Annotated in this window: 53 protein-coding genes (2 of these 53 cut by a window edge); 29 read left to right on the top strand and 24 right to left on the bottom strand. The window is 64.7% G+C overall.

Translation table 11 applies throughout. The features are described 5' to 3' along the window. The 13 genes from tsf to lpxB form a co-directional block, all read left to right on the top strand. On the top strand, positions 1–110 hold the end of the coding sequence (tsf, locus tag ABIC09_RS16415; RefSeq protein ID WP_148753681.1) for a translation elongation factor Ts. 814 nt of this gene lie to the left of the window's left edge; 110 of the gene's 924 nt are visible here — the last part of the coding sequence; the start codon falls outside the window, past its left edge; the stop codon is at positions 108–110. Between the two features lie 60 nt (positions 111–170). Continuing rightward, the gene (gene pyrH, locus ABIC09_RS16410; protein WP_148753682.1) at positions 171–887 is read left to right on the top strand and encodes a UMP kinase; all 717 of its coding nucleotides are present in this window, start codon (positions 171–173) and stop codon (positions 885–887) included. Between the two features lie 61 nt (positions 888–948). Next, on the top strand, positions 949–1,512 hold the full coding sequence (gene frr / locus ABIC09_RS16405) for a ribosome recycling factor (RefSeq protein ID WP_148753683.1): 564 nt from the start codon (positions 949–951) through the stop codon (positions 1,510–1,512). Between the two features lie 150 nt (positions 1,513–1,662). Next, on the top strand, positions 1,663–2,421 hold the full coding sequence (locus ABIC09_RS16400) for an isoprenyl transferase (RefSeq protein ID WP_148753684.1): 759 nt from the start codon (positions 1,663–1,665) through the stop codon (positions 2,419–2,421). Between the two features lie 53 nt (positions 2,422–2,474). Then, positions 2,475–3,260: a phosphatidate cytidylyltransferase gene (locus ABIC09_RS16395; RefSeq protein ID WP_430640187.1), complete on the top strand. Its 786-nt coding sequence runs from the start codon at positions 2,475–2,477 to the stop codon at positions 3,258–3,260. 4 nt (positions 3,261–3,264) lie between these two features. After that, positions 3,265–4,488, top strand: a complete 1,224-nt coding sequence (gene dxr, locus ABIC09_RS16390) for a 1-deoxy-D-xylulose-5-phosphate reductoisomerase (RefSeq protein WP_354109899.1) — start codon at positions 3,265–3,267, stop codon at positions 4,486–4,488. Between the two features lie 44 nt (positions 4,489–4,532). Then, on the top strand, positions 4,533–5,684 hold the full coding sequence (gene rseP, locus ABIC09_RS16385) for an RIP metalloprotease RseP (protein WP_354109898.1): 1,152 nt from the start codon (positions 4,533–4,535) through the stop codon (positions 5,682–5,684). A gap of 176 nt (positions 5,685–5,860) precedes the next feature. Then, positions 5,861–8,398 (top strand): outer membrane protein assembly factor BamA, encoded by a 2,538-nt coding sequence (gene bamA / locus ABIC09_RS16380; protein ID WP_354109897.1) that lies wholly within the window; start codon positions 5,861–5,863, stop codon positions 8,396–8,398. Positions 8,399–8,560: 162 nt separating this feature from the next. Continuing rightward, positions 8,561–9,628, top strand: coding sequence for a UDP-3-O-(3-hydroxymyristoyl)glucosamine N-acyltransferase (gene lpxD, locus ABIC09_RS16375; RefSeq protein ID WP_354109896.1), 1,068 nt, complete (start codon positions 8,561–8,563; stop codon positions 9,626–9,628). Next, complete coding sequence (fabZ, locus tag ABIC09_RS16370; protein ID WP_148753690.1) at positions 9,625–10,086, top strand: 3-hydroxyacyl-ACP dehydratase FabZ; 462 nt, start codon at positions 9,625–9,627, stop codon at positions 10,084–10,086. Before lpxD ends, fabZ begins: the two co-directional genes overlap by 4 nt. Before the next feature lie 117 nt (positions 10,087–10,203). Further along, complete coding sequence (gene lpxA, locus ABIC09_RS16365; RefSeq protein ID WP_354083056.1) at positions 10,204–10,995, top strand: acyl-ACP--UDP-N-acetylglucosamine O-acyltransferase; 792 nt, start codon at positions 10,204–10,206, stop codon at positions 10,993–10,995. 19 nt (positions 10,996–11,014) lie between these two features. Next, on the top strand, positions 11,015–11,872 hold the full coding sequence (locus ABIC09_RS16360; RefSeq protein ID WP_354109895.1) for an LpxI family protein: 858 nt from the start codon (positions 11,015–11,017) through the stop codon (positions 11,870–11,872). Next, positions 11,869–13,047, top strand: coding sequence for a lipid-A-disaccharide synthase (gene lpxB, locus ABIC09_RS16355; protein WP_354109894.1), 1,179 nt, complete (start codon positions 11,869–11,871; stop codon positions 13,045–13,047). The genes ABIC09_RS16360 and lpxB overlap by 4 nt, the downstream gene beginning before the upstream one ends. 114 nt (positions 13,048–13,161) lie before the next feature. Here lpxB and ABIC09_RS16350 read toward each other — a convergent pair whose 3' ends face one another. The 8 genes from ABIC09_RS16350 to gltX all read right to left on the bottom strand — a co-directional run bounded on the left by ABIC09_RS16350 (position 13,162) and on the right by gltX (position 22,501). After that, complete coding sequence (locus tag ABIC09_RS16350; RefSeq protein WP_148753694.1) at positions 13,162–13,929, bottom strand: SDR family NAD(P)-dependent oxidoreductase; 768 nt, start codon at positions 13,927–13,929, stop codon at positions 13,162–13,164. Then, positions 13,926–15,041: an ABC transporter ATP-binding protein gene (locus ABIC09_RS16345; protein ID WP_354109893.1), complete on the bottom strand. Its 1,116-nt coding sequence runs from the start codon at positions 15,039–15,041 to the stop codon at positions 13,926–13,928. Before ABIC09_RS16345 ends, ABIC09_RS16350 begins: the two co-directional genes overlap by 4 nt. Positions 15,042–15,051: 10 nt before the next feature. Continuing rightward, positions 15,052–15,909, bottom strand: coding sequence for a carbohydrate ABC transporter permease (locus ABIC09_RS16340; protein WP_354109892.1), 858 nt, complete (start codon positions 15,907–15,909; stop codon positions 15,052–15,054). Continuing rightward, complete coding sequence (locus tag ABIC09_RS16335; protein WP_354109891.1) at positions 15,902–16,831, bottom strand: carbohydrate ABC transporter permease; 930 nt, start codon at positions 16,829–16,831, stop codon at positions 15,902–15,904. Before ABIC09_RS16335 ends, ABIC09_RS16340 begins: the two co-directional genes overlap by 8 nt. Further along, entirely contained in the window at positions 16,828–18,114 is a 1,287-nt protein-coding gene (locus ABIC09_RS16330; protein ID WP_354109890.1) for an ABC transporter substrate-binding protein, read from the bottom strand. The genes ABIC09_RS16335 and ABIC09_RS16330 overlap by 4 nt, the downstream gene beginning before the upstream one ends. Before the next feature lie 53 nt (positions 18,115–18,167). Further along, the gene (locus tag ABIC09_RS16325) at positions 18,168–19,346 is read right to left on the bottom strand and encodes an ROK family transcriptional regulator (RefSeq protein WP_354110006.1); all 1,179 of its coding nucleotides are present in this window, start codon (positions 19,344–19,346) and stop codon (positions 18,168–18,170) included. Positions 19,347–19,626: 280 nt separating this feature from the next. Next, positions 19,627–20,931 (bottom strand): citrate synthase, encoded by a 1,305-nt coding sequence (gltA, locus tag ABIC09_RS16320; protein ID WP_354037044.1) that lies wholly within the window; start codon positions 20,929–20,931, stop codon positions 19,627–19,629. Between the two features lie 142 nt (positions 20,932–21,073). Next, entirely contained in the window at positions 21,074–22,501 is a 1,428-nt protein-coding gene (gltX, locus tag ABIC09_RS16315) for a glutamate--tRNA ligase (protein ID WP_354109889.1), read from the bottom strand. Positions 22,502–22,657: 156 nt separating this feature from the next. On the opposite strand from gltX, the gene ABIC09_RS16310 reads away from it, so the two are divergent. The 3 genes from ABIC09_RS16310 (at position 22,658) to ABIC09_RS16300 (ending at position 27,163) form a co-directional block, all read left to right on the top strand. Then, positions 22,658–24,334, top strand: coding sequence for a glutamine--tRNA ligase/YqeY domain fusion protein (locus tag ABIC09_RS16310; protein ID WP_354109888.1), 1,677 nt, complete (start codon positions 22,658–22,660; stop codon positions 24,332–24,334). Between the two features lie 183 nt (positions 24,335–24,517). After that, a complete protein-coding gene (locus ABIC09_RS16305; protein WP_354109887.1) occupies positions 24,518–24,751 on the top strand; it encodes a DUF2171 domain-containing protein in 234 nt (77 codons plus the stop codon). Between the two features lie 111 nt (positions 24,752–24,862). Next, positions 24,863–27,163 (top strand): ComEC/Rec2 family competence protein, encoded by a 2,301-nt coding sequence (locus ABIC09_RS16300; RefSeq protein WP_354109886.1) that lies wholly within the window; start codon positions 24,863–24,865, stop codon positions 27,161–27,163. 10 nt (positions 27,164–27,173) lie between these two features. On the opposite strand, the gene ABIC09_RS16295 is transcribed toward ABIC09_RS16300, so the two are convergent. From ABIC09_RS16295 to ABIC09_RS16275, 5 genes are all read right to left on the bottom strand, one after another. After that, positions 27,174–27,605: a hypothetical protein gene (locus ABIC09_RS16295; RefSeq protein ID WP_187435141.1), complete on the bottom strand. Its 432-nt coding sequence runs from the start codon at positions 27,603–27,605 to the stop codon at positions 27,174–27,176. 193 nt (positions 27,606–27,798) lie between these two features. Beyond that, complete coding sequence (locus ABIC09_RS16290; RefSeq protein WP_148753848.1) at positions 27,799–28,053, bottom strand: hypothetical protein; 255 nt, start codon at positions 28,051–28,053, stop codon at positions 27,799–27,801. Between the two features lie 178 nt (positions 28,054–28,231). Further along, a complete protein-coding gene (lexA, locus tag ABIC09_RS16285) occupies positions 28,232–28,933 on the bottom strand; it encodes a transcriptional repressor LexA (RefSeq protein ID WP_148753706.1) in 702 nt (233 codons plus the stop codon). A gap of 175 nt (positions 28,934–29,108) precedes the next feature. Continuing rightward, entirely contained in the window at positions 29,109–30,320 is a 1,212-nt protein-coding gene (locus ABIC09_RS16280; protein ID WP_354109885.1) for a molybdopterin molybdotransferase MoeA, read from the bottom strand. Positions 30,321–30,424: 104 nt separating this feature from the next. Then, positions 30,425–31,552 (bottom strand): helix-turn-helix transcriptional regulator, encoded by a 1,128-nt coding sequence (locus ABIC09_RS16275; RefSeq protein WP_354083044.1) that lies wholly within the window; start codon positions 31,550–31,552, stop codon positions 30,425–30,427. Between the two features lie 222 nt (positions 31,553–31,774). Here ABIC09_RS16275 and ABIC09_RS16270 point away from each other — a divergent pair, with 222 nt between their 5' ends. The 3 genes from ABIC09_RS16270 to ABIC09_RS16260 are packed head-to-tail and all read left to right on the top strand — an operon-like array spanning position 31,775 to position 34,618. Further along, positions 31,775–33,196 carry a YadA-like family protein gene (locus tag ABIC09_RS16270; RefSeq protein WP_354083043.1) on the top strand — a complete coding sequence of 474 codons (1,422 nt, stop codon included), beginning with the start codon at positions 31,775–31,777 and terminating at the stop codon, positions 33,194–33,196. Positions 33,197–33,239: 43 nt separating this feature from the next. Next, entirely contained in the window at positions 33,240–33,806 is a 567-nt protein-coding gene (locus ABIC09_RS16265; protein WP_354109884.1) for a hypothetical protein, read from the top strand. A gap of 29 nt (positions 33,807–33,835) precedes the next feature. Then, positions 33,836–34,618: a hypothetical protein gene (locus ABIC09_RS16260; protein WP_148753710.1), complete on the top strand. Its 783-nt coding sequence runs from the start codon at positions 33,836–33,838 to the stop codon at positions 34,616–34,618. A gap of 104 nt (positions 34,619–34,722) precedes the next feature. Here ABIC09_RS16260 and ABIC09_RS16255 read toward each other — a convergent pair whose 3' ends face one another. The 3 genes from ABIC09_RS16255 to ABIC09_RS16245 are packed head-to-tail and all read right to left on the bottom strand — an operon-like array spanning position 34,723 to position 36,845. Further along, complete coding sequence (locus ABIC09_RS16255) at positions 34,723–35,058, bottom strand: hypothetical protein (protein WP_354109883.1); 336 nt, start codon at positions 35,056–35,058, stop codon at positions 34,723–34,725. Between the two features lie 24 nt (positions 35,059–35,082). Next, on the bottom strand, positions 35,083–35,709 hold the full coding sequence (locus ABIC09_RS16250) for an HAD family hydrolase (protein WP_148753711.1): 627 nt from the start codon (positions 35,707–35,709) through the stop codon (positions 35,083–35,085). 8 nt (positions 35,710–35,717) lie between these two features. Beyond that, the gene (locus tag ABIC09_RS16245) at positions 35,718–36,845 is read right to left on the bottom strand and encodes an alpha-hydroxy acid oxidase (RefSeq protein WP_148753712.1); all 1,128 of its coding nucleotides are present in this window, start codon (positions 36,843–36,845) and stop codon (positions 35,718–35,720) included. Between the two features lie 320 nt (positions 36,846–37,165). Between ABIC09_RS16245 and ABIC09_RS16240 the strand changes: the two genes are divergently transcribed. Next, a complete protein-coding gene (locus ABIC09_RS16240) occupies positions 37,166–38,503 on the top strand; it encodes a S41 family peptidase (protein WP_354083038.1) in 1,338 nt (445 codons plus the stop codon). 137 nt (positions 38,504–38,640) lie between these two features. On the opposite strand, the gene ABIC09_RS16235 is transcribed toward ABIC09_RS16240, so the two are convergent. The 5 genes from ABIC09_RS16235 to ABIC09_RS16215 all read right to left on the bottom strand — a co-directional run bounded on the left by ABIC09_RS16235 (position 38,641) and on the right by ABIC09_RS16215 (position 45,792). After that, entirely contained in the window at positions 38,641–41,361 is a 2,721-nt protein-coding gene (locus ABIC09_RS16235; protein ID WP_354109882.1) for a bifunctional diguanylate cyclase/phosphodiesterase, read from the bottom strand. 148 nt (positions 41,362–41,509) lie between these two features. Beyond that, the gene (gene moaC, locus ABIC09_RS16230; protein WP_148753715.1) at positions 41,510–42,037 is read right to left on the bottom strand and encodes a cyclic pyranopterin monophosphate synthase MoaC; all 528 of its coding nucleotides are present in this window, start codon (positions 42,035–42,037) and stop codon (positions 41,510–41,512) included. Next, the gene (gene trpC, locus ABIC09_RS16225; RefSeq protein WP_354109881.1) at positions 42,037–42,858 is read right to left on the bottom strand and encodes an indole-3-glycerol phosphate synthase TrpC; all 822 of its coding nucleotides are present in this window, start codon (positions 42,856–42,858) and stop codon (positions 42,037–42,039) included. Before trpC ends, moaC begins: the two co-directional genes overlap by 1 nt. A 7-nt stretch (positions 42,859–42,865) precedes the next feature. After that, complete coding sequence (trpD, locus tag ABIC09_RS16220; RefSeq protein ID WP_354109880.1) at positions 42,866–43,879, bottom strand: anthranilate phosphoribosyltransferase; 1,014 nt, start codon at positions 43,877–43,879, stop codon at positions 42,866–42,868. Between the two features lie 14 nt (positions 43,880–43,893). Next, positions 43,894–45,792, bottom strand: coding sequence for a SurA N-terminal domain-containing protein (locus ABIC09_RS16215; RefSeq protein ID WP_354109879.1), 1,899 nt, complete (start codon positions 45,790–45,792; stop codon positions 43,894–43,896). Between the two features lie 222 nt (positions 45,793–46,014). Between ABIC09_RS16215 and tpiA the strand changes: the two genes are divergently transcribed. The 3 genes from tpiA to pyrG all read left to right on the top strand — a co-directional run bounded on the left by tpiA (position 46,015) and on the right by pyrG (position 49,101). Next, the gene (gene tpiA, locus ABIC09_RS16210; RefSeq protein ID WP_354109878.1) at positions 46,015–46,770 is read left to right on the top strand and encodes a triose-phosphate isomerase; all 756 of its coding nucleotides are present in this window, start codon (positions 46,015–46,017) and stop codon (positions 46,768–46,770) included. A 142-nt stretch (positions 46,771–46,912) separates the two neighbouring features. Next, on the top strand, positions 46,913–47,302 hold the full coding sequence (gene secG, locus ABIC09_RS16205; protein WP_148753720.1) for a preprotein translocase subunit SecG: 390 nt from the start codon (positions 46,913–46,915) through the stop codon (positions 47,300–47,302). A 167-nt stretch (positions 47,303–47,469) separates the two neighbouring features. Beyond that, a complete protein-coding gene (pyrG, locus tag ABIC09_RS16200) occupies positions 47,470–49,101 on the top strand; it encodes a CTP synthase (RefSeq protein ID WP_148753721.1) in 1,632 nt (543 codons plus the stop codon). Positions 49,102–49,105: 4 nt separating this feature from the next. Here the strand turns inward: pyrG and ABIC09_RS16195 are convergent, their stop codons facing one another. From ABIC09_RS16195 to ABIC09_RS16185, 3 genes are all read right to left on the bottom strand, one after another. Beyond that, the gene (locus ABIC09_RS16195; protein WP_354037014.1) at positions 49,106–49,768 is read right to left on the bottom strand and encodes a class I SAM-dependent methyltransferase; all 663 of its coding nucleotides are present in this window, start codon (positions 49,766–49,768) and stop codon (positions 49,106–49,108) included. Positions 49,769–49,879: 111 nt separating this feature from the next. After that, complete coding sequence (locus ABIC09_RS16190; RefSeq protein ID WP_354109877.1) at positions 49,880–51,256, bottom strand: sensor histidine kinase; 1,377 nt, start codon at positions 51,254–51,256, stop codon at positions 49,880–49,882. Positions 51,257–51,266: 10 nt separating this feature from the next. After that, a complete protein-coding gene (locus tag ABIC09_RS16185) occupies positions 51,267–51,944 on the bottom strand; it encodes a response regulator transcription factor (protein WP_354083031.1) in 678 nt (225 codons plus the stop codon). 172 nt (positions 51,945–52,116) lie between these two features. On the opposite strand from ABIC09_RS16185, the gene ABIC09_RS16180 reads away from it, so the two are divergent. The 6 genes from ABIC09_RS16180 to ABIC09_RS16155 all read left to right on the top strand — a co-directional run. Then, positions 52,117–52,443, top strand: a complete 327-nt coding sequence (locus tag ABIC09_RS16180; protein WP_148753725.1) for an NIPSNAP family protein — start codon at positions 52,117–52,119, stop codon at positions 52,441–52,443. 126 nt (positions 52,444–52,569) lie between these two features. Beyond that, positions 52,570–53,421, top strand: coding sequence for a 3-deoxy-8-phosphooctulonate synthase (kdsA, locus tag ABIC09_RS16175; protein WP_354109876.1), 852 nt, complete (start codon positions 52,570–52,572; stop codon positions 53,419–53,421). Next, complete coding sequence (locus tag ABIC09_RS16170) at positions 53,421–54,632, top strand: MFS transporter (protein ID WP_354109875.1); 1,212 nt, start codon at positions 53,421–53,423, stop codon at positions 54,630–54,632. Before kdsA ends, ABIC09_RS16170 begins: the two co-directional genes overlap by 1 nt. Before the next feature lie 119 nt (positions 54,633–54,751). Then, positions 54,752–55,204, top strand: a complete 453-nt coding sequence (locus ABIC09_RS16165) for a universal stress protein (RefSeq protein WP_148753728.1) — start codon at positions 54,752–54,754, stop codon at positions 55,202–55,204. Between the two features lie 249 nt (positions 55,205–55,453). After that, on the top strand, positions 55,454–55,924 hold the full coding sequence (locus ABIC09_RS16160; protein ID WP_354037009.1) for a hypothetical protein: 471 nt from the start codon (positions 55,454–55,456) through the stop codon (positions 55,922–55,924). Beyond that, on the top strand, positions 55,917–57,039 hold the 5' portion of the coding sequence (locus ABIC09_RS16155; RefSeq protein WP_354109874.1) for an HlyD family secretion protein. 110 nt of this gene lie beyond the right edge of the window; 1,123 of the gene's 1,233 nt are visible here — the first part of the coding sequence; its start codon is at positions 55,917–55,919; its stop codon lies off the right edge, out of view. Before ABIC09_RS16160 ends, ABIC09_RS16155 begins: the two co-directional genes overlap by 8 nt.

Genomic DNA, 57,039 nt, shown 5'->3' with positions numbered 1-57,039 from the left:
GCGGCGCCGTGAAGATCGCGGGGTTCGTGCGCTATGCTCTCGGCGAGGGAATCGAGAAGCAGGAATCGGACTTCGCGGCTGAGGTCGCGGCGGCCAGCGGCAAGAAGTAAGCGCCGGAACGTTCCTTCCGGCGTGCCGCCGGAAGCGGCGCCCGGACGAGGAAAGTGCTCATGACTGATCCGGTCTATCGTCGCGTCGTGATCAAGCTGTCCGGCGAGTATCTCGCGGGACAGCAAGGCTTTGGCATCGATCAGCCGACCATGGACCGGGTTGCGGACGATCTGATCGCCGCCCGCGAGCTTGGCACCGAGATTGCGGTCGTGATCGGCGGCGGCAATATCTTTCGCGGCGTCGAGGTGTCCTCCCGCGGCGTGTCACGCCCGACCGGCGACACCATGGGCATGCTTGCCACCATGATGAACTGCCTCGCGCTCGAAGCCACGATCGAGCGCAAGGGCACGCCGGCGAAGGCGCTCTCGGCGTTCGTCATGCCCGAGGTTTCCGAGCTGTTCACCCGCGCCGCGGCGCACAAATACCTCGCCGAGGGCCGGATCCTGTTGCTCGGCGGCGGAACCGGCAATCCGTTCTTCACCACGGACACGACGGCGGTGCTGCGCGCCGCCGAGATCGGTGCCGAGGTGGTGCTGAAGGCGACCAACGTCGACGGCGTCTACTCGGCCGATCCGAAGAAGGACCCGTCCGCTACGCGATTCGACCGGCTGACGCATTCGCAGGCCATCGAGGGCGGCTACAAGGTGATGGATGCGACCGCCTTCGCACTTGCCCGCGAGACATCGCTGCCTATCATCGTGTTTTCGATCGCGGAGCCCGGCTCGATCGGCGCGATTCTATGCGGCGCCGGCCACGGGACGATCGTCGCCGGCTGACGGCTCATCTGGCGCGCCCGAGGGCGCGGTGAGGTCGCCGGGATATTGAAGGAGAAACGTGATGGCCACGGATAATTTCGACCTCAACGAAGTGAAGCGCCGCATGCAGGGCGCGGTCCAGTCGCTCAAGCACGAGCTTGGCGGCCTGCGTACGGGCCGCGCGTCGGCCTCGATGCTCGATCCGGTGCAGGTCGAGGCTTATGGCAGTCACATGCCGCTCAATCAGCTCGCCACCGTCAGCGTGCCCGAGCCGCGCCTGATCTCGGTGCAGGTCTGGGACAAGTCGATGGTGAAGCCGGTCGAGAAGGCGATCGTCGATTCCAATCTCGGCCTGTCGCCGGCAACCGAAGGCCAGGTGCTGCGCCTGCGCATTCCCGAGCTGAACGAGGAGCGCCGCAAGGAGCTGGTCAAGGTCGCGCACAAATACGCCGAAGCCGCCAAGGTGGCCGCGCGTCATGTCCGTCGCGACGGTCTCGATGTTCTGAAGAAGCTGGAGAAGAATCACGAGATGTCGGAGGACGATCAGAAGCGTCACGCCGACGAGGTGCAGAAGGTGACCGACGGCACCATCACCGAGATCGACCAGCTGCTGGCCGCCAAGGAAAAAGAAATCCTCACCGTCTAAAGTTCGATGAGCATGATCGTCACGCTCTGGAGTATTGTTCGTACATGATCTCCGCGCAAACGCGTTCCGCGTTTGTCGCGAGGGAACACCGCTTCGCACCTTGCGCTCACGCGGCCCTTCGGGTCCGGATCATGTTTTAAGGCTGCCGTCATGTCCAACGCCGCCGCGCCCGCCACGGAAGGACCAGACCGGTCCGACGCGCCTGCGCATGTCGCCATCATCATGGATGGCAACGGGCGGTGGGCGGCTGCGCGCGGTCTGCCGCGGGCGGAGGGGCATCGCCGCGGCGTCGAGGCGCTGCGCCGCGTGGTGCGTGCCTCGCACGAGCTCGGCATCCGCTATCTCACCATCTTCTCGTTCTCCTCGGAGAACTGGTCGCGCCCGGCGAGCGAGATCGGCGATCTCTTCGGTCTGCTCAAGCGCTTCATCCGCAACGATCTCGCGACCCTGCATCGCGACGGCGTCAAGGTTCGGATCATCGGCGAGCGCGACGGGCTCGAGGGCGACATCTGCGCGCTGCTGAACGAGGCCGAGGAATTAACGCGCGACAACACGCGCCTCACGCTCATTGTCGCCTTCAACTACGGCTCGCGGCAGGAGATTGCGAAAGCGGCCCAGAAGCTTGCGCGCGAAGTCGCAGACGGCAGGCGCGATCCTGCCTCGATCGACGCCGATGCTCTCGGCGCCCATCTCGACGCGCCCGACATTCCCGATCCCGATCTCATCATCCGCACCAGCGGTGAGCAGCGCCTGTCCAATTTCCTGATGTGGCAGGCTGCCTATAGCGAGCTCGTGTTCGTGCCGGTCCATTGGCCCGATTTCGACAAGGCGGCGCTTGAAAGCGCGATCGCCGAATTCGCCAGGCGCGAGCGCCGTTTCGGCGGCCTGGTCGCGAAAACCGCCTCGTGAGCGAACACGACGCCGCACCGGCGGGCTCTGCGCCCGCTTCCAGCAATCTAGTGATGCGAGTCCTCGCAGCGCTGGTGCTGGCGCCGCTCGCGATTGCGCTCGCCTATGCCGGCGGCTGGCTGTGGGCGCTCCTCGTTACCCTGGTGTCGATCGGGCTGTTCGCGGAATGGCTGATGGTGGTGGGGGCGGGGTCTGCCGCGCTGACCGCTTCCGGGACAATCGTTCTCGCCATCATGGGTTTCTGCGCCGCGTTCGGTGCCCTCAAGACCGGCGTCATCGCCGGCTGTGTCGGCGGCGCGATCGTGACGCTGATCGCGCGGGGCAAGTTCGTCTGGGCCGCAACCGGATTCGCCTATGCTTCCGCGGCCCTGCTGGCCTCGATTCTGGTGCGGCAGGATCTCGCGCACGGCTTCGCCGCGCTGATGTTCGTGCTGCTGGTGGTGTGGGCGACCGATATTGGCGGTTATTTCGCTGGCCGCAGCATTGGCGGACCGAAGCTATGGCCGCGCGTCAGCCCCAAGAAGACCTGGGCCGGCGCGTTCGGCAGCTTTGCGGCGAGCCTTGCGGTCGCGGCCGGCTTTGCCGCCTGCGGGACCGGAAAGGCGGTTCCGCTGCTGCTCGTGAGCGCCGTCCTGACCGTGGTTTCGCAGCTCGGGGATCTCTTCGAATCCGCGGTGAAAAGACGCTTCGGCGTCAAGGATTCCAGTCACTTAATTCCCGGCCATGGCGGACTTCTGGACCGCCTCGACGGCTTTGTCGCCGCCATCCTGGTGGCATGGATTATCGGCTTCCTCCGCCATGGTGTGCATAGCGCCGGAAGCGGTCTTATGGTTTGGTGAGGATATGAGCGCTGTCCCTTTGCGTAACAACAAGCCTGTTGCGGCCGACATCCGCAGCGTCACGGTGCTCGGTGCCACCGGCTCGATCGGCGATAGCACGATGGATCTGCTGCGCGCCTCGCCCGAGCGCTATCGCGTCGAGGCCCTGACCGCGAACGGCAATGTCGAGGCGCTGGCGAAGCTTGCGAAGGAATTCTCCGCGCGCTTCGTAGCGATCGCAGACGCTTCGAAGTTTGCCGAGCTCAAGTCGGCACTTGCAGGCACGAGCACCGAATGCGGCGCCGGCGAAAGCGCGGTGATCGAGGCGGGCGCGCGTCCGGCCGATTGGGTGATGGCGGCGGTGAGCGGCGCGGCCGGACTGAAGCCGGCTCTGGCTGCGGTCGATCGCGGCGCGCATGTCGCGCTCGCCAACAAGGAATGCCTGGTTTGCGCCGGCGATTTCTTCATGCAGCGCGCGGCGAAGGCGGGCGCCTGTATCTTGCCGGCCGATTCCGAGCACAACGCGCTGTTCCAGGCGCTGGCATCGGGCAATCGCGACGAGCTGGTTCGTGTCATCATCACCGCTTCGGGCGGCCCGTTCCGCACCTGGAAGCCAGCCGACATCGAGCAGGCGACCCTCGAGCAGGCCTTGAAGCATCCGAACTGGACCATGGGCCAGAAGATCACGATTGATTCCGCCTCGATGATGAACAAGGGGCTCGAGGTGATCGAGGCGTCCTATCTGTTCGCACTGAGCCCAGACGAGATCGACGTTCTGGTGCATCCGCAGTCAATCATTCACGGCATGGTCGAGTTCTCCGACCGCTCGGTCATGGCCCAGCTCGGCTCCCCGGACATGCGCACGCCGATCGCCCATTGCCTCGGCTGGCCCGACCGGATCAAGGGACCGGCAGCAAAGCTCGATCTGGCCAAGATCGGCCAGTTGACCTTCGAGGCACCGGATTTCGAGCGGTTCCCCGGGCTGCGCCTGGCCTTCGATGCGCTCCGGCACGGGAAGGGGGCAACCACCGTCTACAACGCCGCCAACGAGGTCGCGGTCGCGGCCTTCATCGCCGGCAAGATCCGGTTCGGCGCCATTGCCCGGCTAGTCGAGGCGACGCTGGAGGACTGGATCCGGGGCGGGAACCACGGCCCCATGACCTCAGCGGATGATGCAATATCCGTTGACCATGTTTCGCGAAATAAAGCTGCCGCCCTATTGCCTCAAATTGCCTTAAAGGCATCCTAGGTAGTTCGGGGCCAGGGCCTTGCGGCGCTGGATGAGGGAATTCGATGATCGACTTTTTCGTCCATAGTTTCAATACGTTGAGCCATGGGCTCCTCGGTTACGCGGTTCCCTTCCTGTTCGTCCTGACCATCGTCGTGTTCTTCCACGAGCTTGGCCATTTTCTGGTCGCGCGGTGGGCCGGCGTTCGGGTGTTAACCTTTTCGCTCGGTTTCGGACCTGAGCTGGTTGGTTTCAACGACCGCCACGGCACCCGCTGGAAGATCTCGGCGATCCCGCTCGGCGGCTACGTCAAGTTCTTCGGCGACGAGAGCGAGGCTTCGACCCCGTCGGCTGAAACGCTGGCGGCCATGACGGCCGAGGAGCGCGCCGGCAGCTTCCACCACAAGAAGGTCGGCCCGCGCGCCGCCATCGTCGCGGCCGGTCCGATTGCCAATTTCATCCTCGGTGCCCTGATTTTCGCAGGCATGGCCCTGTATTACGGCAAGCCGAGCACGATCGCGCGCGTCGACGGCGTCGTCGCCGAAGGCGCTGCGGCCGCCGCCGGCTTCAAGATCGGCGACGTCGTCGTGCAGATCGACGGCAAGCCGATCGAAAGCTTTGCCGACATGCAGCGGATCGTCGCGACGAGCGCCGGTTCAGCGCTGGCTTTCCAGGTGAAGCGGGATGGCGCGATCGTGTCGCTGACCGCGACGCCGGCGCTGCTCGAGCGCAAGGATCCGTTCGGCAACAGCCACCACGTCGGCGTGCTCGGCGTCGAGCACAAGTCGCAGACCGGTGAGGCCTCGACCGCCCCGGTCGGTGTCGGCGAGGCGCTCAAGATCGGGGGCGAGCAGGTCTGGTTCATCATCACCAGCACCTTCAAGTTCCTGGGCTCCTTGTTCATCGGCCAGGGCAATCCGAATGAGGTCAGCGGCGTGCTTGGCATTGCCAAGATGTCGGGGCAGGCGGCCAGCGCCGGGTTCCAGTTCGTGATCAATCTGTGCGCCGTGCTGTCGGTCTCGATCGGGCTTCTGAACCTGTTCCCGATCCCGCTGCTAGATGGCGGGCACCTTCTGTTCTACACGGCCGAGGTGGTCCGGGGCCGTCCGCTGTCCGAGCGGACCCAGGAGATGGGATTCCGAATCGGGCTCGGCCTGGTGCTGATGCTGATGGTGTTTGCCACCTACAACGACATCCTGCGAATGGCGGCTTCCTGATAGGGGCTTTTGTGTGGCGTTGCTATTGGGCAACGTCTTGGAATGAAATTGAAATTGCGGCGCGCTCGGCCGTTTGCGGCGTCGGTGAAATTGGCTACAAGCGGCTTCGAACTTGGGGAATCTCCCAGACCGACTTTGGGGTTGGGTCTGGTAAGTTGATAAGGGCGCGTTGCGCAATGAAGTTTGGACTGCGACTCCGGGGGGGCTTGCTCGCAACCCTGATCATGTTCGGCGCGCCGGTGTTTGCCCCGGTTGGGGCTGTTTTTGTATCTTCGTCTGCGCTCGCTCAGACCGTGCAGTCGATTTCCGTCGAAGGAAATCGCCGCGTCGAGGTGGAGACGATCCGCTCCTATTTCAAGCCCGGCCCCGGTGGTCGCCTCGATCAGGCCGCCATCGATGACGGCCTCAAGGCGCTGATCGAGACCGGCCTGTTCCAGGACGTGAAGATCAACCGCGGCGCCGGCGGCCAGATCGTCGTCTCCGTGGTGGAAAACCCGGTGATCGGGCGCATCGCCTTCGAGGGCAACAAGAAGATCAAGGACGAGCAGCTCACCGCCGAAGTCCAGTCCAAGGCCCGCGGCACGTTCTCGCGCGCCATGGTGCAGTCGGACACGCTGCGAATCGCCGAAATCTATCGCCGTTCCGGCCGCTATGACGTGACCGTCACGCCGGAGATCATCGAGCAGCCGAACAACCGCGTCGATCTCATCTTCACGGTCAACGAAGGTGCCAAGACCTCGGTCAAGTCGATCGAGTTCATCGGCAACACCGCGTTCTCATCCTACCGCCTCAGGGACGTCATCAAGACGCACGAATCGAATCTGCTGAGCTTCCTCAGCAGCGGTGACGTCTACGATCCGGACCGCGTCGAGGCCGACCGCGACCTGATTCGGCGCTTCTACCTGAAGAACGGCTTCGCCGACGTTCAGGTCGTGGCCGCGCTCACTGAATACGATCCGGAGAAGAAGGGCTTCAACGTCACCTTCAAGATCGAGGAAGGCCAGCAGTACCGCGTCGGCACCGTCGATTTCCGCACCAGCATCCAGAATTTCGACCCGAGCACGCTGCGCAGCTTCTCGCGCGTCAATGTCGGCTCGCTCTACAACGTCGAATCGGTCGAGAAATCGGTCGAGGACATGCAGATCGAGGCCTCACGCCGCGGCTATGCCTTCGCAGTGGTGCGTCCAGGCGGCGATCGCAATTTCGATGCGCACACCGTATCCGTCGTGTTCAACATCGACGAAGGTCCGCGCACTTATATCGAGCGCATCAATATCCGCGGTAACACGCGTACCCGTGACTACGTGATCCGTCGCGAGTTCGACCTCTCCGAGGGCGATGCCTACAACCGTGCGCTGGTCGATCGCGCCGAGCGCCGCTTGAAGAATCTCGACTACTTCAAGAGCGTGAAGATCACGACCGAGCCGGGCTCTTCCAGCGACCGTGTGGTCCTGCTCGTCGATCTCGAGGAAAAGTCGACCGGCGACTTCTCGGTCTCCGGTGGTTACTCCACGACCGATGGTGCGCTGGCCGAAGTCTCGGTCTCCGAGCGCAACCTGCTCGGCCGCGGTCTGTTCGCCAAGGCGTCGGTCACCTATGGCCAGTACGCCCGCGGCTATTCGCTGTCGTTCGTCGAGCCTTATCTGCTCGACTACCGCGTCGCGCTGGGCCTCGACCTCTATCAGCGCACACAGCTGTCCAACAGCTACATCTCCTACGGCACCAAGACGCTGGGCTTCAGCCCGCGCCTCGGCTTCGCCCTGCGTGAGGACCTGTCGCTCCAGCTGCGCTACTCGATCTACCAGCAGGAAATCACGCTGCCGTCCTATCTGGCGAACTGTAACAACGTCGTCGGCTCACCGGCATACAACCCGAGCCCGGCCTTTATCAACGCAACGACAGGCGTCGATCCGATCCTGACAGGCAATCTCGGCTGCTACGGCGACGGCGAAGCGTCGCTCCCGGTGCGCAAGGAACTTGCGAACGGCAAGACCCTGACCTCGGCGCTCGGCTATACGCTGACCTACAACACGCTGGACAACAACAAGAACCCGACCGACGGCCTGCTCATCGACTTCAGGCAGGACTTCGCCGGCGTCGGCGGCGACGTCTCCTACCTGAAGACCGTGGCCGATGCGAAGTACTACCAGTCGCTGGTGTCGGACCTTGTCGGTCTCGTCCATCTCCAGGGCGGTATCCTGAACAAGGTCGGCAGCACAGATCTGCGCATGCTGGATCATTTCCAGATGGGCCCGAACCTCGTCCGCGGCTTTGCGCCGAACGGCATCGGTCCGCGCGATTTGAATCCCTTTGGTACGCAGGACGCGCTCGGCGGCACCAAATATTGGGGCGCTTCGCTCGAGTTGCAGATGCCGTTCTGGTTCCTTCCGAAGGAAGTGGGTCTGAAGGGCGCTGTCTATGCCGACGCCGGCGGTCTGTTCGACTATCAGGGCCCGACGACGTGGTCAGTGACCAACGAAATGACCACGACCAGGAACTCGACCTGTACGCCATCGACCGTCAACCCGGCCTCGACTGGAACTTGTACCGGCCTGGTGTATGACAATGGCAATGTGGTGCGATCGTCGGTCGGTGTCGGCCTAATCTGGGCTTCGCCGTTCGGACCGCTGCGCTTCGACTATGCAGTGCCGCTCACCAAGGGCAAGAATGACCGCACGCAGGAATTCCGGTTCGGCGGCGGCACCTCGTTCTAGTTCGATCAGCAGGGCATGATCCGCCCGCTCGGGAGTTCCTTGTAGCAATTGCTTCCAGGAACTCCCTGCGGCCGGTCGCCAAAAAGATCGTGCTCAATCCATGAGATAAGGCATGATGCGGCCTTTCCGCTTCATGCCGAAGCCGGACCGCGACGGGGTGGAATGGCGCAGCCGACCTTCTTTAGGAAACCGCCGGCATCAACGCTGGCTGAGATCGCCGCGCTGACCAAGGCGCAACTGGTCGACCCTGTCAGGGGCGGTCATGTCGTCACGGGTCTTGCTTCGCTGGACGAAGCCGGCCCGATGCATCTGGCGTTCTTCGACAACCTCAAATACGCCGATGAGCTCAAGGCGACCAAGGCTGGTGCCTGTCTTGTGAGTCCGCGCTTCGAGGCCCAGGTGCCCGCGCACGTGGCCGTGCTGCGGGTGGCGCAACCGTTCCGTGCCTTTGTCGGGATCGCTCGGGAATGGCATGGCGATGCGCTGCGCCCGCAATCCTGGTTCGGCAATGACGGCATCGCGCCATCGGCCGTCATCGACCCGTCGGCGCGGCTGGAGGACGACGTCATTGTCGAGCCGCTGACCGTCATCGGTCCGGATGTCGAGATCGGCAGCGGCACCGTGATCGGCGCCGGTGTGGTCCTTGGTCCGGGCGTCAAGATCGGGCGGGACTGCAATGTCGGCGCCCGCACGGCCATCCAGTGCACACTGATCGGCAACAACGTGCTGATCCACCCCGGCTGCGCGATCGGCCAGGACGGCTACGGCTTCATCTTCTTCGGCCCCGAGGGCCATCTGAAGGTGCCCCAGACCGGCCGTGTGCTGATCCAGAACAATGTGGAGGTCGGCGCCGGCACCACCATCGATCGCGGCTCCTTGCGGGATACGGTGATCGGGGAGGGCACCAAAATCGACAATCAGGTCCAGATCGGCCACAATGTGACGATCGGCCGGAACTGCCTGCTCGCGGCCCAGATCGGGCTCGCGGGCAGCCTGACGATCGGCGACAACGTGGCGCTGGGAGCAAAGGTTGGCATCAACAATCACCTCAAGATCGGTGACGGTGCCCAGGTCACCGCGATGAGCGGGGTCAAGGACGACATCCCGCCGAACGGTCGCTGGGGCGGTTTTTTTGCCAAGCCGACCAAACAATGGTTCAAGGAAATTATCGCGGTGGAGCGCCTGGTACGCGACAGCAAGGCCGATCCGAAGGACGAGGGACGGGAATGACGGCGGAATCACCTGTTAAGTTCGAGCTGGTGGATATCAATGCGATCCTCCAGACCCTGCCGCACCGCTTTCCGATGCTCCTGATCGACCGTGTGATCAACATCCGGGCCGATTACAGCGGCATCGGCATCAAGAACGTCACCTTCAACGAGCCGGCCTTCCAGGGCCATTTCCCCGAACGTCCGGTCTATCCGGGCGTGATGATGATCGAGGCGATGGCGCAGACCGCCGGCGTGATCGGCATCAAGTCGGTCGAGGGCACCGAGAAGCCGCGCGCGGTCTATTTCCTCACCATCGATAAGTGCAAGTTTCGCAAGCCCGTGCTGCCCGGCGATACCATCGAGTATCACATGCGCTCGGTCGGCCGCCGCAAGGCCATGTGGTGGTTTCACGGGGACGCCAAGGTCAACGGCCAGATCGTCGCCGAAGCCGATGTCGGGGCGATGCTGACGGACTGAGGGGGAGTGGCGAGAGCGGCGAAACACGCCGAGATCATACGTCACTGGACAGATCGGGCGCAGTCGCGCTAACCACCGGAAAGCCGAGCAAGTTCAACACATAGTCAGACCTTCTTGATGAGTAAGATCGACCCCACCGCACGGGTGGAAGACGGCGCCGTGATCGGCGAGGGCACCGAGATCGGGCCCTTTTGCATCATCGGTCGCAACGCCCGGATCGGGGCCGATTGCAAGCTGATTGGACAGGTCACCGTCATCGGCCATACCTCGGTCGGGGACAATTGCGTGATCTCGCCGTTTGCGGTGCTCGGCGGCGCACCGCAGGACCTCAGCTACAAGGGCGAGCCGACCACGCTCGACATCGGTTCCGGTTGCATCATCCGCGAAGGCGCGACGATGAACGTCGGCACCGTCAAGGGCGGCGGGAAGACGCGCGTCGGCAACGACGGCTATTTCATGAACAACAGCCATGTCGGCCATGACTGCATGGTCGGCAACAACGCGATCTTCGCGACCTCGGCGACGCTCGGCGGTCATTGCGAGATCGGCGACGCCGTCTATATCGGCGGGCTGTCCGCGGTGCACCAGTTCACGCGCATCGGCTCCTATGTGATGGTCGGCGGCCTCTCGGGCGTGCGCGACGACATCATCCCGTACGGGCTCGCCAACGGTCAATATGCGGTGCTGGAGAGCCTCAATCTCATCGGCATGAAGCGGCGCAAGTTCACCAGACAGCGGCTTGCCACCGTGCGCGCGTTCTACCAAAAACTCTTCCATGGCCCCGGCACCTTCGCCGAGCGGCTGGAGGCGGCGCGGTCCCTTGAGAGCGAAGATCCTGCGATCGCCGAAATCCTCGGCTTCATCGGCAAGGGCAAGCGTCCGCTCTGCCTTCCCGCCATCGAGAAGTGACGCCGGGATGGCCGCGGATATGACATCGGCGGCTCTAGGCGTTTCATCACCGGTCGGCGTGGTCGCGGGCGGTGGTGCGATGCCGTTCGCGGTGGCCGAGTCGCTCGCCGCGCGCGGCATCACGCCGGTGCTGTTTCCGCTGCGAGGCGCCTGCGATCCGGTGCAGGTGGAGAAATTCCGCCACCGCTGGATCTCGGTCGGTCAGCTCGGCCGCGCCATGCGGCTGTTCCGCGAGGAGGGCTGCCGCGACCTGATCTTCATCGGCACCCTGGTGCGGCCTTCGCTCACGGAAATCCGCTTCGACGTCACGACGTTGCGGCTGCTCGGCAACGTCATCCGCGCCTTCCGCGGCGGCGACGATCATCTGTTGTCGGGTGTCGGCCGCATTCTCGAGCAAGGCGGCTTTCGCATGGTCGGCATCAAGGACGTCGCGCCCGACCTGCTGATGCCAGAGGGCTGCGTCACCCGTGCCTGGCCGGCCGACAATGCCAAGGCTGACATCGAACGCGGGCGCGCGGTGCTCACCGCGCTCGGGCCGTTCGACATCGGTCAGGCCGCCGTGGTGATCGACGGCCATGTGGTGGCGGTCGAGGACATCGAGGGCACTGATGCGCTGCTCGCGCGCGTGGCGCGGCTGCGCGAAGAGGGCCGCATCCGTGCCGCGATGGGGCGTGGCGTGCTGGTGAAGGCGCCGAAGAGCGGGCAGGATCTCCGCTTCGACCTGCCGACGATCGGCGCGCGCACGATCGAGGGCGTCGCCAAGGCCGGCCTTGCCGGTGTCGCTGTCATCGCCGGCAACACCATCGCCGCCGAGCCGCAGGCGATGATCGGGCTCGCCGACGCCAAATATCTCTTCGTCGTCGGTCTGCCCGCGTGATGCCGACCCGCGATCCCCAACGGAAGATCTTTCTGATCGCGACGGAGGAATCCGGCGACCGGCTCGGCTCGGCGCTGATGAAGGTGCTGCGCCAGCGCCTCGGCGACGGCGTGCAGTTCGAGGGCGTCGGCGGCCGCACCATGGCACGCGAGGGACTCGAGACGCTGTTTCCGATCGAGGAGCTGTCGATCGTCGGCTTTGCCGCGGTGGTGCAGCAATTGCCGAAGATCCTGGGGCTGATCCGCGAGACGGCGGATGCCGTGACCGAGTCCGCGCCCGACGCGCTGGTCATCATCGACAGTCCCGATTTCACCCATCGCGTCGCGCGCCGCGTGCGTGCGAAGAATCCGGCGATCCCCGTCATCGACTACGTCTCGCCCTCGGTCTGGGCCTGGCGGCCCGGCCGCGCGCGCGCGATGCTCGGTTATGTCGATCACGTGCTGGGTCTGCTGCCGTTCGAGCCGGAGGAGTACCGCAAGCTGAAAGGGCCGCCATGCAGCTATGTCGGCCATCCCCTGATCGAGCAATTGCCGTCGCTGCGCCCGAACCCTGACGAGCAAAAACGCCGCGACAGCGAGCCGCCGGTGCTGCTGGTGCTGCCGGGCAGCCGCCGCAGCGAGATCCGGCATCATCTCGGCCTGTTCGGCGCCGCGCTCGGGCGATTGCAGGCCGAGGGCCGCGCGTTCGAGTTGATGCTGCCGACGATGCCGCACCTCGAGGCCACCGTCCGCGCGGGCGTGGCGACCTGGCCGGTCAAGCCGCAGATCGTGGTCGGCGAAACCGAGAGGCGCGCCGCATTCCGGATCGCGCGCGCGGCGTTGGCGAAATCCGGCACCGTGACGCTGGAGCTCGCGCTCTCGGGCATTCCGATGGTGACCGCCTATCGCGTCGGCGCGATGGAGGCCTTCATCCTGCGCCGCGCGATCCAGGTCTCTTCGGTGATCCTCGCCAATCTCGTGATCGGCAAGGACGTGATCCCCGAATTTTTGCAGGAGGACTGCACGCCGGAGAAGCTCGCAGCCGCACTGGCCGATGTGCTGAGCGAGACGCCGATGCGCAAGCAACAGGTCGAAGCCTTCGCCCAGCTCGACACCATCATGTCCACCGGCAACAAATCACCGAGCGTGCTCGCCGCCGACATCGTGCTCGCGACGATGCGGAAGGGACGGCGGTAGACGACGGTCTCGTAGGGTGGGCAAAGCGCAAGCCTGCCCACCATATCTTGCCCGGTTGCGGCGAGACGGTGGGCACGCTGCGCTTTGCCCACCCTACAACACTACGATGCTGTTCTAGGCCAGGCCGCCGTCGACCCGGAAGCACTGGCAGGTGATGCGCCGGCTCGCGTCGGAGGCGAGGTAGAGCGCCATGTCGGCGATATCATCGGGCGTCACCGCATCGGGAATGGCCTGGCGCGTGCGCATCTCGGCGATCTGCCGCTCGTCCGGATACCACAGCTTCCGCTGCCGCTCGGTGATCACCATTCCAGGCGCGATCGCGTTGACGCGGATGCGGTCGGCGCCGAACCGGCGGCCCAGTGAGTTGGTGAAGCCGACGATCGCAGCCTTTGCCGCGGCGTAGACCGGGAGCGCCGGTGCGCCGCGGATCCAGGCGACCGACGACATGTTGACGATCGAGCCGCCGCCGCGCGCCTGCATCTGCGGCACCACGGCTTGCGCGGCAAAGAAGACGTGCTTGAGATTGACGCCGATCATCCAGTCGAATTCGGCCGGCGTCACGTCCGATAGCACCTGGCGCTGGTCGTTGGCGGCGTTGTTGACGAGGACCGCGGCATCGCCCAGCGATCCCTGCACCTTCGCCAGCGCCGCGCGCAGGGCGTCGATGTCGAGGAGGTCGCAGGGCACGAATAGCGGAGCGGTGCCGGACGTTTTCGCCACCTCGTGCGCCAGCGCTTCACCCGCCGGCGTGTCGATGTCGAGGAAGGCGACGCGGGAACGCTGGCTGGCGAAAGCGCGTACCAAGGCGGCGCCGATGCCGCTGGCGCCCCCGGTGATCAGCACCACGCGGTCCGCGAGGTCGGCATAGCTTGTCTTGGTCATGCGATCAGTCGCTCCGTCTCAGGGTCGAACAGGCAAATGCGGCGGGTATCGAGGGCGAAGGACGCGGTCCCGCCCGGGGCCGGGCGGATCTCCGGCGAGATGCGCGCCTGCGCGGACTCGCCACCGAGTCGCAGCAGGACAATGGTCTCCGCGCCGGTGGGCTCGACCAGCTCGACCGGCGCGGTGACGATAACAGGCGCGCCCGTGGCGCCAGAGAACACGCGATCCCCCTCGGCGATGCATTCCGGCCGGATCCCAAGCACCACCTCGCGGCCGACATAGGACGTAGCTGCGTCGTAGTCTTGCAAGTGGATACGGACCTCGTCCGGCCGGCCGGCGCCGATCACCGCCACAGGCCCGCCGGCATTAGCCTCGAGCCGTGCCGGCATCGTGTTCATCGGCGGCGAGCCCATGAAGCGGGCGACGAACAGATTGGCCGGATAGCGGTAGACCGTGTCGGGGTCGGCGAATTGCTGCACCACGCCGCGATGCATCACGGCGATGCGGGTTGCCATCGTCATCGCCTCGATCTGGTCGTGGGTGACATAGATGATGGTGGCGCCGATGCGCTGGTGCAGCCGCTTGATCTCCATCCGCATCTCGACCCGCAGCTTGGCGTCGAGATTGGAGAGCGGCTCGTCGAACAGGAAGAGCAGGGGATCGCGCACCAGCGCGCGCCCCATCGCCACGCGCTGGCGCTGGCCGCCGGACAGTTGCGACGGCTTGCGGCCGAGCAGAGGCTCGATCTGGAGCAGCTTGGCCACGTTCGCCAGCGCCTTCTCTTGCTCCGCCTTGGCGACGTGTCGGCATTCCATGCCGAAGGTGATGTTCTGGCGCACCGTCATCGACGGATAGAGCGCGTAGGACTGGAACACCATGGCGATGTCGCGGTCCTTCGGAGGCACGTCATTGACGACGCGTCCGCCGATCTCGATCGTGCCGTCGCTTGCCCGATCAAGCCCGGCGACGATGTTGAGCAGCGTGGACTTGCCGCAGCCGGACGGACCGACCAGCACGGTGAATTCACCGCTCTCGATGTCGAGGTCGATGCCCTTTAGCACCTCCAGATTGGCGTAGCGCTTCGACAGCGCTCGAATGCTTAGTGCTGCCATGACACATCCATCATTTCACGGCCCCGGCAGTGAGGCCGCGTACGAAATACCTGCCGCCGAAGAGATAGATCAGCAAAGTGGGGAGCGCCGCGATGATCACCGCGGCGCTCTGCACGCCGTGCTGCGGGATATCCGCGACCGCGGCAGACAGCGCGATGAGCGCGGCCGTCACGGGCTGCTGCTGGCCGGTCGTGAATGTCACGCCATAGAGGAACTCGTTCCAGATATGGGTGAACTGCCAGATCACTGTGACGATCAGGATGGGGGACGAGAGCGGCAGGATGATGCGCCAGAAAATACGGAAGAACCCGGCGCCATCGATGCGCGCCGCCCTGATCAGTTCATGCGGAATGGCGATATAGTAGTTTCGGCAGAACAGCACGGTGAAGGAAAGCCCCTGGATCGTGTGAATCAGCACGAGGCCCCACAGCGTGTTGATGAGCCCGATGTCCCGCAACACGATGGTCCAGGGCAGCAGGCGCATCTGCTGGGGCAGGAAGAGGCCGAGGGTGACGATGCCGTAGATCCAGTTGTCGCCGCGAAAACGCCAGAGCGATACGGCGTAACCGGCGACAGCACCGAGCAGGGTCGAGAATATCGTCGCGGGGATCGTGACGAGCGCGGAGTTCAGCATGTACGGCCGGATTCCGGCGCAGGTCTCGGCGATGCAAAAGCCGCTCCAGGCAGTGAGGTAGTTGCGCCAGGCCATGTGTTGCGGCCAGCCGATCATCGAACCCTGCGCAATCTCCTCATTGGCCCGGACCGAGTTCAGCACGACGACGACCAGCGGCGCGAGATAAGCGGCCGCGAACAATGTCACGACGAGATAGATCAAAATCCTGCTCGGCGCGAAGCTGCGGTCACGCATGGGCGGCCTGCCGTCGCTGGACATAACGCCACGCCGCATAGGGCAGCAGCACGGCGAGCAGAATGAGCAGCATGAGCACAGCCGCCGCCGCGCCACGGCCGAGCTGGCTGCGCTGGAACATCAAATCGTAGACGACAAGGGCCGGCAGCTGGGTCGCGATGCCGGGCCCGCCGTTGGTGAGCGCGCGGACGAGGTCGAAGGCCGAAATCGCAAATTGCAGCTGGACGACGACGACGGTGATGGTGATCGGCCAGAGCGTCGGCAGAATGACGCGCCAATAGGTTCGGATCGGTCCAGCGCCGTCGATCTGCGCAGCCCTGATAATGTCGGTGTCGACGGAGCGAAGGCCGGCCAGGAACAGCGCCATGGCGAAGCCCGAGGATTGCCAGATCGCAGCGATGACGATGGTCCAGATCGCCATGTCGCGATTGACCAGCCAGTCGAAGTGGAAGGAGCTCCAGCCGAGATCATGGACGAGCTTCTCGATCCCGATACCGGGATTGAGCAGCCAGCTCCAGACCGTGCCGGTGACGACGAACGATACCGCCAAGGGGTACAGGAAGATGGTGCGCAGCACGTTCTCGCCGCGAATGCGCTGATCGAGCAGGATCGCCAGCACGAGACCGGTGATCAAGCTCAGCAGCACGAACGCGATGCCGAACAGCAGCAGATTGTCGAAGGCGATTTGCCAGTTCCGCGACGCCAGGACCGAATTGTAGTTGCGCAGACCCACCCAGCCCGTGACCGGAACAAGGGTGGATGGCGTGAACGAAATCCAGATTGTCCAGATCGAAAACGAAATGAGGTGCGCTGCGGACAACAGCAGCGGCACCCAGATCATCAGATATTCGGGCAGCCGGCGCACCATGTCAGAGGTCGCCGGCCGGCCCGGTCGCGTTGCTGTGGAGACGGCGTCGGTCAACGCGAGCCCTCGACGGCCTCGGCGAGGCGGGTGACGGCCTGATCCGGCGTGATCGTCTTGTTCTTCGCGTATTCGGTGAACACGTCGATCATCGCAGCGGTCAGGCCATTTTCCTGCGCCATGTTGTGCGCAAGGCTCAGGACGGCCTGATTGCTCGCGACAGCGTCCTTGAGTGCGGCTGCGGTTCGCCGTTGACCATCCGACCAGCCCTCACCGGACAGATCGACATCGGTGCGCACGGGGATCGATCCCGTGATTTGCGAATACATGGTCTGGATCGCCGGGTCCATGACGAGTTGGGCCATCAACATCTGGCCGGCTTGCAGATCGGGCTCCTTGCGCTGCCAGAAGATGAAGGCATCGGCATTCAGCAAGAATACCGGCTTGCCATTGTCGCTGGGGCCTGGCGCGATGACGAAGTCGTCGAGCTTGAAACCGGCGTTCCGCAGCACGCCCTGCGCCCAGCCGCCCATGATCAACATGCCCATGTCGCCATCGACGAAGCGCTTCAAATTGATGGCATAGGGTTGGGCGCCGACATTGGGGTCCATCCAGTTGGTGATCTTGCGCATCTGTGCGAAGGCAGCCTTGATCTCGGGACCCTCCAGGGCCTTCTTGTCGAGATTCATGGCGGCTGCGCGATATGCAGCGGGACTGATGCCGGCGAGCGAGGCCTCGAATTTTTGCCCATCGTCGGCGCGGGTGCCACCGTTGGCGACGGGAAAGGTGACCCCGGCGGTTTTCATCTTCTCGGCAAGATCGTTGAAGTCAGCCCAGGTCACGGGGGGCTTGTCGGCCTTGGCTTTGTCCATCGCGCGCTTGGAGAGAAACAGCATGTTGGTGCTGTAGATCTGCAAGGGCAGGGCAATCCACTTGCCTCCCGGCTTGTGCAATTTTGCAAGGTCCGGCGCGACGACCTTTTCGTAGCCGGCGGCAGCGACAACGGCGTCAAGATCGACGGTCGGCGCAATCTTCGACCAGGCGGCAATCTCGGGGCCCTTGAGCTGCGAGCAGGCCGGCGGATCGCCGGCGATGATCTGGGCGCGCAGCTTGTTCATCATCTCGGTGGTGAAGCCGGGGACTGGCGAGTGCTGCCAAATGCCGCCCTTCTCCTCGAATTTCTTGCCGAGCGCGGTGATCGCCGCTCCGTCGCTGCCTGCGGACCATTGCGAGATCGCGGTGAGGCGCGGCTTGACTGCGCCTTGCGCGCGAGCAAAGGCCGGCAGTGCGAGCGCGGCAGCAGATCCAGCGAGCAGACGGCGCCTTGTTGTTGTGGTCGGCATGGCAAGTTCCTCCCGGGTGTGAACTCTTTTGCGCGAGAGCCGCGCAGGCTATGTCAGGCGGCCTCCGTCGATGCGGCCGGCATGCCGCCGCTTCTGGTCAGGCAGAGCGCGGCGAAGGCAAGTGCTGCCTGCGGATCGTTGCCCATCGAGGGCGGCACGAAGGCGAGCGACACCTGCGCCAGTTTCCGGCCGCCGAGCAGGCAGGAGTCGATCCCGTCGATGACGGCCTTTCGATCGTCTTCAGTGAGCAGCGACGGCCAGCCGCTGACGACAACGCCGCGGCATGGCTTGACGTTCAATGTGTTGCCGATGGCGAGGCCAAGCCTGAACAGGCGCTGGCGCAATTCCTGGCGCACCCGCGATGTGAGGGGGATCGTGGTCACCCATTCACTGCCGAGTCGGAGCAATTCTGCTTCGGTGACGCGCAGAAGGTCGGCCAGCGCCGGCAGCGACGTATAGGCTTCGACGCAACCGTGATGTCCGCAGCGGCAACGCGGGCCGTCGGTTCCGAACACCATGTGGCCGAGCTCGACCGGGTCGAGCGCGTCGTTCTCGATCGGATCATCCAGCCAGGCGCCCGCGACGCCCTGGCCGACGAAGACGAACAGATGCGCATCGCTGAACGGATAGTTCTCGGTGCGGCAGCGGTGAAATGTGGCGTGCGCCACCACCGAATTGGTGAAGGTGACCGGCACGCCCGCGAACAATTCGCCGAACATGTCCCCGATACCTCCGACGTCGCACGGAATGATCGGATTGCCTGATACACTCAGGCGGCCGAGGCCGGGAACGGTCACGCCGACCTGTGCGAGCCTGATGCGGCGCCGGCGCGTCCAGTCGCGCAGCAATGCCAGTGCTTCGCGAAACACCCGGCCGACGGATTCAACGGTCGGCTTCTTCGGCAGCGGCACACGCTCGGTGTAATGCAGTTCCCCCGACAGGCCGCCAACGCCGACGCTGAGCCATTGGCCGGTCAGCTCAAGGGCGGCAAGCGCCACCGTGCGGTCGAGCGACACCAGACCCGTCGGGCCGCCGACATAAGGGGCGGGGCGCCGCACTTCCTCGATCAGGCCTTCGGCTTTCAAGTCGAACAGGATACGCGACAGGCTTGCTTCGGACAGGCGCACGGCGCGCGCCAGGGGCGGCCGGAACGAGCCGCCGGACTGGAGCAAATGAGTCAAAATGGCAGCACGCGTCTGCCGCCGACTTCTCGGCTGCTCCGGCATTTCCATCCCTGTCGTCATTCTTACTTAGAGTAAGAATGCGCGCGGAGCATTTCGACTGTCAAGCGTTCGCCGGCGCGATGCGACGACTTGTTGTTGTGCGCGGCAGCAAGATTGGGGCGGCCCACGAGTTTCGTAGGGTGGGCAAAGCGCAGCGTGCCCACTATTTTTGTCGCGTTCGCAGAGTTGCGGTGGGTACGCTGCGCTTGCCCACCCTACAAGGTGATCGCAAAAACAAAAACGGCGCCATCCGGAGATGGCGCCGCATTGATAGCCCTCAGGCTGAGACTTACTTGCGATCCTTGATCGCGACGTAGTCGCGGCGGGTGACGCCGGTGTAGAGCTGGCGCGGACGGCCGATCTTCTGCTGCGGATCCTCGATCATCTCGCTCCACTGGCTGATCCAGCCGACGGTGCGGGCGACCGCGAACAGCACGGTGAACATCGAGACCGGGAAGCCCATCGCCTTCAGCGTGATGCCCGAATAGAAGTCGACGTTCGGATACAGCTTGCGGTCGATGAAGTACTGGTCGCTGAGCGCAATCTTCTCGAGCTCGAGCGCCACCTTCAGCATCGGATCGTCGCCATGGCCGGTCTCCTTGAGAACGGCGTGACACATCTTCTGCATGATCTTGGCGCGCGGATCGTAGTTCTTGTAGACGCGGTGACCGAAGCCCATCAGGCGGACTTCGGAGTTCTTGTCCTTCACCTTGGCGATGAACTCGGGGATCTTGTCCACGGAGCCGATCTCGGCAAGCATCGCGAGCGCAGCTTCGTTTGCGCCGCCATGCGCCGGGCCCCAGAGGCAGGCGATGCCGGCGGCGATGCAGGCGAACGGGTTGGCGCCGGAGGAGCCGGCGATACGCACCGTCGAGGTCGAGGCGTTCTGCTCGTGGTCGGCGTGCAGGATGAAGATCTTGTCCAGCGCGTCAGCGAGCACCGGGTTGATCTTGTACTCCTCGCACGGCACGGCGAAGCACATGTTGAGGAAGTTCTCGGCGAAGGAGAGCGAGTTCTTGGGGTACACGAAGGGCTGGCCGACCGTGTATTTGTAGGCCATCGCCGCCAGCGTCGGAATCTTCGCGATCATGCGCATGGAAGCGATCATGCGCTGCTTCGGGTCGTTGATGTCGGTGCTATCGTGGTAGAACGCGGCGAGCGCACCGACGGAGGCGACCATCACGGCCATCGGATGGGCGTCGCGGCGGAAGCCCTGGAAGAAGCGGGCCATCTGCTCGTGCACCATCGTGTGATGGATCACGCGGTGGTCGAAATCCTTCTTCTGCGCGGCGGTCGGCAGATCGCCAAAGAGCAGCAGGTAGCAGGTCTCGAGGAAGTCGCCGTTCTCGGCGAGCTGCTCGATTGGGTAGCCGCGGTATTCCAGCACGCCCGCATCACCGTCGATATAGGTGATCTTGGACTGGCAGCTCGCAGTGGAGGTGAAGCCGGGATCGTAGGTGAACAGTCCGGACTGGCCGTACAGCTTGCCGATATCGATGACATCAGGTCCGACGCTGCCGCTGTGGATCGGAAGATCGTAGTTCTTGTTTCCGACCGTCAGCGTGGCGGTCTTATTGCTCGAGTTTGCGTCCATCAGAGGTCCCCGATGTAAGGTGAAACGGGCCGGACCCGGAAGGCCCCGATGACATGGGTGGGGCAGGCCGGATGTTCCAGAATGTACGGGGAGATGGGTATATTATTGCTGTGTGCACTGCAAGATCATGGCAGCTATGGACTTACGTCGTAGACTGATCCTTAAGCCGGCCCAGACTTTCCTGGCGTCCCAGCACGTCCAAAACCTCAAAGATCCCAGGCGACGTGGTGCGCCCGGTCAGCGCGGCCCGCAACGGCTGGGCGACTGCGCCGAGCTTGAGACTATTTTCCTCGGCAAAAGCACGCAGTGCGGCCTCCGTGGTGGCGCCGCTCCAGGTCGCGACATTCTCCAGCGCGGAATGCAGCTGACCGATCAGCTTGCGGTTCTCAGGCGTCAGCAGGGCCGCCGCCTTGGGATCGAGCTGCAGAGGCCGGTCGGCGAAGATGAAATAGGCGCCGTCGATCAGCTCGATCAGCGTCTTGGCGCGCTCCTTCAGGGCCGGCATCGCCTTGAGCAGCTGGGCGCGCGTGGTGTCGTTCAGCTTGGCCTTAATCTCGTCGCGGGCGGGCACCAAATGGTCGAGCACGTCCTCGAACATCTTCACGAGCGATTGATCGTCGGCGTGGCGGATGTAATGGCCGTTGAGGTTTTCCAGCTTGGCGAAATCGAAGCGGGCGGCGGCGCGGCCGACATTGGCGAGGTCGAAGGCTGCGATCATCTCCTCGGTCGAGAAGATCTCCTGGTCGCCATGGCTCCAGCCGAGGCGGACGAGGTAGTTGCGGAGCGCGGCCGGGAGGTAGCCCATGGCGCGGTAGGCATCGACGCCGAGCGCACCGTGCCGCTTGGACAGCTTTGAGCCGTCCGGACCGTGGATCAGGGGGATGTGGGACATGCTCGGCAGCGCCCAGTCCATCGCGTCGTAGATCTGCTTCTGGCGCGCGGCGTTGATCAGATGGTCGTCGCCGCGAATGACGTGGGTGACGCCCATGTCGTGGTCGTCCACGACCACTGCGAGCATGTAGGTCGGGTTGCCATCGCCGCGCAGCAGGACGAGATCGTCGAGGTTCTCGTTCTGCCAGACCACGCGGCCCTGGACTTGGTCCTCGATCACGGTCTCGCCGGTCTGCGGCGCGCGCAGGCGGATGGTCGGTTTCACGTCGGACGGGGCGGTCGCCGGGTCGCGGTCGCGCCATAGGCCGTCATAGAGACGGGTGCGGCCCTCGCTGCGCGCCTTCTCGCGCATGGCGGTGAGCTCCTCGGCGGTGGCGTAGCAGCGGTAGGCCTTGCCATCGGCCAGCAACTGCTCGGCGACCTCGCGGTGACGGGCGGCGCGGCTGAACTGGTAGATGACGTCGCCATCCCAGCCGAGCTCCAGCCATTTCAGCCCGTCCAGAATCGCGCCAATCGCAGCCTCGGTAGAGCGCTCCCGGTCGGTGTCCTCGATCCGGAGCAGCATCTTGCCGCCGTGCTTCTTCGCATAGAGCCAGTTGAACAGCGCCGTGCGGGCGCCCCCGATATGGAGGAAGCCGGTCGGGGAGGGAGCGAAGCGGGTGACAACGGAATTGGTCATTCGTGGCAGGGCCTATGCATGGGAGGCGGTGGTATATAACAGGACCGGAGCATAACTAAAGCCCGGCAGCGGACCGCTTAAGGCCTTGCTTAAACCCTTGGCTCAGCCAAGCAAATTTGGCAGAAGGACCGCTGATTTCCCTACAGGATTTTCGTAATGACAGAACTGGTGGCGACTGAGGTTGGGCGCGATTTCATTCGTGACATCATCCAGGCCGACCTCGATCAGGCCAAGTACAAGGAGATCGTGACCCGGTTCCCGCCGGAGCCGAACGGCTACCTGCATATCGGCCACGCCAAGTCGATCGCCCTCAATTTCGGTATCGCCCAGGAATTTCCGGGCCGCTGCCATCTGCGCTTCGACGACACCAATCCGGTCAAGGAAGAGCAGGAATATATCGACTCCATCCAGGCCGACGTGCGCTGGCTCGGCTTCGACTGGGGCAAGAACCTGTTTTTCGCCTCGGACTATTTCGACCGCCTGTACGAATGGGCGGAGAAGCTGATCCGCGATGGCTTGGCCTATGTTGACGATCAGACCCAGGAGCAGATCCGCACTTCGCGCGGCACGTTGACCGAGCCGGGCAAGAACTCGCCGTTCCGTGACCGCAGCGTCGACGAAAATCTCGACCTGTTCCGCCGCATGAAGGCCGGCGAATTCCCCAACGGCGCGCGCGTGCTGCGGGCCAAGATCGACATGTCCTCGGGCAACATCAATCTGCGTGATCCGGTGCTGTATCGGATCCTGCATGCGCATCATCCGCGCACCGGGACCAAGTGGAGCATCTATCCGAGCTACGATTATGCCCACGGCCAGTCGGACGCCATCGAGGGTATCACCCATTCGATCTGCACGCTGGAGTTCGAGGACCACCGGCCACTTTACGATTGGTTCATCGAGAAGCTGCCGGTGCCGTCCAAGCCGCACCAGTACGAAATGGCGCGGCTCAATTTGACCTACACGCTGCTGTCCAAGCGTGTGCTGACCCAGCTCGTCCGCGACGGTCATGTCGCCGGCTGGGACGATCCGCGCATGCCGACCATGGCGGGGATGCGCCGCCGCGGCGTGCCGCCGGCGGCTTTGCGCGAATTCGTCAAGCGCATCGGCGTGGCCAAGGCCAACAGCGTTGTCGATGTCGGCATGCTCGAGTTCTGCATTCGTGAGGAACTGAATCGCACGTCGCAGCGGCGCATGGGCGTGCTGCGGCCGCTCAAGGTGGTGATCGAGAACTATCCGGAAGGGCAGACCGAGGAGCTCGAGGCGATCAACCACCCCGACGACGCTAGCGCGGGCACGCGCAAGATCACGTTCGGCCGCGAGCTCTATATTGAGCAGGACGACTTCATGGAGAATCCGCCCAAGAAATTCTTCCGCCTGTCGCCGGGCAACGAGGTGCGGCTTCGCTACGCCTATTTCGTCAAGTGCACCGGCGTGATCAAGAACGACGCCGGCGAAGTGGTGGAGCTGCGCTGCACCTACGATCCCGCGACCAAGGGCGGCAACGCGCCCGATGGCCGCAAGGTCAAGGCGACCATGCACTGGCTGCCGGCGGCGAGTTCGGTGCCGGCGGAGATTCGCATCTACAACCAGCTGTTCGCCAATCCGAGCCCGGACGCCTCGAATTTCGCGGCCGACCTCAATCCGCAGTCGCTGGAGATCCTCGCTGATGCCCGGATCGAGGCATCGGTTGCGGAGAGCAATTCGAGCGAGCCGATGCAGTTCGAACGCCAGGGCTATTTCGTGCGCGACAAGGACTCGACGCCAGGCAAGCCGGTGTTTTCGCGCACCATCGGCCTGCGTGACACGTTCGCAAAGGAAGTCGCCAAAGGCTGACGGGGGTAGGGCATATGAGCGAAGCCGACGCCATCGTTTCCGCCATCATCGCGAAATGGTGCGCCGGCTTCATGCCTCGTCACGCGCGCCGTTGATCTGACGGGGCACACGGCATCGTCATTCCGGCGAGGCAACGAACGCGTCCCCTGCGCGTTGTGTGGGTCCCCAATTGAGGATCCCGCCATGCAGAACATCGCAGAGCATATGGAAGTCATCGGTGCCGACGGCGTCCATGTCGGCACCGTCGACAAGGTCGAGGGCAACCGCATCAAGCTGACCAAGAAGGACAGCGGCGAGGGCAGCCACAAGGGTCATCATCATTTCATCGACAGGGGGCTCGTCGCCGGTGTCGAGGGCAACAAGGTCCGGCTGTCGGCCAAGGCGGATGTCGCCGTGACGATGGAAGAGGAAAAGTAGGGCTGCGGCCCCTTCGTTCCTGATCCGTACCGCTATTCGCACCGCTGCACGTTCCGGTAGCCTCTGCGCCAGTCGCGTATCGCAGGGTTGCTAAGGCAGGGTTGCTAGGGAATGGCGGAGCCGGGTCGGCCGCAACGGGTCTCGCAGGGTATCGCCGGCGCGCCGATTGCGGGGACTTGGCCGACGACCGGCCGGACCGCGTCCGCCGGCGGCTTTGTGCCGGCGGGCTTTGACGTTTGGCCCGCGATCGTCGGGCGGCTTCGCGAATGGGCCAAGGCCGAAGCCGGCGCCGGGCGACTGTTTCCCTGGGTGCCGATCGCCTTCGGCTGCGGCATCGCGCTCTACTTCGCGGCCGATCATGAGCCGGTGCTGTGGGTCGTTGCCCCGACGACGGTGGCGCTGGCGCTCGGGGCGGTGTTGTTGCGCCGGAGCCGGTGGTTTGCGCCGGCGATCATGATCGCGGCGGTCGCGGCCGGCTTTGCCATGGCAACCTGGAAGACGGCGCGCATCGCCCACACGGTGCTCGCAAGGCCGCTTTATTCGGTGTCGCTGTCGGGCTTCGTCGAGACCCGCGACATCCGCGAACGCACCGACCGTTTCGTGCTGCGCGTCACCGCGATGGAGGCGCAGCGCAGCGACGTGAAGCTGGAGCGCGTCCGCCTCTCCGTGCGCAAGGGGACGGCGCCCGATGTCGGCAGCTTCGTGCAGCTGAAGGCGCGGCTGATGCCGCCGCTCGCGCCGTTGCGGCCGGGCAGCTACGATTTCTCGCGCGACATGTTCTTCCAGGGCATCGGCGCCTCCGGCTTCGTGATGGGAGCGATCACGGCCGTGGCGCCGCCCGATGCCGGCGGCCTGCAACTGCGCTATGCGGCGGTGATGCAGGGCCTGCGCGATGCGATCGACGCGCGCATCCGCGCCACGCTCGACGGCGACAACCGCGCGATCGCGACTGCGCTTTTGACCGGCCGCCGCGATGCCATCACCACGCCCGTCAACGATGCGATGTTCATCTCCGGCCTCGGCCATGTTCTGTCGATCTCCGGGTACCATATGGCTGTCGTCGCCGGCGTCGTCTTCTTCGCGGTTCGCGCGCTGCTGGCGCTGATCCCCGGGCTGGCGGTCGGCTTCGCAATCAAGAAATGGTCGGCCGCCGCGGCGCTGGTCGCGTCCGCGTTCTATCTGCTGCTCTCGGGCGCGGAGGTTGCGACCCAAAGGTCGTTCTTCATGACCGCGGTGGTGCTGATCGCTGTCATGGTTGACCGCCGCGCCATCACCTTTCGCACGCTGGCGGTGGCAGCGCTGATCGTGCTTGCGGTCGCGCCTGAGGCGCTGGTGCATCCCAGCTTCCAGATGTCCTTTGCGGCAACGCTCGGCCTGGTGGCGCTGGTGCAGATCGGCATGCCGAACCTGTTTGCCTCGCCCGATCACTCGACAACCGCGCGCATCGCGCTGTGGGGCGGCCGCGAGATTGCGATGCTATTCATGGCCTCGATGATCGCGGGGTTTGCGACCACGCCCTATGCCGCCTTCCATTTCCATCGCGTCACGCCCTATGGCGTGCTTGCCAATCTCGGCGCGATGCCGGTGGTCTCGGCGCTGGTGATGCCGGCTGGGCTGTTGGGATTGCTCGCGGCACCGTTCGGGCTCGACGGGGTGTTCTGGTGGTTGATGGGGATCGGTATCGACTGGATGGTGGCGGTCTCGCGATGGGTCGCGGCGCTGCCCGGCGCGATCGGCCACGTCAGTGCCTTCGGCACTGCGCCGCTGATCGCGGCGAGCCTCGGCCTCGTCCTGATGGGACTGCTACGCACGCCGCTGCGCTGGTCGGGCGCGTTCGTGCTCGTGGCGGCAATCGTCTGGGGTCTGTCGGTCCGGCAACCCGACATCCTTATCGCCGGTGACGGCCAGAGCGTTGCCGTGCGGGGCAGGGACGGGCAGCTGCACCTGATCAGGGCGAGCAAGGACAGCTTTCTGCTCAAGGAGTGGCTCGCGGCCGATGCCGACTCTCGCGATCCCGGCAGCGTCGCGCTTGCCGATGGTGTGTCGTGCGACGAGTCAGGCTGCGTGACGCCGCTCGCCGACGGACGCATCGTTGCGCTGGCGTTGCGCATTGACGCGCTGGGAGACGATTGCAGCCGCGCGGCACTGGTGGTGACGGCAAGGTCCGCGCCGCCGGATTGTGGTGCGATGGTGGTCGATCGGCCACGTCTCGTGCGTCAGGGCGCGCTGGCGCTGACGCCGCGTGGCGACGGCTTTGCGATTCAGGCGGTAAAGGCGAGGGGCGCAAACCGCCCCTGGTCGCCGGCGGCGGCCGGCGATGGAGATTTCGAACAGACCCTCATGCCGCGGTCGGCAGCTCCGCGCTCCAAAGACGCAACGCCGTCTGACGCCGACCTGCAGGCCGATGACTGAGATCGACGGCTTAGCCGATCGGCAGGCGCGGGGACGTGGAGCGGCTGTCGGCGACCTGCGGCTTGTGCTCGCGCTCGCCGAGCGGCTGGGTCACGGGCAGTTGCAGCACGGTTGCGCGCTGGCCTTCGACCAGTTGCGTCACCAGGACGTATTTGCCGTCGGGGAATTCGATCGCGTCGTGATGGCGGTCGGGAATGTGCGGATCGACCTTGCCGAACTTGCCGACGCGCGAGTTGATGGTGCGCGTCCAGATCCAGCGATTGTCGTAGCGGACGTTGTCGGCGAAGGCGAGCTCCGTTCCCGGCAGCAGGCAGACCGCGACGGACATGTCGGCTTCGGAGGCGAAGCCGCGCGTCGAGGTGCCGCGGAACGTTGTCGTGACGATCGTCTCGCCAACTTCTGCGGGACGCGTCGCGACGGCATGCAGGCTATAGTCACACATCGGGTGCTCCTCAATCAGGATAGAGCACCCGCGCCTCTGTCTCGGAGGCGCAGGCCCCTATCAGAGTGGAAGCTCATCTTATGCTTGTTTGTGGGCAAATCTGCGGCTCGCATCAGCAGAGCGCGATCACATTATCTTTTTCAAATGCACGAGGAACAAAGCCTGCTCCCGCGCATTCGGTGAGCGCGTTGCTTCAGCGGCCGGCTGGCGCTGACCAGCCCGAATATTGCCAAGCCGGCTGCGCGACGGCGTTACGGGCATTGCGGAATTGCTCGGTCGTTGCGCGCGGTGCTTTGCGAGCGTGGTGCTGCGGCTGCGCAGCCAAGGCTTGCGAGCCCAAGGCTTGCGACCCCAAGGCTTGCGACCCCAAGGCTTGCGACACTAAGGCCTGCGACGCTGATACTGCGATCAGCGTCATCGTGACGGTGCTCAAAATGATCTTGCGCATGTTGGTCTCCTCGGTCTGGCAAAGGCCCTGCGAAGCAATGCGTGCTTCGTTGCGGCGTGCCGAGGATGTAGCGCTGGAGAAGGGGCCGGATAATCTGTGCAAAACCAGAAAGACTACCCAGCCGGAGCGGACAATCGTCCGCTCCAATCGTTGATTGCGCTCGCCGATAGCGACGCGATCAGTACTTCCGGTACAGCCCGATCAGCTTGCCCTGGATCTTGACCCGGTTGGGCGGCAGGATGCGAACCTCATAGGCCGCGTTGGCCGGCTCGAGCGCGATCGAGGCGCCGCGACGGCGGAAACGCTTGAGTGTCGCTTCCTCGTCGTCGATCAGGGCGACCACGATGTCGCCGGTATCGGCGCTCTCGTTGCGCTGGATCAGCGCCATGTCGCCATCGAGAATGCCGGCCTCCACCATGGAGTCGCCGCGCACTTCGAGCGCGTAGTGCTCGCCCGAGCCGAGCATGTCGGGCGGGACGCTGATGGTGTGGCTGCGGGTTTGCAAAGCCTCGATCGGCGTGCCGGCCGCGATCCGGCCCATCACGGGCACTGCGACTGGACGCTCACCCTCGTCGGCCGGCAGGCTCGACGCCGGGCGCACCTTGCCGAGATTGCCCTCGATGACGCTCGGCGTGAAGCCGCGGCGGCTGCCAGCGGCGGCCTGGAGTTCGGGCAGCTTGATCACCTCGATGGCGCGGGCGCGGTTGGGCAGGCGGCGGATGAAGCCGCGCTCCTCGAGCGCAGTGATCAGGCGATGGATGCCTGATTTCGAGCGCAGATCGAGCGCGTCCTTCATCTCGTCGAAGGAGGGCGGCACGCCGCTTTCCTTCAGACGTTCACTGATGAACCGCAGGAGCTCGTACTGTTTGCGCGTTAACATCTCGACCAAAATCCCCCGGTTGATGTCGTTCGATTCCGAGACGCTGAAGTCAGCAATAAGCCGCACACGCTCGAAACAAATCATGAACGGACACTATATGTTCGATACTTGTTCCGCAACTGCTTAATTTACCGTGAACGCGACAAAGTTCGCGGAACGCATGCGAACAATGCGCTCAAACGGGCAGTCGCAGCACCTCGCAGGGCGCTCCCGCTTCGGCCCTCGGTGCGAACGGTGCGCGCACGAGAAGTGCCTGTGCCGCAGCGAGATTCGCAAGCAGCGAGGAGTCCTGGTGATTGACGGGAAGGGCGATCAGCGTGCCGTCATCACGCACATCCAGGCGGGCGCGCAGATAGTCCTCGCGCTGGTCATTGGCGCCGACGTCGCGGCCGAGCACGGCGCGTTCGCGGCGGTGATGAACCATCGAACGGCCCGACAACGCACGAATCAGCGGCACCATGAACAGGAAGCCGCAAACGTAGGATGACACGGGATTGCCGGGCAGGCCGATTACGCGCATCGCCCCGAGCTGCCCGTTCATCATCGGCTTGCCCGGCCGCATCGCGATTTTCCAGAACGCCATCGAGGTGCCTTCGTCGCGGAGCGCCTGCTGCACCAGATCGTGGTCGCCGACCGAGGCGCCGCCCGTCGTGATCAGGATGTCGGCGCCGGATTCGCGCGCGCGGCGGATGCCGGCGGTGGTGGCGGCAAGCGTGTCGGCGGCAATCCCGAGGTCGATGGTGTCGGCCCCCTCGCTGCGAGCGAGCGCATGCAGGGCGTAGCCGTTGGAATAAACGATCTGGCCATGACCAGGCGTCGTGCCCGGCATCACCAGCTCGTCGCCGGTGGCAAGAATCGCGACCTTCGGACGGCGGCTGACCGCCAATTGCGGGTGGTTCATGCCGGCGGCAAGCGCGAGGTCGCGCTCCGTCAGCCGGGCGCCCTTGCGCAGCAGCACGTCACCCTCGGAGAAGTCGACGCCGGCCGGGCGGATGTGCCGACCGGTGACGGCTTCCTCCTTGATCGTGATGCGCTTGCCGTCGGCAACGGTGTCCTCCTGGATCACGACTGCGTCCGCGCCGTCGGGAACGACACCGCCGGTGAAGATCCGGACGGCTTGCCCGGCACCGACAGTTCCTGCAAACGGCCGGCCGGCAGCGACCTCGCCGATGACATTGAGCTGCGCATCGACCCTGGCTGCATCGGCCGCGCGGACGGCATAGCCATCCATCGCCGACATCGCCTGCGGTGGCTGCGTGCGCCGCGCCGCGACGTCGCGCGCGAGGACGCGATGGAAGGCCGCATCAAGCGCGACAGATTCCTCGGGCAGCGGCTCCGCACCGGCGAGCACCGCGGCAAGCGCATCGGAAACCGGCATGAGGGCCACGGCTGAAAGCTCCTGCTTGGGCAACGCGACAATCAGGTCGCGGCCAGCGTTCTAGCCGACTGTGGCCGTTGAGGCAAAACGGATGCGCATACGCGCGGACGCAGCTATTTCTGGAGCAACAGCCGCACCAGCTCGGCCTGTCGCCCCACGCCGGTCTTGTCGAAGATCTTCGACAGATGGCTGCGCGCGGTTCCGTCCGCGATGCCGAGCCGTTCGGCCGTGGCTTTGCGGCCGCCGCCCTTGACGATCTCGAGCGCGAAGGCCGCTTCGGCACGGGTCAGGCCGTAACGCGCGCGTAGGGCGTCGAGTCTTGATCTCGCGTCCGGCTCGGGGTCGGTGATCAGCACCATCGCACTCGATCGCCAGCCGGAGGCGAGCGACACCGAGCTCTCCGCCCAATCGCTGCCGACCGGCGTTACCTGCACGTGCAGCGGCATGCGGCCGGGAAGCCGCCGCAGGCTCATCTCGCCTCCGATGCGATCGGGATTATCGATGCTGCACGAACCGACCAGCGTTTGCAGACAACGGCCATCGTCGCTGGTGATGGCGCTCAGCGCGCCCGCGTCGATCACGATGCCGTCGGCGGCGTCGAGCCATTCGCGCGCGCGACGATTGACGAAGATCGGGCGGGCCTGGGCGTCCGCGAGAATGAAACCCTGATCGAGGCCGTCGAGGCCCGCCAGCGCCGCGCGGCCGGCGATGTCGAGCTGGTGGGTACGCCGCTGGATCGCAACGGCGCGTACGAGATGCTGCGCCAACGTTGCAAACAGCCGCCGCGCCTTGTCGTCATACGGAGACAAATTGGACGGCCGATGGCTGGTCAGGATGCCCGTGGCGTTGTGATCGACCAGCAGATTCGTCGTCAACGGTTCGGTGTCGAAACCGCCCGGCTGCCACCATTCGTTGTAGAAATCGCTGCGGGTGAACTCATCGCGTGTGATGAAGTCGCCGATGGTGAAGACCTCGCCGGGCGTCCGGCCGATGCCAAGCGGCAACAGGGGATTGCGCGGGGCCCAGCCGAGTAGCTCTTGCACGCGGTCGGGGTCGATGCGTGGCGACAGCAGGCTGGAGAGGCCGCTTGCGGGATCAAAGACGCCGAACAGGGTACGGCCGCCGATGGCGTCGTCGATGCGCGTCAGCACATTTTCCCAGCGGCTTCCGTCGAGCGCAACCTCGTAGATGGCGCCGATGAGGTCCAATACGGATTCGTTGGAAATATCGTCCGTACCCAAGACAAATGCCTCAAAATGCAATGAGGCATCTCAGCGCAGCGTCACGGAACGAGCAAGAGCAGAAAAGCGGCAGTCGTGCCGATGTTGCCGCAAAGCCGCACCCCATTGGCATTCCCGACGCAATCATCGACGCATCCGACAAACGTCAGATGCCTCCATGTCCGGGCTTTGCAACATTTCCGAAAGGACATCATTCCTGCGATTCAGGGGACGGGGGCGAAAGTGTCGATTTCGGCAATCCATCGAGGTCGCAAGACCATCATTCCGGTCATCCAGAGCCTGTCTCGCAAGGCCGGCTTGCTCGCAAGCAGCATGCTCACCAGCGTGGGCGTGCTTGGCGCCGGAGTGGCGCTTTATCCCTCGGCAGCTCTTTCTGCCGACTACGCCGCCGGCGGCGGCGTGATCAACGCGCCCAGCGGCAACGCGACAGCGGTTGGCAGCGGCGCGACCACGACCGGCAACTTTGCGACAGCCTATGGTGCGGGCAGCATCGCGAACGGCACGTTCGCGACCGCGACTGGACCGGGCAGCACCGCAAACGGAACCAACGCGACCGCGACTGGAGCGTCCAGCCTCGCGGACGGCACCTATGCGACGGCGACGGGACAAAACAGCGTCGCGAACGGGACCTCGGCGACGGCGACGGGTACCTTCAGCGCCGCCGTTGGAACCCTCGCGACCGCGACCGGAGAGCAAAGCCGCGCAGACGGAACCAACGCGACCGCGACTGGACAGTTCAGCCTCGCCAACGGCACCTATGCAACGGCGACGGGACAAGCCAGCAACGCAAACGGGACCAACGCGACGGCGACGGGACAAGGCAGCGTCGCGAACGGCGTGGACGCGACCGCGACCGGTAGTCTAAGCAAGGCGAATGGCTTTGACGCAACGGCAACAGGGATTCAAAGTGCTGCGAATGGCACCTTCGCGACCGCGACGGGCGCCCAGAGCGTCGCCCACGGCGACAGCGCGACCGCGACCGGCCAAGGCAGTTTCGCAAATGGCGATTTCGCAACCGCGACTGGTCAAGGCAGCATCGCCAATGGCTTGACAGCCAGTGCGTTCGGCCAGGGTAGCAACGCGACCGGCGACGCCACCACCGCGATTGGCCAAGCCAGCACCGCCAGCGCCACCGGCGCGACTGCGATCGGTGCGGGCGCCACGGCTACCTTCGCCAATTCGACTGCGATCGGCGCGGGCGCGACGACATCAGCGCCCAATCAGGTCTCGATCGGCACCAGCACGAACACCTATCGCATGTCCGGCCTCACCTCGGCCGCGAGCCTTGCCGCACAATCCGGCCCGACGCAGGTGGTTACAACGGATGCCGCCGGGCATCTGGCCGCCGCAAGCTTCAGCGGAGCCGATATTTCCACGCTGCAGTCCAACGTCTCCACGTTGCAGACGCAAATGCGGCAGGCGTTCGAGGGCACCGCGATCGCCATTGCCATGGGCGGCTCGGCACTGCCATCGGACAAGCGGTTTGCGGTCTCCACCAATTGGGGCACGTTCCGCGGGCAGAACGCCATGAGCCTGGGCGCCCAGATGCGCCTCAACCAGTATGTCGTACTCAACGGCGGCGTCGCGGCCGGGTTCGCGCAAGGCGGCGTCGGTGGACGCGCCGGAGTGACGGTTGCGTGGTGACGGCGGCGTGCTGAGCGGAAAGCAACAGGGGTGGCGGGGTTTGATGCTTGCGGCTGCGCTGATGGTGGCGGCTGCCGCCGGTCATGCGGAAACGCCTCCGCCGGCGCCAAAGCCCGCGCAGATCGACCGCAACGGCGTGCTGATGCTGGTCCGCTCCTCGCTGCTTGCGCTCGACCACGCCAACAAGACCGGCAACTACACCGTGCTGCGCGATATCGGCGCGCCCGGTTTCCAAGTCAACTCGGCGGCGCGGTTGGGGGAGATTTTCGCCAAACTGCGCAACGACAATCTCGATCTCTCGGGTGTCGCCGTTATCGATCCGCAGCTCAACCTGCTGCCGCAGATCGAGGCCAACGGATTGATGCATTTGGCCGGCTTCTTTCCGTCGGTCCCGAACCAGGTCAATTTCGACCTGGCCTTCGCGCCGGTGAACGGACAGTGGCGGTTGTTCGGGATCTCGGTCTCGATTGGACAGAGCGGGCCGGCAGCGCCGACCCCGCCCGAGCCGCGTGTTGAGCAAAAGCAGACCCCGACAAATGCCAGCAAGCAGCCTGCGGCGGTCGCAAAGTCCGCACCGGCGACCAAGCCGCCGGAGAACGCCTCGAAATAGACGCAGCAACTCGGCCAGACGAGCGAGAAATGTTACCCGACGAAGCGCTGAAATCGATGAAAGTGATGTTTGCGACGCCTTGCTACATCTCGGCTGTCAGCATGCACTACGTCACCAGCATTTTCGAGCTGACCCATCACTGCAACCGGTTCGGGCTGCAATGCATCCTGCACATGCATTCGGAAAGCCTGATCACCCGCTCTCGCAACAAGATGGTGATCAAGTTCCTCTCCGACGAGACGCTCACCCATCTGTTCTGGATCGATTCTGATCTCGCCTTCACGCCGCAATCGGTCTGCCGTCTGCTCCTGATCGATCGCGACGTGACCGCCGGCATCTATCCGATGAAGAACTTCAACTGGCCGGAGGGAGGACTGCCGGCGGGAACGACCCGGCAGCAATTCGAGGATCGCTATACCGAATACCCCTTCAACCCAATCGGCCATGGCGTCGAGCGCATCAGCACCTATGCAGATGCCGATGGTTTTGCTGAGGTGGCGGAGGCGCCGACCGGTTTCATGTGCGTCAAGCGTGACGTGTTCAAGCAGATGATGGAGAAATATCCGGAGCTGAACTACGTCCCGGACGGCCCGCCGAATAATCCGCTGGCGCATCTGCATTGGCTGTTCTTCGACTGCATGGTCGATCCGGATTCCGGCCGCTATCTCTCAGAGGACTATGCGTTCTGCCGCCGCTGGCGCGACATCGGCGGCAAGATATGGGTCGACCTGCAGTGCAAGTTGCTCCATCTCGGTCAGCACAATTTTCGCGGCGACCTCGAGGCGAGCCTGAGGCTTCAGGACCGCTGGTGAGCTGGGGTACGCCCGAAGGGGCCGACGCGGCTCACCAGACGCAGGGACTGCTGAATTCGGGACGAGAAAAACGAATTGAAAGCAGCATGGCCAGGAGACGGCGGTCAGGCTGTCCCCGTTCCATGATCAGGATCGACATCCGGTGCCCTCAGGCTGTGATCCCCGCCGGGCATGGGATCGGCCTGAGATTTCAGATCCGCTGCTTTGCTCATCAGCTTGGCGGAAAGCTCGGAATCCGAGGTGGTCTTGGCGAACTTGACCAGCAGAGAGGCCTGCTTGGTGAGGTAGGTTTTGCCCAACACGATGATACGTCCGATGTAGAGGTTCCCAACGGACTCATTGAGTCCTGAACCGGGCATTCGTTCCGGGAACTCGGTATAAAAATGCACAAAGTGAGCTGGTTCCATATTTTCAGGCGAAATAGTTCCTGAAACATCCAACGTGGACGGTCCGCGACTTTGCCGTCAGATACCCAGCGCTCTCAGCGCGTTCCCGACATCTCCGGGAGAGGTGACATGCACCGCCGTCAGCCCGCGGGCGCGGGCGCCTTCGACGTTTTCGGCGAGGTCATCGAAGAACACGATTCGCTCCGCCGGCACGCCGATCGCAGCCACCACGTGGTCAAACGCCTCCGCGTCCGGTTTGCGCAGGCCGATGCTGGAGGACAGATACAACTCGCGGAAATGGCCGAGCAGATCGGCATACTCTTTCGAAAAATGGTCTACATGCGGGCGGTTGGTGTTGGAGAAGGCATAGAGCGGCATCTGCTTCGCCGCGCGCGGCAGCAATTCGGCAACGTCGGGCATTTCGCCGGCGAAGATCGCGTTCCAGCCCTCCAGGAACTGCGCATCCGAAATGTCGATGCCGAGCGATGAGCGCAGCGACTGGAAATAGTCCTCGTCGCTGATCTTACCGAGCTCGTGCAGCCGGTAGGCCTCGCTGTCGCGCACATAACGCGCGAGGACGGCCTCAGGCTTGCACCCGGCATGTCCTGCCCAGCAGGCGATCGCCTTGGAGAAATCGATGTCGAGCACGACGCGCCCGAGATCGAACAGAAGCGCATCCGCGCTGCCGGGAGAGAGCGATGTCATTCTATCCTTCAGTATCGGTAGGGTTCATGGTCGAACAGCGGGAACGCGCTGAACACGCTCGGCGCATTGGTTGCGGCGGCCTGGTGCAGGCAGGATTTGTCGACCTCGGCGAACGAGGTGGCACCGAGGAGGCCGAGGCAGCGCAGCACCTCGTCCTCGAGCAGCTCGAGCATTCGCGTCACGCCGTTCTCGCCGGCCGCTGCCAGGGCCCAGCACTGCAGCCGGCCGATGCCGACGAGGTCGGCGCCCGCTGCGATCGCCTTGACGATGTCGGTGCCGCGGCAGATGCCGCCATCCACCATGATCTTGGCGCGACCCTTCACCGCCTCGACGATCTCGGGCAACACATGCATGGCACCGCGGCCGTGATCGAGCTGGCGGCCGCCGTGGTTGGAGACATAGATCCACTCGACGCCGTGATCGACCGCGATCTGCGCGTCCTCGGCGGTGGCGATGCCCTTGAGGATAAGCGGTATCCGGAACTTGTCCTTGACCATCTTCACGGTCCGCCACTCCAGCCCCTTCTGGAAATCGCCGCCAGTGGCGCGCAGGCGGCTTTCGCGAACGTAGCGCTTGGCGATGTCACGCTCACGACGGCTGTAATGGGCGGTGTCGACGGTCAGGCAGAAGGCGGCATATTTGGCCTTCTCGGCGCGGCTGACGACGTCGGCGACGAAGGCATCATCGCCGCGGACATAGAGCTGGTACATGCGCAGCGCATCGGGGGCGGCTTCGGCGGTCTTCTCCAGACCGGGCTCGGAGACCGAGCTCAACATGTGCGACGCCCCGAAGGTGCCGGCCGCGCGCGCGACGCTGGCGGCTCCATGCGGGTCGAAGATTTCCAGCGCGCCGACAGGGGCGAGCACCACGGGCAAGCGCATCTTGCGGCCGAACTGCTCGACCGAGCCGGAGACCTTGCGCACGTCACGCAGCACGCGCGGGCGAAAGGCGATCTCGTCCAGGGCCATGCGATTGCGGCGCATCGTGGTCTCGGTCTCCGCGGCGCCGACGATGTAGTCCCAGGCGTTCTGGTTGAGGTTGGAACGCGCCTTCCGGATGAATTCGTGCAGGTTCTGGAACGGCTCGTTGCTGGCGCCGAGTTCGACGTTCCGTTCCGGCCGGAGCGCTTCGTTCATTGTTATCCTCCCGAGAATTTGAAGCCTTATGCCATCGGGTATCCCGTTCAGGGCTGCAAAACCATCCTAAAATCGCATAGCAGCGAGGCGTGGGCCGGCCGACCGATTCCTGCTTTGCGCGAGGTGGTTTCCGAACGTTGCCAAAAGTTTAGGTCCAGACGAAGGGATTTCTACAAGCTGCCCGCCGGCGTGGCACCGCCGGCCTTGAAGAAACCGGAATGATATTGTGAGAACCGGTCTGGATCGCCATTTGCATGGCGGCTCCCAAGCCCGAACGAACTGCCCCAAGAGAACCGCGAAGCAAAAAGGCCAACCATTCCATGCGGAAAACCCTGCTGTTCCCCCTGGGCGCGCTCACCGGAGCATGCTTGACCCTCCTCGCATCCGGTCCGCATGGCGGACTATGGGCGGCGCGGGCGGCAGCGAATGCGGATGACGCCTATTCGCAGCTCAACCTGTTCGGAGAGGTGTTCGAGCGGGTGAAGGCGAGCTATGTCGAGAAACCCGACAATTCCAAGCTGATCGAAGGCGCGATCACGGGCATGGTGACCGCGCTCGATCCGCATTCCCGCTACATGAACGACAAGGCCTGGACCGAGATGCAGGAGACCACCTCCGGCGAGTTCGGCGGGCTCGGCATCGAGGTCACGATGGAGGAGGGCCTGGTCAAGGTCGTCTCGCCGATCGACGATACGCCGGCGTCCAAGGCCGGGCTCATGTCCGGCGACCTCATCAGCAAGATCGATGGCGAGGCCGTGCAGGGCATGACACTCGAGCAGGCGGTCAACAAGATGAAGGGGCCGGTCGACACCAAGACGAAGCTCACCATCATGCGCAAGGGCGCCGATGCGCCGCTCGATGTCGCGATCACGCGCGAGATCATCCATGTCCGCCCCGTCCGCTTCCACGTCGAGAACGGCGACATCGGCTACATCCGCGTCACCTCCTTCAACGAGCAGACCACCGACGGCCTGAAGAAGGCGATCGCCTCGATCTCCAAGGACGTCCCGCAGGAGAAGCTTGTCGGCTACGTGATGGACCTGCGCAACAATCCGGGCGGCCTGCTCGACCAGGCCGTGTCGGTGTCCAGCGCGTTCCTCCAGCGCGGCGAGGTCGTCTCGACCCGCGGCCGCAATCCGGAAGAGACCCAGCGCTTCACCGCGCATGGCGGCGACCTCACCAAGGGCAAGCCGCTTGTGGTGCTGGTCAACGGCGGCTCGGCCTCTGCGTCCGAAATCGTGGGCGGTGCGCTGCACGATCACAAGCGTGCCACGATCATTGGCACCCGCTCGTTCGGCAAGGGCTCGGTGCAGACCATCATTCCGCTTGGCGCTGGCAACGGCGCGCTGGCGCTGACCACAGCGCGCTACTACACGCCATCGGGCCGCTCGATCCAGGCCCAGGGCATCGCGCCTGACATCGAGATCCTCCAGGACGTGCCGGCCGAGCTGAAAGGCCGCGTCGACACCATGGCGGAGTCGCAGATGCGCGGCCATCTGCAGGCCGCTGACGGCAGCGAGCAGACCGGATCGCAATCCTATGTCCCGCCGGAAGAGAAGGACGACAAGGCGCTGCACGCGGCCTACGACTTCCTGCACGGCGTCACCGTGAACGCGGCCGCCGCGAAGCCGGCGCCGAAGACCACCGTGCCGAACTAGCTGATCGAGATGCCGTAGGTGGGCAAAGGAGCGTAAGCGACGTGCCCACCGCTTCTGCGTGTGCGGGAAGACAAGAGGTGGGCACGCTCGCTTTGTCCACCCTACGAAGTATTCCATCTACGAACTAGCGGTCCTTGCTAGCCTGCCTCGCGGCGGCGAGCTTCGTTGCCGTCGCGCTGGGCGAGGCGACTGCGATGGAGCGCGAACAGCTCCACGACCTTGTCGGCCGGCTTTGCGGCGCTGAACAAATAGCCCTGCATCTCGGTGCAGCCGAGCGTGCGCAGCAGCCGCTGCTGTTCCTCGGTCTCGACGCCTTCGGCCGTGGTCGCCATGCGGCGGGCGCTGGCGAGGTTGACCACGGCCTGCACGATGCTGGCAGAGCCGTCGGGGCCTGCGATGTCGTTGACGAAGCAGCGGTCGATCTTGATCTTGTCGAACGGGAAGCGGTGCAAATAGCTCAGCGAGGAGTAGCCGGTGCCGAAATCGTCGAGCGCGATGCGGACGCCGATGGCGCGGAGCTGGTGCAGGATCGCAAGCGCGGTCTCGTCGTCGCGGATCAGCACGGCCTCGGTGATCTCGAGCTCGAGCCGGCTCGCCGGCAGATTGGAGGCGGCCAGCGCCGCCATGATCTTCAGCGCCAGCGTGCCGCTCTTGAACTGCACCGGCGAGACGTTGACGGCGAGGCGGATGTCGTCGGGCCAGCCGGCGGCGTCGCGGCAGGCAGTCGCCAGCACCCATTCGCCGATCTCGTTGATCAGCCCGGTATCCTCGGCAATCGGGATGAACTCGGCCGGCGAAACCATGCCGCGCTCGGGGTGGCGCCAGCGCACCAGCGCCTCGCAGCCGGTGATGCGGTCGTCCTTGAGGCTGAGGCAGGGCTGGTAATAGACCTCGAGGCCGCCATGAGCGATGGCGTGGCGGAGATCGATCTCCAGCTGTCGCCGCTCGCGCACCTTGGCGTCCATTTCCGGCTCGAAGAATCGGCAGGTGCGGCGCCCGGCGGCTTTGGCGGCGTACATCGCCATGTCCGCGTTCTTCAGGATCTGGTCCAGCGCGGTGCCGTGTCCCGGCGCCAGCGCAATGCCGATGCTGGCGTCGGTGGTGAGATGATGCCCCATGCAGTCGAATGGTGTGCGGATCGCCGCGAAGACCCGCGCGACGAGCTCGTTGACCTGGTCCTGGGAGGTCACCGCGCTCTGGACGATCGCGAACTCGTCGCCGCCGAGCCGCGCCACGAAGTCGGTGGGGCCGGCGCAGCCGCGGAGGCTCTCCGCCACCGATTTCAACAGCTCGTCGCCGACGAGATGGCCGAGCGCGTCGTTGACGCCCTTGAATTCGTCGATGTCGATGTAGTGCACGGCGAGCTCGTCGCCGTCGACGATGGCGAGCAGCTCTCCGCGCAGATGTTCGTGGAACATGGCGCGGTTCGGCAGGTCGGTCAGCGCGTCGTAATGCGCGAGATGGGTGATGCGCTCCTCGATGCGGCGACGTTCGGTGATGTCCTCATGGGTCGCGACCCAGCCGCCGTCGCCGAGCGGCTCGTTGACGATCTGGATCGAGCGGCCGTCGCCGGTATCAACGACCATGGAGTTGCGCACATGGACATCGCGCAGCACGCGTGCGACATACTGGTCCACGTCGCCCGGGAACGAACCCGTGGCCTTGCGGTGCGCGATGATGTCGAGAAAGCTGTAGCCTGGCTTCACGATCTCGGCCGACAAGCCGTACATCTCGATGTAGCGCTGGTTGCAAACCACGAGCTTTTGCGAGGCGTCGAACAGCAGCAGGCCCTGGGTCATGTTGTTGACGGCGCGGTCGAGGCGCTGCTTCTCCAGCGTCAGCCGCTCCCGGGACATGCGATGCTGCTCCACGAGCTTGCGCACGATCGCGATCAGCACGCCGGCGATCGCGAGCGCGGAGGCGCAGGCGACCGAAATCAGTATGCCGATCTGCTCGCGCCAGTCGGCAAGCGCCGCCGCGCGCGTGGTCGTCGCCATCATCAGGATCGGGAAGTGGGGCAGGGCACGCGCCGAGACCAGCCGGTCCTCGCCGTCGACCGGGCTCACGAAACGTCCGGCGAAGTGATCGAGCGTGAAGATCTTTTGCTGCTCGAACGAGCCGTTCCTGAAATTGTGTCCCATTATCTCGCTGGAATGCGGGAAGCGGGCAAGCAAAGTGCCGTCGCGATGCAGCATCGAGATCGTCGCGCCTTCGCCGAGCATGACGGTCTCGAAGAATTTCTCGAAATTGGCCGGCTCGATGCCCCGTCCGACGATGCCCATGAACTCGCCGTGCGGACCCATGATCTTGCGCACGATCAGGATGGTCCAGGCGCCGGAGATGCGGCTGTGCACCGGTTCGATCAGCACGTCGGGCGCCTGCGGATCGTATCGGAAGGTGCGATAATAAGAGCGGTCGGAAACGTTGACCTTCGGGGCCGGCCATGCCGTCGAGGAATTAATGATATTGCCGTCGGCGTCGATGATGTTGACGCCGCCCATGTAAGGCAGCGCCTCGATCTTCGAACGCAGCATTTGGTGCACGTCCTGGCCGGCGAGGCGCCTGCGATAGTCCTCCGCGGTCGTGATTCCGCTCGCGCGCACATGGCCGACGAAATCCTTCTGGATGACCGCGAAATCCTGCAATTGCTGATCGAAATGATGGGCGAGCAGCAGCACGGTGTTTTCCAGCTCACGGCCGGAGTTGCGTAGCGCGCGCTCGCGGAAGTTCTGCGCCATCAGCACCGCGCCGACGGCGATCGCAGCGATCAGGAGTGTGCCGCCCACCACCAGCCAGCGGATCGGTCCGCTGCGGACGAAGGCCTGGTCAAGGAGGCGACTGCCGTATCCCGTCATCATGTCGTCGCTGCCGTACACACGTCAGGGTCAATTCATGATCCCCGTAACATCCGTCGGTTTACAGGATCGATGTGGAGGCGACGTTAGGAAGCGGGGTTAACGCGGCATAAACCGCAACACACAAATGCAATCGATGCGCACGGCGTGATCAGGCCCGGTAGTGGCCGGACTTGCCGCCGAGCTTCTCGACGAGCCGGATGCCCTCGATGCGTACGCCGCGCTCCACCGCCTTGATCATGTCGTAGATGGTGAGACAGGCGACAGAGACCGCCGTCAGCGCTTCCATCTCGACGCCGGTGGGGCCGGTCACCTTGACGCTGGCACGCACCACACAGCCCGGCAGCTTCGCGTCGGGCTCGATGTCCACGGTGACCTTCGACAGCGCGAGCGGATGACAGAGCGGGATCAGCTCGGAGGTGCGTTTCGCCGCCATGATTCCGGCGATGCGCGCGGTGCCGAGCACGTCGCCCTTCCTGGCATTGCCGGAGACGATCAGGTCGAGCGTCGCCCTTTCCATGACGACGCGCCCTTCGGCGACGGCGAGCCGCTCGGTTGCGGTCTTGTCCGAAACGTCGACCATCCGCGCCTCGCCGGAGGCGCTGATATGGGTGAGGGCAGGGCTCGCCTTGTTCGACGGCTTGGTCTTCTGCTTGGTCTTGGACGGCTTGCGCGCCATCAGCGCATGCCGGTGGCGCGAGCCTTGGACTCGCGCGCGAGCAGCGTGCGCGTCGCCGCGGTGACGTCGGCCTGCCGCATCAGGCTCTCGCCGACCAGGAAAGTCGACATGCCGACGCGCTCGAGCCGGGCGAGGTCGGCAGGCGTGAAGATGCCGCTCTCGCCGACCATCAGCCGCTCGTCGGGGATCAGCGGCGCCAGCGTCTCGCTGGTCGCAAGCGTGGTCTCGAAGGTGCGCAGATTGCGGTTGTTGACCCCGATCATCGGCGAACGCAGCTTCAGCGCGCGATCAAGCTCGGCGCCGTCATGGATCTCGATCAGCACATCCATGCCATAGGCGATGGCAGCGTCTTCGAGGTCCCTGGCGGTGGCGTCGTCGAGCGCGGCCATGATGATGAGAATGCAATCGGCGCCATGCGCGCGGGCCTCGACCACCTGATAGGTGTCGAACAGGAAATCCTTGCGCAGCACCGGCAGTGACGTGGCTGCGCGCGCGGCCACCATGAAGTCGAGATGGCCCTGGAACGAGGGCGTGTCGGTCAGCACCGACAGGCAAGCCGCGCCGCCCGCCTCATAGGCCTGGGCGAGCACGGGCGGATCGAAATCTTCGCGGATCAGCCCCTTGGACGGCGAGGCCTTCTTCACCTCGGCGATCAGCGCATAGTCGCCATTGGCGTGCTTGGCCCTGATCGCGCGCACGAAACCGCGCGGCGCGCCTTGCGCATCGGCCTTTGCCTCCACCGCCGCGAGCGGCTGCGCGCGCTTGGCTGCGGCAATCTCCTCGCGCTTGTAGGCTTCGATCTTGGTCAGGATATCAGACATGACAGGCTCAGCTGTTCGAGACCGCGATCAGATGCTTCAGCCGCGCGCTCGCCGCGCCGCTGTCGAGCGATTTTGCTCCGATCGCGACGCCCTCCTTAAGGTCCTTGGCGCGTCCGGCGACGATGAGCGCGGCCGCGGCGTTGAGGAGTGCGACGTCGCGATAGGGGCTCGGCATGCCGTCGAGCACGCTTTGCAGCGCGATCGCATTGGCGTCGGCATCGCCCCCCTTGAGTGCACCGGGCTCGCAGCGCGGCAGGCCGGCGTCCTCGGGCGTCACCTCGAAATTCCTGATCTCGCCATGGTGGAGCGCGGAGACGAAGCTCGGGCCGGTGAGGGTGATCTCGTCCAGCCCGTCGGAGCCGTGCACTACCCAGGCGGATTCGGAGCCGAGGTTCTTCAGCACCTGCGCCAGCGGCTGCACCCATTGCCGCGAGAACACCCCGACCATCTGCCGCTTCACGCCGGCGGGGTTGGACAGCGGGCCGAGCAGATTGAAGATCGTGCGCGTCGCGAGCTCGACCCGGGTCGGGCCGACGTTCTTCATGGCGGGATGATGAGCCGGCGCGAACATGAAGCCGATGCCGCATTCGCGCACGCAGCGCCCGACCTGCTCGGGCTTGAGGTCGATCTTCACGCCGAGCGAGGCCAGCACGTCGGCGGCGCCCGAGCGCGACGACAGCGCGCGGTTGCCATGCTTGGCCACGGGGAGGCCCGTGCCCGCGACGATGAACGACGCGCAGGTCGAGACGTTGACCGAGCCGGAGCCGTCGCCGCCGGTGCCGACGATGTCGACGGCATCCGCAGGAGCGTCGACCGTGAGCATCTTCGAGCGCATCGCCGTGACCGCGCCGGTGATCTCGTCCACGGTCTCGCCGCGCACCCGCAGCGCCATCAGCAGGCCGCCCATCTGCGAGGGCGTGGCCTCGCCGGACATCACGGCGTCGAAGGCGGAAGCGGCCTCGTCACGCGACAGGCTGGCGCCGGTCGCCACTTTTCCAATGATCGATTTCAGGTCGTCCATCGCGTGCTTTCAACTCACTGGTTCGCGCCGGTCACCTGCGCGAAGGCGGCCTGATTGATGGTGGTCCCGATGTCGGCTTCAAGCTTGTTGACGTAGGAAGCAACCTGCTCGTCGGTCAGCGACCGGTCGATGCTGTCCTTCAGCTTCTTGACGGCGTCGGAGGTGGTGTCGGCCGCGGGATCGACGATGTCGGTGACGCGGTAGACGATGACTTCGCCGCCGCCTGTCACGGGCGCCTGTCCGACGCCGTCCTTGGCGGTGCGGAAAGCGGCCGCAACGATGTTCGCGGGCACGCTGGCGGGCGTGTCGTCGCGCTTGAAGCCGCTGGCGGTCTCGACCTTGGCGTTGATCGCGGCCGCCTCGTCAGCGAGCCTGCCGCCCTGTTCGAGCTTCTGCACCATCTCGGTCGCCTTCGCCTTCAGCTTGGTGGCGATCTGGTCCTGGCGCCAGCGGGCCTCGACCTGGTCTCGAACCTCGTCGAGGTTGCGGTCGCGCGACGGCGTGATGGCGACCACGTCGTACCAGACATAGCCGCCCTTGAACGAGATCGGGTCGTTGTCGACGCCGACGTCGCTGTTGAAGGCCTGCGACACCACATCGAGGCCCTGCGGAATGTTGGCGACGGTCTGCCCGTTCGGCGCGCGGCCCGAGCGGTCGACGGCATCGATGGTCACGGCGGTGAGCCCGAGCTTCTGGGCGGCATCGGCGACGCTGGTGCCTGCGCCGCGCTCGTCTTCCATCTTGTCGCGGAGCTCGCCGACCTTGACGCGCGCACGCTCGGTCGCGATCTGGCGCTTCAGGTCGCCGGCAAATTTGGCGTAGTCGGCCTCGACGCCCGGCTCAATCTTGTCGACCTTGACGATCGAGACGCCGAGACGGCCCTGAATCGGCTGGCTGATCTCGCCTGCGGCAAGCGCGAAGGCGGCATCGCCGACAGCGGATTCGAGTGCGGATTTGGCCACGAGCCCGAGATCGACGTCGGTGGCGCTCAGTCCGCGCTCCTTGCCGAGGTCCTCGAAGGAGAGGCCGCCGGCGAGGCGCTCGCGCGCGGCCTGCGCGTCGGCAGCGTTCGGGAACACGATCTGGTGGATCTGGCGCTTCTCCGGCGTGGAGAGCTGGTCCTTGCGCTGCTCGAACAGTTTCTTCGCGTCGTCATCTGAAACGTCGCTCCACTTGGCGATTTCCTCAGGCGAGATCACAGCGAAGACGATCTTGCGGTATTCGGGCGCGCGGAACTGGACCTTGTGATCCTCGAAATAGGCGGCGAGCGCCTCGGGCGAGGGCGCCTCGATGGTGCCTGCCTGGGCCGTGTCGAGCCTGACGAACTCGATCGCGCGCTGCTCGTTCTGGAAGCGGGTCGCGACGTCGAGCATGGCTTTCGGCGGCTCGAGGCCGGCGCCGATCGTGCCGGTGATCTGCCGGCGCAGCGCCACCTTGCGCTGTTCGGCCACGTAGCGCTGCTCGGTGTAGCCGAAATTGCGGATCAGGCTCTGGAAGCGGTTCGCGTCGAATTTGCCATCGACGCCATTGAAGTTCGGATCGTTCATGATGAGCTGTCGGATCTGCTCATCGGATTGGCCGAGCCCGAGCCGGCGTGCGTTCTCGTCGAGGGCGGCTTCCGCAATCGTCTGCTGGAGCACCTGGCGATCAAGGCCGAACGCGCGCGCCTGTTCCGGTGTCAGCGGGCGGCCGAACTGGCGGCCGATCTGCTGGAGGCGGTCGGTGTAGATCTGGCGGAACTCGTTCAGCGAAATCTCGGTGTGGCCGACCTTGGCCACCGTGGACTGTCCGAAGCCCCGGAAGATGTCGGCGATGCCCCAAATGCCGAAGCTGATGATCAACACGCCCATCACGACGGCCATGATGGTCTTGCCGACCCAGTTTGATGAGGCCTTGCGCATTCCTCGAAGCATTTGGTCCAACTTGTCTGAAATGAGGGGAACGGGAGCGCGTCTTAATGCAGATTCCGCAGAAGCGCGTCACCAAATTGATATGCCATCATAAAGTGGCGGCTTTCCCCCCGCAACCTCAGCTCAGGCCGCCCTTCGAAGCTGCGGTTAAAAGCCCCTGGTCTCTGGAACTGCCGCGGCACCTCTGCTAGCGCATGCACAAACCTCATTTTGCTGGGAATTGACATGACCGATGCCATCCGACCGCTGATTGCCGGCAACTGGAAAATGAACGGCCTGAAGGCCGCGGCCGCCGAATTCGACGCCATGCTCAATGGCGCGGCAGCGGTGGCCGGCAAGGCCGATCTGCTGGTCTGCCCGCCGGCAACCCTGATTGCAGCCTTTGCCGACAAGGCGCACGGCAAGAAGGTCGCCGTAGGGGCCCAGGATTGCCATCCCAAGGCCTCCGGCGCCCATACCGGCGACATCGCGGCCGAGATGCTGGCGGACGCGGGTGCGACCGCCATCATTGTCGGCCATTCCGAGCGCCGCGCCGACCATGGCGAGGGCGATGTGCTGATCCGGCAGAAGGCGGAAGCCGTCTGGCGGGCAGGAGCGGTCGCGATCGTCTGCATCGGCGAGACGCAGGCCCAGCGCGATGCCGGGCAGACCCTGGACATCGTCCGCGGCCAGCTCAACGGCTCGCTCCCGGACGGCTCCACCGCAGCCAATCTGGTCGTGGCCTATGAGCCGGTGTGGGCGATCGGCACGGGCCTGACTCCCACGTCCCAGGATGTCGAGCAAGTTCATGGCTTTATCCGGGAACTCCTGACGTCCCGTTTCAAGGCGGATGGGGCGGCGATGCGGATCCTGTATGGCGGCTCGGTCAAGCCGTCGAACGCGGCCGAGCTGATGGCGGTCAAAAACGTCAACGGCGCGCTGGTCGGCGGTGCCAGCCTGAAGGCCGCCGATTTCCTTGCGATCGCCAAGGGCTGCCCCTAGCTAAGCGTAAAGCGCGGGGCCGTGGCCGATCGGGGGTGGCAATGCCGTTTCCGATCGTGTAACACCGCGCAACTTCAGGAAAACCCGCGAAGCGCGATCGGCTGCCGGTACCGGCGCTGTCGGCTTGTGACGGAAGGATACTATGCAGACCGTTGTCATCGTCATCCACCTCATGATCGTTGCCGTCATGATCGGTGCCGTGCTGCTCCAGAAGTCGGAAGGCGGCGGCCTCGGCATGGGCGGAGGCGCGGGCTTCATGTCGAGCCGCGGCACCGCGAATCTGTTGTCGCGCACCACCGCGGTCCTGGCTGCCGGGTTCTTCCTGACCAGCCTGTTCCTGTCCTGGTATGCCGGCTACAACCGTGCACCGTCCTCGATCATCGGCCAGCCGGCGTCGCAGACCCAGCCGGCCGGCGGTGGACCGATCACCCCGCCGACCTCGGGCGGCATTCTGGATACGCTGAAGAAGGCGGACGAGCAGCAGCAGGCCCCGGCAGCGCCGAGTGGCCCGCAGGTGCCTCGCTCGCAATAAAGCAGGGGCGCCATGCAGGGCGGTGGCTACCATCCTGCATCAACAGCCCCCATCAAGGCTCTGTCACCACTCTTAGTTTTGGCTCACCCACAGGCCCGCAGGATTCTTTGGGGCGGAATGCGAATCGCTTTGGCGAATCGGATTCGAGGGATTAGAGGTTAGGTCCCATGGCGCGGTACATATTCATCACCGGCGGCGTGGTTTCTTCGCTCGGCAAGGGTTTGGCTTCAGCGGCACTCGGTGCCCTGCTGCAGGCCCGGGGCTACAAGGTCCGCCTCCGCAAGCTCGACCCCTATCTCAACCTCGATCCCGGAACGATGTCGCCGTATCAGCACGGCGAAGTGTTCGTGACCGATGACGGCGCGGAGACCGATCTCGATCTCGGTCATTACGAGCGCTTCACCGGGCGGCCTGCGACCAAGCAGGACAACATCACGACGGGGCGCATCTACCAGGACATCATCTCGAAGGAACGCCGCGGCGATTATCTCGGCGCGACCATCCAGGTGGTGCCGCACGTCACCAACGCGATCAAGGAATTCGTCCTCTCCGGCAATGACGATTACGATTTCGTGCTGGTCGAGATCGGCGGCACCGTCGGCGACATCGAAGGCCTGCCGTTCTTCGAGGCGATCCGTCAGCTCAAGAACGAGCTGCCGCGCGATCATGCCATCTACATTCACCTCACGCTGCTGCCGTACATCCCGAGCGCCGGCGAGCTGAAGACGAAGCCGACGCAGCATTCGGTGAAGGAGCTGCGTTCGATCGGCATCCAGCCGGACATCCTGCTCTGCCGCACCGATCGCGAGATCCCGAAGGAAGAGCGGCGCAAGCTCGGCCTGTTCTGTAACGTGCGCGAGAGCGCCGTGATCGAGGCGCGCGACGCCGACAGCATCTATGCCGTGCCAGAAGCCTATCACGCGGCGGGCCTCGACGACGAAGTGCTCGCCGCCTTCGGCATCGAATCGCGCATCCCGCCGGTGCTCAAGAGTTGGCACCAGATCAACGAGCGCATCCGTAATCCCGAGGGCGATGTCACCATCGCCATCGTCGGCAAATACACCGGCATGAAGGATGCGTATAAGTCGCTGATCGAGGCGCTCTCGCATGGCGGCATCGCCAACAAGGTGAAGGTCAATCTCGACTGGATCGAGAGCGAGATCTTCGAGAAGGAAGATCCGGCGCCGTTCCTCGAGCACGTCAACGGCATCCTGGTGCCCGGCGGCTTCGGCCAGCGCGGCGCGGAGGGCAAGATCAAGGCGGCACAGTTCGCGCGCGAGCGCGACGTGCCGTATTTTGGCATCTGCTTCGGCATGCAGATGGCGGTGATCGAGGCCGCGCGAAACCTCGTCGGCATCGAGGAGGCCAACTCCACCGAATTCGGCCCGACCAAGGAGCCGCTGGTCGGCCTGATGACGGAGTGGCTGCGCGGCAACGAGCTCGAGAAGCGCTCGCGGGCCGGCGATCTCGGCGGCACGATGCGGCTTGGCGCTTATCCCGCCGCGCTTGATCGCGGCAGCCGCGTCTCGCAGGTCTATGGCGGCGCGACCGAGATTTCGGAGCGCCACCGCCATCGCTATGAGGTCAACACCGCCTACAAGGACCGGCTCGAGCAGCACGGCCTGAAATTCTCCGGCCTCTCGCCCGACGGCGTGCTGCCGGAGATCGTCGAGTACGAGGATCACCCCTGGTTCATCGGCGTCCAGTTCCACCCCGAGCTGAAGTCGCGCCCCTTCGAGCCGCACCCGCTGTTCGCCTCGTTCATCCAGGCGGCGATGGTGCAGAGCCGGTTGGTCTGATTCCTCAAGGCGAGGTGGTGAGGTCGTGCTCGCGATGCATTGCCTCGCGAGCGACCGGCACTGACGCATTAGCTGCAACCGATCCGGCAATGAGCGTCATCTGCGGCCGCCGGGTCAGCTTGTAGACGGCAGCCGGCGGCACGTTCAGGAAGGCGCGATCGACCAGCGTTGCGCGCAGGCCGAGACGATCGAGGACGGGCCGTGGAATCGGGCAGCTCATGCCATAGGTGAACTGGTAGAAGGCGCCGCCGGGGCGGACATAGCTGAATGCGCCGCCGAGGATCGAGACGACCTTGCGCGTCGACATGTTGAGCAGCGGCAGGCCGCTCACGACCGCGCCGACCGGCGCACCGTCATAGAGCCGCTCCGTCGCCAGCCGCGCCGCATCCATCCACAGCACGCGGGCGCCGGGGAAGCGCATCTGCAAGAGCTTCATGAAGTCCGAGCCGTATTCGATCAGCGTGAGATCCTGTGGCCTGACGCCGCGTTTCAAGAGCTTGTAGGTGAAGGCGCCGGTGCCGGGACCGAGCTCGAGGATCGGGCCGGTCTTCTCGGTGATCTCGCGCGTGATGAGATCGGCAAGTGCCGCGCCCGATGGCGCGATGGCGCCGACCCGGCGCGGCGAAGACATCCAGGAAATAAAGAAGGACAGAAAATCGTTGGGCATGCGCACTCCGGCATTTCGATTGCACCTCGGAGGATTAGAGGTGAGGCGGATGCACTGTCGCGGGAGTGGATTGCGACAGCATTGCGCTGTGAGCCATGAAAGCGGATTGAATCAATTCTGTGGGCCTGGCCGCAGCGTCATTCTGAAGCAGGTGCCGCCGTCCACCCCGTCGGTGACCGAGACCTGTCCGCCATGCAGGAGCACGATCTCGCGCACCATGTTGAGACCGAGGCCGGCGCCGCGATCGAGCGGCGTGAGCCGGTAGAACGGTTCGAAAATCTGCGCGCGTTGATCAGCGGGAATGCCGGCGCCTTCGTCGGTGACCTCGATGCAGGCGGGCTTGCTCACGCGAATGCCGATCGTGCCGCGGCGAGGGCCGTGCTGGATCGCGTTCTGCACGAGATTGGTCAGCGCGCGCTCCAGCGCGGCGGCATCACCGATCGTCTCGATCGGCGTTGAGGGTGCATCGAGCTCCAGCTCGTAGCCCGCGGCGATCGCGAGCGGTGCGAGGTCGGCGGCCGCGCTTTGCGCCATCGCGACGAGGTCGACGCGCGTGAAGGGATGACCGCAACGGTCAAGCCGCTGGATGTCGAGCAACTGCTCGGCGAGCGTCGCCAGCCGCGCGGCATCCTCCAGCAGCCGGGTCTTGTCCGGACCGGAGGGGAGCGATTCCAGCCGCGTGTTCAGGATCGCGATCGGCGTCCGCAGCTCGTGCGCGGCATCCGCAACAAAGCGCTTGTGACGGGCATAGCCCTGATCGAGTCGCGCCAGCGCCTCGTTAACTGCGGTGACCAGCGGTACGACCTCCAGCGGAACTTTCTCCACCGACAGCCGCGCGCCGCGCTGATGGATGTCGATGCGCCGCGCTTGATCCGCGGTCGCATCCAACCCCCTGAAAGCGCGCTGCACGATCATCGGCGTCGCGATGAAGGTCGCGGTGCCCATCACGAGCAGGCCGGGCAGGGCGATGCCGAGAAACGCCAGCGAGGTCATCAACAGCGCCTTGGCGCCGGTCAGCCGTCCCTGCGTCGCCGTGATGATCTGCACATTGCCGGCATCGGTGTCGACGCGCTTCAGCCGCGCCGCCGGCTTTCGCGGGTCGTCCTCGAACATCTGCCAGCCGAGCCGCGCCTGGCTGATCTGGTCGAGGCTGCCGCCGATTGCCGCGAATTCCGCCGGCGCGGCGCCTTCAGTGAGCGAATGTCCCTGCCGGTCGCGGACCAGAAACCAGAGGTCCGGTGTCTCGGCACGCAATTGTTTCAGGTCGGGCGTCTGGCGCAGGGTCAGGTCGCCTTCAGCGTTACGCGCGAGCGCGCGCTCCACGACATCGATGACGCGATCCTCGTCGCGATCCGCGAGCACGAAGCCTGAGGCGCAGAGCGCACCGACGACAACAGCAACCAGCGCCAGCAACAGTGCGGCCTGGAGCGCAAGCAGGCGCCAGCTCAATCGCGAGCGCAGGCAATAGGGATCGTCGTGCTTGCTCATGTTGGCTTCTTCAAGTCGGCAGCTTCCTCAGGAGATAGCCGACGCCGCGAATGCCGTGGATCTCCACGCCGGCGTCGGCATCAGTGAGCTTGCGGCGCAGCCGCGAGACATGGGTGTCCAGCGCATTCGACTGGATTTCGTCGTCGAAATTGTAGACAGCCTCTTCCAGCGCTGCGCGCAGTACCGTGCGGCCCATCCGGCGGATCAGGGCTTCGAGCACCAGCAGCTCGCGGCGCGGCAGCTCGAACGGCTGGTCGTCGATGCTGGCCTCGCGATGGCCGACATCGAAGGCGAGGCGGCCGGCGCGGATGACGTCCGGAGACAGCCCCGCGGGCCGCCGCAGCACGGCGCGCAGTCGCGCCAATAACTCCTCGACCGCGAACGGCTTGGCGAGATAATCGTCGGCGCCGCTGTCGAGCCCGGCGATGCGGTCGGCGAGCTCGCCGCGAGCGGTCAGGACGATGATCGGCACGCCGTCGGCGCGTGCGCGAAGCTTCGGGATCAGGGTGAGGCCGTCGCCGTCGGGAAGCTGGCGGTCGAGCAGGACGGCGGCATGGACGTCGGCGGAAATCGCTTCCTCCGCATCCGCAAGCGTGGGGGCGTGATCCACCACCATGTCGTAGCGCCTGAGCGCCGACGACAGCGCTGTGGCCATCTCCGCCTCATCCTCGACGAGCAAGATTCGCATGATCCGCCACCTCAACCCCATTGAGCCATTCTAGCGGCCAGATCATTGCGGCAGCATTGCGGGAACAGGACCAGCCATGCGCGAAACGCCGCGGGGGCCGCCGGGCAGGGCTCAAGACAGTATCAGGGCCGATCGTTATAACCTCCGCACCTGTTCAGGGAGGAATACAACAATGATCTACGAGATGCGCGTCTATCACTGCCTGCCCGGCCGCCTTCCGGCCCTGTTGAAGCGGTTCGAGACGGTGACGCTGAAGCTCTGGGAGAAGCACGGCATCCGCCAGGCCGGCTTCTTCACCACGCTGATCGGTGAATCCAACCAGGAGCTGACCTACTTCCTGGCCTGGGAATCGCTTGCCGAGCGCGAGACCAAGTGGGGCAAGTTCATGACCGACCCGGACTGGATAAAGGGGCGCGCCGAGAGCGAAGCGGACGGCCAGATCGTCGGCAACATCGTCAGCCAGCTGCTGACGCCGACCGCCTTTTCGTCGGTCAAATAGCGCTTGTCCGGCATGGGTTGCGGCGGGGACCAGCCGCGCAACCCTGATATTCTGATAGCCCGGGCCGAATGGGGTTGATCGGCCCCTCATCACCGCTATGGTCGCGGCGAAACGAGGGAATTGGCCTTGAGCTCTTCATCATCCGCGGCCCCGGTCGTCACTGTTGGCACGGCCAAGTTCGGCAATGAACTGCCGATCTCGATCATTGCCGGCCCGTGCCAGCTCGAAAGCCGCCAGCATGCGCTGGAGGTCGCCTCCGCGCTGAAGGAGATCGCTGCGCGGCTGAAGATCGGCCTCGTCTACAAGACCTCCTTCGACAAGGCCAACCGCACCAGCGCCTCGGCGGAGCGTGGCCTCGGCTTGGCGCAGTCGCTGCCGATCTTCGCCGAGATCCGGTCCTCGCTCGGTCTGCCAGTGCTCACCGACGTGCACGATGTCGCGCAATGCGCCGACGTCGCGCAGGCCGTCGACGTCCTGCAGATCCCGGCCTTCCTGTGCCGGCAGACCGATCTGCTGCTGGCCGCGGCTGCAACCGGCAAGGTCGTCAACGTCAAGAAGGGCCAGTTTCTCGCCCCCTGGGACATGACGAATGTCGTCGCCAAGATCACCGGCGCGAACAATCCCAACGTGCTCGTCACCGAGCGCGGCGCGTCCTTCGGCTACAACACGCTGGTATCGGACATGCGCGCGCTGCCGATCATGGCGCGCACCACAGGTGCGCCCGTGATTTTCGACGCGACTCATTCGGTGCAGCAGCCGGGCGGGAAGGGTGCGTCCTCCGGCGGCGAGCGCGAATTCGTGCCGGTGCTGGCGCGCGCGGCGGTCGCCGTCGGTGTCGCCGGCGTCTTCATCGAGACCCATCCCGATCCGGATCGGGCGCCGTCGGACGGGCCCAACATGGTGCCGCTGCGCGAGTTCGAAGGCTTGATCCGCACGCTGATGGCGTTCGATACGATCGCCAAGGGCCAAATGCACTGATGCACGAGCCCGTGGCCAGGCCGTCGACCGACCAGAGGTTTCCGCCTGCGATCAACATCATCGCGCTTGCGAGCTTCTCGGCTGCATTGTCGACGCGGGCGCTCGACCCGGTGCTGCCGCACATCGCGGAGGAATTTTCGATCAGCATCACGACGGCGGCGAGCATCGCGGCCGGCTATGCCCTGATCTACGCGCTGATCCAGCCGATCGTCGGCGCGGCGGCCGATCTGTTCGGCAAGGCGCGGCTGATGACGTTGTGCCTGGCGCTGCTCGGCGTCGCCTGCGTTCTCGGCGCGCTCTCGACCTCCTTCTCGGGCCTGTTCGCGAGCCGCATGCTCGCCGGCATCGCCTCGGGTGGCGTGTTCCCGGTTGCGCTCGGCCTCACCGCCGACCTGGTAGCACCAGCCAAGCGGCAGGTGGCGATCGGACGCACGCTTGCCGGTTCGATGACCGGCAATCTGCTCGGCGCGACCGCCTCGGGCATCATCGGCGATCTCGTCGGCTGGCGCGGCGTGCTCGTGATCATCGGGGCGCTCGGGCTGATCGCGGCTGTCGCGGTCGCGGCGGGCTTTCGCGGCGCCGCCCTGACGGCTCAGCCGAGGAGCGACCTGAAGACCTTGCGGCAGGGCTATCGCACCATCCTCGCCAATCCCAACGCGCGCTATTGCTATTCGGCCGTGTTCGTCGAGGGCTGCTGCGTGTTCGGGCTGTTTCCCTTCATCGCCGCCCTGCTGTTCGATCTCGGCGAGACCTCGCTGTCGATCGCGGGCATCGTGATCGCGGGTTTCGCGGTCGGTGGGCTGTTCTACACGTTCACGGTCTCGCGCTTCCTGCCGCGACTGGGCGTCAGGGGCATGATGATCGCAGGCGCGAGCCTCGTCGCGCTCCAGCTCGCGGCACTCGCTCTTGGGCCCGGCTGGAAAGTCCAATTCGCCATCATGCTGCTGATGGGCTGGGGCTTCTACATGATCCACGGCTGCCTGCAGGTGTTCGCCAGCGAGCTGTCGGTCGAGGCGCGTGCGACGGCGATGTCGCTGCACTCGTTCTTTTTCTTCATGGGCCAGACGGTCGGACCGCTGGCCTACGGGTTCGGGCTTGCGCATACCGGCAAGGCGCCGACGCTGGTCGCGAGTGCCGTGCTCATGGTGCTGCTGGGCCTTGCCTGCGCCGCGCTCCTCAAGCCGCGGGCACCGTCCGACGCGCGTGCCTGAGGCCAGTGTTTCGCGGGCCGAGATATTGAGATTGAAATAAAAGCGAATAGACCGGAGGCCGGGATCGGACCATATTCGGAGGCATCACTTGCAGGGGGCAATCAGCAAGGAGCCACCCAATGTACGCCAATATCCTCTTGAGCACCGATGGCTCGGATGTCGCAAGAAAAGGCGTTGAGCATGGAATTGCTCTGGCAAAGGCCTTGAATGCCAAAGCGACAATCGTCACCGTGACGGAACCGCTGCCGATCGACTATGGCGGCGGATTCGATTCGGGATGGGTTCCCTCGCAAGAAGAGATTGATCAGTTTGACGCAGCCTGCAAGCAGCGCGCGGGCAAGGTGCTCGATCAAGCTCGGTCCATGGCAGAGCGGAGCGGGCTGCCGGTAGAGCTCTTACACGTTCCGAACGCGCACCCAGCCACCGCGATTGTCGAAACGGCAAAGTCCAGGGGCTGCGATTTGATTGTCATGGCCTCGCATGGACGTCGCGGCCTCAGGAAGCTGTTCCTGGGAAGTCAGACATCCGAAGTTCTCGTCAACGGAAGCGTGCCGGTATTGGTCGTGCCGTAGTCGCGTGCACGCCCGTTGGCCGCCAATCCGTCGAGCCAGTCGAGCTCGCTCACGGCTGAAGGCGACAGCTTCATTGTTGGCGCGGCGGCTGATGCGCGCAAACGCGAAGGCTTGTTTTCCCAGCGCGTACGAGACGGGCCGACGCGCATCTTGAAGGTGTGGCACGAGCTTTGTGCTTGCCAAGTTCCGGCATTGTGAAAGAATGAATTTGGAGCGGCCGGCTCCCAATGCAATTTCGGGGAGAGACGCGTGAGTGAATCGCTTCATCCCGCCGCCCCGCATCACCTGCCTTCCTTCATCACCGCGCCGGGAGACACCGATGTCCTGATGGTTGTCGTCGGAATCGTTCTGGTCGGCGCCGTTCTCGCAGTCGGAAATATCTATCTGCACCTGCACACTTTGCCGGAGCGGAAGGCTCACAAATCGCAGAAATTCCAGTTTGAGATCGTGGCCGTACTGGGACTGCTGGCGCTGTTCACGCACAACCACCTGTTCTGGGTGATCGGCCTGTTCCTCGCCATGATCGATCTGCCCGACTTCAGCACGCCGCTGCGCAAGATTGCCGGCTCGGTCGAGAAGATGGCCGGCGTCGCGCCGGAGCAAGATCCGACCGAGCCATCGAATGGAGCTGGTCCTGCGCAACCTCCTGTGGCCGGCGATGCCAAGGCCGAGAGCGCCAAGGCTGAGAGCGCCAAGAGCGAGGTGGCCGGTCATGCTTGAGCTGCTGCTCTGCTCGCTCCTGACAATATTTCCCGACTATCTCTATCGCCGATATCGGCAGGGAAAGCGCCTCGGGCACGAGATTACGCTTTATTCGGTCTGGTTCGAATTGCGATTTGGCATCATTGCCTGCCTGATGCTGACCGTCTCGCTGATTACGATGATTTTCTATTATCACCCGTCGACCACATCGGCTACGTTGTACTATCGGACCGTGCCTATCGTCCCCGAGATTACCGGACGGGTGGCAGAGGTTCATGTCGACTACAGCGCGCCGGTCAAGCAAGGCGACGTGATCTTCAGGCTCGACAATTCCAAACAGCAGGCGTCGCTGGAGACGGCGAAACGCAAGATCGCCGAAGTCGATGCATCGATGCTGACGGCGCAGGCCGATATTCTCAAATCGGAAGGCCAGATTCAGGAAGCCAAGAGCGCATTGCAACAGGCCAACGACGAACTCGACGTCAAGCGCGAGCTACAGAGACGCAATCCGGGGATCGTGCCGCAGCGGGATATCGAAAAGCTCGAGGTGGCCGTCGCCGGCCGTCAGGGCTCGGTCGATGCTGCAACTGCGGCAAGGCAGTCCGTAACGACGCGTGTCAGCGCGCTTCTCCCGGCAGAGAAGGCAAGCGCGGAAGCCGTGCTCGCTGAAGCGCAGGTCGATCTGGACAAGACCTACGTTCGCGCCGGCGTGGACGGCCGTGTCGAACAATTCCTGCTGCGGCCGGGCGACGTCGTTAATCCCATGCTGCGGTCCGCGGGCGTCCTGATCCCCGAAGGCGCTGGGCAACGCGCACTTTCGGCGGGGTTCGGTCAGATCGAAGCGCAAGTCATGAAAGTCGGAATGGTGGCCGAGGCCGCCTGCATTTCAAAGCCATGGACCATCATTCCGATGGTGGTCACGGACGTGCAGGATTACATCGCAGCGGGCCAGTTCAGAGGCGGTGAGCAACTGCTTGAAGTGCAGAATACCGTTCGACCCGGCACGATTCTCGTTTTCATGGAGCCGATCTACAAGGGCGGCCTAGAGGGTGTGACGCCGGGCAGCAGTTGCATTGCTAACGCCTACACCAGCAATCACGAATTGATCGCGTCGGGCAAAATCGGCGCGTTCA

Origin of the sequence: Bradyrhizobium sp. S3.12.5 (assembly GCF_040548225.1) — a bacterium.
In the GTDB taxonomy this organism is placed as follows: Bacteria; Pseudomonadota; Alphaproteobacteria; order Rhizobiales; family Xanthobacteraceae; genus Bradyrhizobium; species Bradyrhizobium cytisi.
Note: the sequence above shows the minus strand (reverse complement) of the source record. Positions and strands in the feature narration are given on the sequence as shown.

Coding starts and splice junctions, on each gene's coding strand:
- pyrH (WP_148753682.1), top strand. CDS start 171: ATGACTGATCCGGTCTATCGTCGCGTCGTGATCAAGCTGTCCGGCGAG.
- frr (WP_148753683.1), top strand. CDS start 949: ATGGCCACGGATAATTTCGACCTCAACGAAGTGAAGCGCCGCATGCAG.
- ABIC09_RS16400 (WP_148753684.1), top strand. CDS start 1,663: ATGTCCAACGCCGCCGCGCCCGCCACGGAAGGACCAGACCGGTCCGAC.
- ABIC09_RS16395 (WP_430640187.1), top strand. CDS start 2,475: ATGCGAGTCCTCGCAGCGCTGGTGCTGGCGCCGCTCGCGATTGCGCTC.
- dxr (WP_354109899.1), top strand. CDS start 3,265: ATGAGCGCTGTCCCTTTGCGTAACAACAAGCCTGTTGCGGCCGACATC.
- rseP (WP_354109898.1), top strand. CDS start 4,533: ATGATCGACTTTTTCGTCCATAGTTTCAATACGTTGAGCCATGGGCTC.
- bamA (WP_354109897.1), top strand. CDS start 5,861: ATGAAGTTTGGACTGCGACTCCGGGGGGGCTTGCTCGCAACCCTGATC.
- lpxD (WP_354109896.1), top strand. CDS start 8,561: ATGGCGCAGCCGACCTTCTTTAGGAAACCGCCGGCATCAACGCTGGCT.
- fabZ (WP_148753690.1), top strand. CDS start 9,625: ATGACGGCGGAATCACCTGTTAAGTTCGAGCTGGTGGATATCAATGCG.
- lpxA (WP_354083056.1), top strand. CDS start 10,204: ATGAGTAAGATCGACCCCACCGCACGGGTGGAAGACGGCGCCGTGATC.
- ABIC09_RS16360 (WP_354109895.1), top strand. CDS start 11,015: ATGACATCGGCGGCTCTAGGCGTTTCATCACCGGTCGGCGTGGTCGCG.
- ABIC09_RS16350 (WP_148753694.1), bottom strand. CDS start 13,929: ATGACCAAGACAAGCTATGCCGACCTCGCGGACCGCGTGGTGCTGATC.
- ABIC09_RS16345 (WP_354109893.1), bottom strand. CDS start 15,041: ATGGCAGCACTAAGCATTCGAGCGCTGTCGAAGCGCTACGCCAATCTG.
- ABIC09_RS16340 (WP_354109892.1), bottom strand. CDS start 15,909: ATGCGTGACCGCAGCTTCGCGCCGAGCAGGATTTTGATCTATCTCGTC.
- ABIC09_RS16330 (WP_354109890.1), bottom strand. CDS start 18,114: ATGCCGACCACAACAACAAGGCGCCGTCTGCTCGCTGGATCTGCTGCC.
- ABIC09_RS16325 (WP_354110006.1), bottom strand. CDS start 19,346: ATGGAAATGCCGGAGCAGCCGAGAAGTCGGCGGCAGACGCGTGCTGCC.
- gltA (WP_354037044.1), bottom strand. CDS start 20,931: ATGGACGCAAACTCGAGCAATAAGACCGCCACGCTGACGGTCGGAAAC.
- gltX (WP_354109889.1), bottom strand. CDS start 22,501: ATGACCAATTCCGTTGTCACCCGCTTCGCTCCCTCCCCGACCGGCTTC.
- ABIC09_RS16310 (WP_354109888.1), top strand. CDS start 22,658: ATGACAGAACTGGTGGCGACTGAGGTTGGGCGCGATTTCATTCGTGAC.
- ABIC09_RS16305 (WP_354109887.1), top strand. CDS start 24,518: ATGCAGAACATCGCAGAGCATATGGAAGTCATCGGTGCCGACGGCGTC.
- ABIC09_RS16300 (WP_354109886.1), top strand. CDS start 24,863: ATGGCGGAGCCGGGTCGGCCGCAACGGGTCTCGCAGGGTATCGCCGGC.
- ABIC09_RS16295 (WP_187435141.1), bottom strand. CDS start 27,605: ATGTGTGACTATAGCCTGCATGCCGTCGCGACGCGTCCCGCAGAAGTT.
- ABIC09_RS16290 (WP_148753848.1), bottom strand. CDS start 28,053: ATGCGCAAGATCATTTTGAGCACCGTCACGATGACGCTGATCGCAGTA.
- lexA (WP_148753706.1), bottom strand. CDS start 28,933: ATGTTAACGCGCAAACAGTACGAGCTCCTGCGGTTCATCAGTGAACGT.
- ABIC09_RS16265 (WP_354109884.1), top strand. CDS start 33,240: ATGCTTGCGGCTGCGCTGATGGTGGCGGCTGCCGCCGGTCATGCGGAA.
- ABIC09_RS16260 (WP_148753710.1), top strand. CDS start 33,836: ATGTTACCCGACGAAGCGCTGAAATCGATGAAAGTGATGTTTGCGACG.
- ABIC09_RS16250 (WP_148753711.1), bottom strand. CDS start 35,709: ATGACATCGCTCTCTCCCGGCAGCGCGGATGCGCTTCTGTTCGATCTC.
- ABIC09_RS16245 (WP_148753712.1), bottom strand. CDS start 36,845: ATGAACGAAGCGCTCCGGCCGGAACGGAACGTCGAACTCGGCGCCAGC.
- ABIC09_RS16240 (WP_354083038.1), top strand. CDS start 37,166: ATGCGGAAAACCCTGCTGTTCCCCCTGGGCGCGCTCACCGGAGCATGC.
- ABIC09_RS16235 (WP_354109882.1), bottom strand. CDS start 41,361: ATGATGACGGGATACGGCAGTCGCCTCCTTGACCAGGCCTTCGTCCGC.
- moaC (WP_148753715.1), bottom strand. CDS start 42,037: ATGGCGCGCAAGCCGTCCAAGACCAAGCAGAAGACCAAGCCGTCGAAC.
- trpC (WP_354109881.1), bottom strand. CDS start 42,858: ATGTCTGATATCCTGACCAAGATCGAAGCCTACAAGCGCGAGGAGATT.
- trpD (WP_354109880.1), bottom strand. CDS start 43,879: ATGGACGACCTGAAATCGATCATTGGAAAAGTGGCGACCGGCGCCAGC.
- ABIC09_RS16215 (WP_354109879.1), bottom strand. CDS start 45,792: ATGCTTCGAGGAATGCGCAAGGCCTCATCAAACTGGGTCGGCAAGACC.
- tpiA (WP_354109878.1), top strand. CDS start 46,015: ATGACCGATGCCATCCGACCGCTGATTGCCGGCAACTGGAAAATGAAC.
- secG (WP_148753720.1), top strand. CDS start 46,913: ATGCAGACCGTTGTCATCGTCATCCACCTCATGATCGTTGCCGTCATG.
- pyrG (WP_148753721.1), top strand. CDS start 47,470: ATGGCGCGGTACATATTCATCACCGGCGGCGTGGTTTCTTCGCTCGGC.
- ABIC09_RS16195 (WP_354037014.1), bottom strand. CDS start 49,768: ATGCCCAACGATTTTCTGTCCTTCTTTATTTCCTGGATGTCTTCGCCG.
- ABIC09_RS16190 (WP_354109877.1), bottom strand. CDS start 51,256: ATGAGCAAGCACGACGATCCCTATTGCCTGCGCTCGCGATTGAGCTGG.
- ABIC09_RS16185 (WP_354083031.1), bottom strand. CDS start 51,944: ATGCGAATCTTGCTCGTCGAGGATGAGGCGGAGATGGCCACAGCGCTG.
- ABIC09_RS16180 (WP_148753725.1), top strand. CDS start 52,117: ATGATCTACGAGATGCGCGTCTATCACTGCCTGCCCGGCCGCCTTCCG.
- ABIC09_RS16170 (WP_354109875.1), top strand. CDS start 53,421: ATGCACGAGCCCGTGGCCAGGCCGTCGACCGACCAGAGGTTTCCGCCT.
- ABIC09_RS16165 (WP_148753728.1), top strand. CDS start 54,752: ATGTACGCCAATATCCTCTTGAGCACCGATGGCTCGGATGTCGCAAGA.